This is a genomic window from Faecalibacterium sp. DFI.5.82 (genome assembly GCF_029076575.1).
Lineage (GTDB): Bacteria > Bacillota > Clostridia > Oscillospirales > Ruminococcaceae > Faecalibacterium > Faecalibacterium duncaniae.
Genome location: NZ_JARFIS010000004.1, coordinates 57672 through 115342, shown reverse-complemented (window position 1 = coordinate 115342; position 57671 = coordinate 57672). Strand labels below are relative to the sequence as shown.

General features: G+C 51.1%; 53 protein-coding genes and 2 pseudogenes (2 of these 55 cut by a window edge). 45 read left to right on the top strand and 10 right to left on the bottom strand.

Going from position 1 to position 57671, the window contains the following annotated elements; genetic code table 11:
- The 12 genes from P0G09_RS07345 to P0G09_RS07290 form a co-directional block, all read left to right on the top strand.
- A protein-coding gene (locus tag P0G09_RS07345) for an ATP-binding protein (protein WP_227064311.1) crosses the window boundary here: on the top strand, nt 1-391 show its 3' portion. It extends 2030 nt beyond the left edge of the window; the window shows 391 of its 2421 coding nt (coding positions 2031-2421); the start codon falls outside the window, past its left edge; its stop codon occupies nt 389-391.
- The gene (locus P0G09_RS07340) at nt 372-740 is read left to right on the top strand and encodes a hypothetical protein (protein WP_002578873.1); all 369 of its coding nucleotides are present in this window, start codon (nt 372-374) and stop codon (nt 738-740) included. Before P0G09_RS07345 ends, P0G09_RS07340 begins: the two co-directional genes overlap by 20 nt.
- Nucleotides 733-2466: a CHAP domain-containing protein gene (locus P0G09_RS07335; RefSeq protein ID WP_227064306.1), complete on the top strand. Its 1734-nt coding sequence runs from the start codon at nt 733-735 to the stop codon at nt 2464-2466. Before P0G09_RS07340 ends, P0G09_RS07335 begins: the two co-directional genes overlap by 8 nt.
- Nucleotides 2467-2491: 25 nt before the next feature.
- Complete coding sequence (locus P0G09_RS07330) at nt 2492-2740, top strand: DUF4315 family protein (RefSeq protein ID WP_118324839.1); 249 nt, start codon at nt 2492-2494, stop codon at nt 2738-2740.
- Nucleotides 2730-3497, top strand: a complete 768-nt coding sequence (locus P0G09_RS07325) for a DUF4366 domain-containing protein (protein ID WP_227064305.1) — start codon at nt 2730-2732, stop codon at nt 3495-3497. Before P0G09_RS07330 ends, P0G09_RS07325 begins: the two co-directional genes overlap by 11 nt.
- Nucleotides 3494-3706, top strand: a complete 213-nt coding sequence (locus P0G09_RS07320; RefSeq protein ID WP_002586544.1) for a hypothetical protein — start codon at nt 3494-3496, stop codon at nt 3704-3706. The genes P0G09_RS07325 and P0G09_RS07320 overlap by 4 nt, the downstream gene beginning before the upstream one ends.
- Nucleotides 3687-5804 carry a type IA DNA topoisomerase gene (locus P0G09_RS07315; RefSeq protein WP_227064304.1) on the top strand — a complete coding sequence of 706 codons (2118 nt, stop codon included), beginning with the start codon at nt 3687-3689 and terminating at the stop codon, nt 5802-5804. The genes P0G09_RS07320 and P0G09_RS07315 overlap by 20 nt, the downstream gene beginning before the upstream one ends.
- Entirely contained in the window at nt 5801-6082 is a 282-nt protein-coding gene (locus P0G09_RS07310; RefSeq protein ID WP_002578878.1) for a hypothetical protein, read from the top strand. Before P0G09_RS07315 ends, P0G09_RS07310 begins: the two co-directional genes overlap by 4 nt.
- Before the next feature lie 2 nt (nt 6083-6084).
- A complete protein-coding gene (locus P0G09_RS07305; RefSeq protein ID WP_227064303.1) occupies nt 6085-9372 on the top strand; it encodes an LPD16 domain-containing protein in 3288 nt (1095 codons plus the stop codon).
- 1 nt (nt 9373) lies between these two features.
- On the top strand, nt 9374-9589 hold the full coding sequence (locus tag P0G09_RS07300; protein WP_002578880.1) for a transposon-transfer assisting family protein: 216 nt from the start codon (nt 9374-9376) through the stop codon (nt 9587-9589).
- 187 nt (nt 9590-9776) lie between these two features.
- Nucleotides 9777-10574 (top strand): helix-turn-helix domain-containing protein, encoded by a 798-nt coding sequence (locus P0G09_RS07295; RefSeq protein WP_002578881.1) that lies wholly within the window; start codon nt 9777-9779, stop codon nt 10572-10574.
- Complete coding sequence (locus tag P0G09_RS07290) at nt 10571-11173, top strand: alpha/beta fold hydrolase (protein ID WP_002578882.1); 603 nt, start codon at nt 10571-10573, stop codon at nt 11171-11173. Before P0G09_RS07295 ends, P0G09_RS07290 begins: the two co-directional genes overlap by 4 nt.
- Nucleotides 11174-11763: 590 nt before the next feature.
- Here P0G09_RS07290 and P0G09_RS07285 read toward each other — a convergent pair.
- Complete coding sequence (locus P0G09_RS07285) at nt 11764-12048, bottom strand: hypothetical protein (protein ID WP_235622954.1); 285 nt, start codon at nt 12046-12048, stop codon at nt 11764-11766.
- On the opposite strand from P0G09_RS07285, the gene P0G09_RS07280 reads away from it, so the two are divergent.
- From P0G09_RS07280 to P0G09_RS07230, 11 genes and pseudogenes are all read left to right on the top strand, one after another.
- Complete coding sequence (locus P0G09_RS07280; protein WP_227064310.1) at nt 12035-12391, top strand: TnpV protein; 357 nt, start codon at nt 12035-12037, stop codon at nt 12389-12391. The two genes, P0G09_RS07285 and P0G09_RS07280, sit on opposite strands and share 14 nt — an antisense overlap.
- A 53-nt stretch (nt 12392-12444) precedes the next feature.
- Nucleotides 12445-17535, top strand: a pseudogene (locus P0G09_RS07275) (SNF2-related protein); the annotation flags it as partial.
- A 737-nt stretch (nt 17536-18272) separates the two neighbouring features.
- Nucleotides 18273-20198: a group II intron reverse transcriptase/maturase gene (gene ltrA / locus P0G09_RS07270; protein WP_275252324.1), complete on the top strand. Its 1926-nt coding sequence runs from the start codon at nt 18273-18275 to the stop codon at nt 20196-20198.
- A 188-nt stretch (nt 20199-20386) separates the two neighbouring features.
- A pseudogene (locus tag P0G09_RS07265) lies at nt 20387-22405 on the top strand (helicase-related protein); the annotation flags it as partial.
- 1 nt (nt 22406) lies between these two features.
- The gene (locus P0G09_RS07260) at nt 22407-23213 is read left to right on the top strand and encodes a DUF3849 domain-containing protein (protein ID WP_002586584.1); all 807 of its coding nucleotides are present in this window, start codon (nt 22407-22409) and stop codon (nt 23211-23213) included.
- Nucleotides 23210-23554: a plasmid mobilization relaxosome protein MobC gene (gene mobC, locus P0G09_RS07255; protein WP_002571041.1), complete on the top strand. Its 345-nt coding sequence runs from the start codon at nt 23210-23212 to the stop codon at nt 23552-23554. Before P0G09_RS07260 ends, mobC begins: the two co-directional genes overlap by 4 nt.
- Before the next feature lie 153 nt (nt 23555-23707).
- Nucleotides 23708-24013: a hypothetical protein gene (locus tag P0G09_RS07250; RefSeq protein ID WP_227064302.1), complete on the top strand. Its 306-nt coding sequence runs from the start codon at nt 23708-23710 to the stop codon at nt 24011-24013.
- Complete coding sequence (locus P0G09_RS07245) at nt 24010-24321, top strand: CD1845 family protein (protein ID WP_227064301.1); 312 nt, start codon at nt 24010-24012, stop codon at nt 24319-24321. Before P0G09_RS07250 ends, P0G09_RS07245 begins: the two co-directional genes overlap by 4 nt.
- Before the next feature lie 105 nt (nt 24322-24426).
- Complete coding sequence (locus tag P0G09_RS07240) at nt 24427-25467, top strand: PDDEXK nuclease domain-containing protein (RefSeq protein WP_227064300.1); 1041 nt, start codon at nt 24427-24429, stop codon at nt 25465-25467.
- On the top strand, nt 25460-25888 hold the full coding sequence (locus P0G09_RS07235) for a hypothetical protein (RefSeq protein ID WP_227064299.1): 429 nt from the start codon (nt 25460-25462) through the stop codon (nt 25886-25888). Before P0G09_RS07240 ends, P0G09_RS07235 begins: the two co-directional genes overlap by 8 nt.
- A gap of 55 nt (nt 25889-25943) precedes the next feature.
- Nucleotides 25944-27359, top strand: a complete 1416-nt coding sequence (locus P0G09_RS07230) for a relaxase/mobilization nuclease domain-containing protein (protein WP_227064298.1) — start codon at nt 25944-25946, stop codon at nt 27357-27359.
- A 223-nt stretch (nt 27360-27582) separates the two neighbouring features.
- Here the strand turns inward: P0G09_RS07230 and P0G09_RS07225 are convergent, their stop codons facing one another.
- Nucleotides 27583-27939: a helix-turn-helix transcriptional regulator gene (locus P0G09_RS07225; RefSeq protein WP_227064297.1), complete on the bottom strand. Its 357-nt coding sequence runs from the start codon at nt 27937-27939 to the stop codon at nt 27583-27585.
- 236 nt (nt 27940-28175) lie between these two features.
- Between P0G09_RS07225 and P0G09_RS07220 the strand changes: the two genes are divergently transcribed.
- The 11 genes from P0G09_RS07220 (at nt 28176) to P0G09_RS07170 (ending at nt 41610) form a co-directional block, all read left to right on the top strand.
- Complete coding sequence (locus P0G09_RS07220; protein WP_044946407.1) at nt 28176-28868, top strand: response regulator transcription factor; 693 nt, start codon at nt 28176-28178, stop codon at nt 28866-28868.
- Nucleotides 28865-29896, top strand: a complete 1032-nt coding sequence (locus tag P0G09_RS07215; RefSeq protein ID WP_275252322.1) for a HAMP domain-containing sensor histidine kinase — start codon at nt 28865-28867, stop codon at nt 29894-29896. The genes P0G09_RS07220 and P0G09_RS07215 overlap by 4 nt, the downstream gene beginning before the upstream one ends.
- 165 nt (nt 29897-30061) lie before the next feature.
- Entirely contained in the window at nt 30062-32095 is a 2034-nt protein-coding gene (locus P0G09_RS07210; RefSeq protein WP_275252321.1) for an ABC transporter permease, read from the top strand.
- Nucleotides 32096-32224: 129 nt separating this feature from the next.
- Nucleotides 32225-32485 (top strand): hypothetical protein, encoded by a 261-nt coding sequence (locus P0G09_RS07205; RefSeq protein WP_016317326.1) that lies wholly within the window; start codon nt 32225-32227, stop codon nt 32483-32485.
- A gap of 5 nt (nt 32486-32490) precedes the next feature.
- A complete protein-coding gene (locus tag P0G09_RS07200) occupies nt 32491-33156 on the top strand; it encodes an ABC transporter ATP-binding protein (RefSeq protein WP_002586598.1) in 666 nt (221 codons plus the stop codon).
- A 14-nt stretch (nt 33157-33170) separates the two neighbouring features.
- Complete coding sequence (locus P0G09_RS07195) at nt 33171-35555, top strand: FtsX-like permease family protein (protein ID WP_227061330.1); 2385 nt, start codon at nt 33171-33173, stop codon at nt 35553-35555.
- Nucleotides 35556-35742: 187 nt separating this feature from the next.
- Complete coding sequence (locus tag P0G09_RS07190) at nt 35743-36510, top strand: response regulator (RefSeq protein ID WP_227061332.1); 768 nt, start codon at nt 35743-35745, stop codon at nt 36508-36510.
- Between the two features lie 478 nt (nt 36511-36988).
- Nucleotides 36989-37459: a sigma factor-like helix-turn-helix DNA-binding protein gene (locus P0G09_RS07185; protein WP_227061334.1), complete on the top strand. Its 471-nt coding sequence runs from the start codon at nt 36989-36991 to the stop codon at nt 37457-37459.
- A gap of 535 nt (nt 37460-37994) precedes the next feature.
- Entirely contained in the window at nt 37995-38180 is a 186-nt protein-coding gene (locus P0G09_RS07180; protein ID WP_227061336.1) for a hypothetical protein, read from the top strand.
- A gap of 138 nt (nt 38181-38318) precedes the next feature.
- Nucleotides 38319-39986, top strand: coding sequence for a recombinase family protein (locus P0G09_RS07175; protein WP_227061338.1), 1668 nt, complete (start codon nt 38319-38321; stop codon nt 39984-39986).
- Entirely contained in the window at nt 39970-41610 is a 1641-nt protein-coding gene (locus P0G09_RS07170; protein WP_227061340.1) for a recombinase family protein, read from the top strand. The genes P0G09_RS07175 and P0G09_RS07170 overlap by 17 nt, the downstream gene beginning before the upstream one ends.
- A 387-nt stretch (nt 41611-41997) precedes the next feature.
- On the opposite strand, the gene P0G09_RS07165 is transcribed toward P0G09_RS07170, so the two are convergent.
- The 8 genes from P0G09_RS07165 to P0G09_RS07130 form a co-directional block, all read right to left on the bottom strand.
- The gene (locus P0G09_RS07165) at nt 41998-42393 is read right to left on the bottom strand and encodes a recombinase family protein (protein ID WP_147561304.1); all 396 of its coding nucleotides are present in this window, start codon (nt 42391-42393) and stop codon (nt 41998-42000) included.
- Nucleotides 42390-43997 (bottom strand): recombinase family protein, encoded by a 1608-nt coding sequence (locus P0G09_RS07160; protein WP_147561306.1) that lies wholly within the window; start codon nt 43995-43997, stop codon nt 42390-42392. Before P0G09_RS07160 ends, P0G09_RS07165 begins: the two co-directional genes overlap by 4 nt.
- A complete protein-coding gene (locus tag P0G09_RS07155) occupies nt 43998-45704 on the bottom strand; it encodes a recombinase family protein (protein WP_147561309.1) in 1707 nt (568 codons plus the stop codon).
- 15 nt (nt 45705-45719) lie between these two features.
- Nucleotides 45720-47354: a recombinase family protein gene (locus P0G09_RS07150; RefSeq protein ID WP_275252320.1), complete on the bottom strand. Its 1635-nt coding sequence runs from the start codon at nt 47352-47354 to the stop codon at nt 45720-45722.
- A 213-nt stretch (nt 47355-47567) separates the two neighbouring features.
- Nucleotides 47568-47810 carry a DUF6870 family protein gene (locus P0G09_RS07145; RefSeq protein ID WP_008816138.1) on the bottom strand — a complete coding sequence of 81 codons (243 nt, stop codon included), beginning with the start codon at nt 47808-47810 and terminating at the stop codon, nt 47568-47570.
- Between the two features lie 511 nt (nt 47811-48321).
- On the bottom strand, nt 48322-48804 hold the full coding sequence (locus P0G09_RS07140) for a hypothetical protein (RefSeq protein ID WP_008816140.1): 483 nt from the start codon (nt 48802-48804) through the stop codon (nt 48322-48324).
- Nucleotides 48805-49254: 450 nt separating this feature from the next.
- Nucleotides 49255-49983 (bottom strand): ImmA/IrrE family metallo-endopeptidase, encoded by a 729-nt coding sequence (locus P0G09_RS07135; protein ID WP_008816141.1) that lies wholly within the window; start codon nt 49981-49983, stop codon nt 49255-49257.
- Complete coding sequence (locus P0G09_RS07130; protein ID WP_148336701.1) at nt 49980-50306, bottom strand: hypothetical protein; 327 nt, start codon at nt 50304-50306, stop codon at nt 49980-49982. The genes P0G09_RS07135 and P0G09_RS07130 overlap by 4 nt, the downstream gene beginning before the upstream one ends.
- Before the next feature lie 203 nt (nt 50307-50509).
- Between P0G09_RS07130 and P0G09_RS07125 the strand changes: the two genes are divergently transcribed.
- From P0G09_RS07125 to P0G09_RS07075, 11 genes are all read left to right on the top strand, one after another.
- Entirely contained in the window at nt 50510-50938 is a 429-nt protein-coding gene (locus P0G09_RS07125) for a helix-turn-helix transcriptional regulator (RefSeq protein ID WP_005934745.1), read from the top strand.
- Nucleotides 50939-51078: 140 nt separating this feature from the next.
- Nucleotides 51079-51543 carry an ImmA/IrrE family metallo-endopeptidase gene (locus tag P0G09_RS07120; RefSeq protein ID WP_223385148.1) on the top strand — a complete coding sequence of 155 codons (465 nt, stop codon included), beginning with the start codon at nt 51079-51081 and terminating at the stop codon, nt 51541-51543.
- 24 nt (nt 51544-51567) lie between these two features.
- Nucleotides 51568-52392: a hypothetical protein gene (locus P0G09_RS07115; protein WP_275252319.1), complete on the top strand. Its 825-nt coding sequence runs from the start codon at nt 51568-51570 to the stop codon at nt 52390-52392.
- A gap of 33 nt (nt 52393-52425) precedes the next feature.
- A complete protein-coding gene (locus tag P0G09_RS07110) occupies nt 52426-52731 on the top strand; it encodes a carboxylate--amine ligase (RefSeq protein WP_147561320.1) in 306 nt (101 codons plus the stop codon).
- Nucleotides 52731-53417: a hypothetical protein gene (locus tag P0G09_RS07105; RefSeq protein WP_147561322.1), complete on the top strand. Its 687-nt coding sequence runs from the start codon at nt 52731-52733 to the stop codon at nt 53415-53417. The genes P0G09_RS07110 and P0G09_RS07105 overlap by 1 nt, the downstream gene beginning before the upstream one ends.
- 6 nt (nt 53418-53423) lie before the next feature.
- A complete protein-coding gene (locus P0G09_RS07100) occupies nt 53424-53903 on the top strand; it encodes a flavodoxin (protein WP_007592963.1) in 480 nt (159 codons plus the stop codon).
- Nucleotides 53904-53937: 34 nt separating this feature from the next.
- Nucleotides 53938-54357 carry a nuclear transport factor 2 family protein gene (locus P0G09_RS07095; RefSeq protein WP_006573504.1) on the top strand — a complete coding sequence of 140 codons (420 nt, stop codon included), beginning with the start codon at nt 53938-53940 and terminating at the stop codon, nt 54355-54357.
- A gap of 44 nt (nt 54358-54401) precedes the next feature.
- On the top strand, nt 54402-54611 hold the full coding sequence (locus P0G09_RS07090; protein ID WP_006573505.1) for a hypothetical protein: 210 nt from the start codon (nt 54402-54404) through the stop codon (nt 54609-54611).
- Nucleotides 54612-54630: 19 nt separating this feature from the next.
- Nucleotides 54631-55674 carry an O-acetyl-ADP-ribose deacetylase gene (locus P0G09_RS07085; protein ID WP_006573506.1) on the top strand — a complete coding sequence of 348 codons (1044 nt, stop codon included), beginning with the start codon at nt 54631-54633 and terminating at the stop codon, nt 55672-55674.
- 5 nt (nt 55675-55679) lie between these two features.
- The gene (locus tag P0G09_RS07080; RefSeq protein ID WP_195279233.1) at nt 55680-57212 is read left to right on the top strand and encodes a hypothetical protein; all 1533 of its coding nucleotides are present in this window, start codon (nt 55680-55682) and stop codon (nt 57210-57212) included.
- A gap of 22 nt (nt 57213-57234) precedes the next feature.
- On the top strand, nt 57235-57671 hold the 5' portion of the coding sequence (locus tag P0G09_RS07075) for a DNA methylase (RefSeq protein ID WP_275252318.1). Its footprint extends 1072 nt past the window's final position; the window shows 437 of its 1509 coding nt (coding positions 1-437); it begins with the start codon at nt 57235-57237; the stop codon falls past the right edge of the window.

Below are 57671 nucleotides of genomic sequence, written 5' to 3'. Positions count from 1 at the left end.
GCTGAAAGAGGAACAGACTGCCGCCTACACCGTTGAAATCTGGAAGCGGTTCCGCAAGTGGGGCGGCATCCCGACTGGTATCACGCAGAATGTCAAAGACCTTTTGAGCAGCCGCGAGGTGGAGAACATCTTTGAAAACTCCGACTTCGTGTATATGCTCAACCAGGCGGGCGGAGACCGGCAGATTCTTGCCAAGCAGCTGGGTATTTCTACGCACCAGCTATCCTATGTGACCCACTCCGGCGAGGGCGAAGGGCTTTTGTTCTACGGTTCCACCATCCTGCCGTTTGTGGACCACTTCCCAAAGAATACGGAACTGTACCGTATCATGACCACCAAACCGTTGGACTTAAAAAAGGAGAATGAACAGCATGACAAAGAAAGAAATTGAAAAAGGCGCAGGTCTGCTTCTGGCCGCTGTCAGCGGCTGTGAGCAGATGGTGGAACTGCTTCGCGCCGCCGTCCATTACTGCTATGAGCAGGAAAAGACAGCAAAAAATCTCACGCCCAAGGGCTATGCCGGATTTACCCGGATTCACCATATCTGGACAGAGGGCATACCGGATGTTCCCAAGCTGTTTATTGGCAGCCCAATTCAGGATCGGGACATGGCAAGAGGAACCCTGATGGCGCTTTTCCTGTCCACAACGGTTTTTCCGGCAGAAACCATTCAGATTCCAGTATATGCGGAAACCTGTGTGCTGCTGGATGACCTGATGGCGGGTGGCTGGTATGCGTAAGGAACCGCGCCTGCACTTTACAGACGAGGAACGCGCTGACCCGGCGCTGGAGAAGCCCATCCGCAAGGCTGACCGGGCCGCCGCCAAAGCAGACAAGGCGCAGGCGAAAATCCCCAAAAAGCAGGTGCGGCAAAAAACGGTGGACCCTAAGACTGGCAAAGTGACCACCAAGCTGGTGCTGGAGGACAAAAAGAAGCCGCCCTCCAAGTTGTCCCACGCGGTCCGGGATGCTCCGGGAGATGCGGCGCTGGGGAAACTCCACAAGGAAATCCGTGAAACGGAACAGGACAATGTGGGCGTGGAGAGCGCCCACAAGTCCGAGGAAGCTGTTGAAACCGGTGTGCGGCTGTTCCGGGAAGGCTACCGCAGTCACAAGCTGAAGCCATACCGCAAGGCGGCACAGGCGGAACAAAAGCTGGAAAAGGCTAATGTAAACGCCCTGTATCAGAAGTCTTTGCGGGAAAATCCCCAGCTTACCAGCAATCCGTTTTCACGCTGGCAGCAGAAACAGGCCATTAAAAAGGAATACGCCGCCGCCAAGCGCGCCGGTCAAGCTGCCGGAAACACCGCCAACACCGCAAAAAAGACCGGCAAAGCCGCCAAGACGGTCAAGGAAAAGGCACAGCAGGCCGGAGCATTTGTTATGCACCACAAAAAAGGCTTCTTGCTTGTGGGCGCGATTTTTCTGCTCATCTGCCTGCTGCTCAACACCATGTCCTCCTGCTCCATGATGGCGCAGAGCATTGGTTCTGCCATTTCCGGCTCTACCTATCCATCGGATGACCCGGAACTTGTGGCGGTGGAGGCCGATTACGCCGCCAGGGAAGCGGCGCTGCAAGCCGAGATCGACAACATCGAAAGCAGCCATCCGGGATATGACGAGTACCGTTATGACCTGGATATGATCGGGCATGACCCCCATGAGCTTGCGGCCTACCTGTCTGCTGTGTTGCAGGGCTATACTCGCCAGAGCGCACAGGCGGAGCTGGAGCGTGTGTTCAACGCACAGTATCAGCTGACGCTCACCGAGGAAGTCGAGGTGCGCTACCGGACGGAAACCCGGACGGACAGCGAGGGCAACAGCTATACCGTTGAGGTTCCCTATAACTACTACATTTTGAATGTAACGCTTACCAGCAAACCCATTTCCTCCGTTGCCACGGAGCTTTTGACCCCGGACCAGCTGGAAATGTATCAGGTGTACCGGACCACCCTGGGCAACAAGCCGCTGATCTTCGGCGGCGGCTCCACAAACACCAGCGATTCTGAGAGTTTGGAAGGTGTGGAGTTTATAAACGGCACACGCCCCGGCAATCAGGCTGTGGTGGATATTGCCAAAAGTCAGGTGGGCGATGTGGGCGGTCAGCCCTACTGGAGCTGGTACGGCTTCAATTCCCGTGTGGAATGGTGCGCCTGCTTCGTGTCCTGGTGCTACGGCCAAATGGGGCTGTCTGAACCGCGCTTTGCCGCCTGTCAGTCCCAGGGCATCCCGTGGTTCCAGTCCCATGGACAATGGGGCGCACGGGGCTATGACAACCTCGCCCCCGGAGATGCTATCTTTTTCGATTGGGACCTGGACGGCAGCGCCGACCATGTGGGCCTTGTGGTCGGCACGGACGGCAGCCGGGTCTATACCGTAGAGGGAAACAGCGGCGACGCCTGCAAAATCAGAAGTTACGATGTGAACTACGAGTGCATCAAGGGCTACGGCCTGATGAACTGGTGACAAATCTTTTGATAAGGAGTGATTGATTATGGCTACGAAAATTGAACGCATTGACCGGGAAATTGCGAAAACCCGTGAGAAGATCGCAGAGTATCAGGAAAAGCTGAAAACGCTGGAAGCGCAGAAAACCGAAGCGGAAAATCTGGAGATCGTCCAGATGGTGCGCGCCCTGCGTATGACCCCGGAGCAGTTAAGCGCCATGCTGTCAGGCGGCATGGTTCCTGATGTCTCTGCTAACCACGCCGAACAGGAGGACACCGCCCATGAAGAATAAGAGAGTTTTTAAGACCCTTTCCGCCCTCTGCGCCGCATTGGTACTGATGGGCGGTTTTTCTGTCACCGCTTTTGCCCAGGGAACGGAGCAGCCCCCGGCAGAGGATGCCACCAACGATGAAAATGTGGTGGTGGAGGAAGCCGAGGACAGTCCTGCCCTGACCCCGGAGGGCAACGCTGCCCTGGTGGATGATTTCGGCGGCAACAAGCAGCTGATTACCGTCACCACCAAGGCAGGCAACTACTTCTATATCCTCATTGACCGAGCTAACGAGGACAAGGAAACTGCTGTCCATTTCTTAAATCAGGTGGATGAAGCTGACCTGATGGCGCTGATGGAGGATGGGCAGTCCACCGAGAAACCACCCGCTGTCTGCAACTGCACGGAAAAATGCGAAGCCGGTGAAGTCAACACCAAATGCGAGGTGTGCAGTACAGACATGACCGGCTGTACCGGCAAGGAACCGGAGCTGGAAACACCGGCGGAACCTGCGGAGCCTGAGAAAAAAGAATCCGCAGGACTAAACCCGGCTGTCCTGCTGCTGGTGCTGGCTGTGATGGGCGGCGCTGCCTTTGCCTACTTCAAATTCATTAAGGGTAAGGCCAACCACAAAAACAGCAGCAATCCAGACGATTATGACTATGAGGACGGCGAGGAACTGCCGGACGAGGAAGACATCGAACTGGAGGACGAGGAATCGGACGAGCTGGACGCTGACAGGGGCGGCGGTGAAGAAAGTGAGGATGAGACCCCATGACCCGGTTTACCGACAGCCCCTATGAACGCATGATGACACGCAGGCCGGAGGGCGGGAAGGACACTTCCCGTCCTCTCTCTTTACCCAAAAGCCACCCCTGTTATGGCTGTGGGAATTATGGGCAGCCCTGCGTGGGAGTCTGCCATCGTGAGATGGAACGATGGCTCAAGAAAAGGAGGAAAACAAACCATGAAGCTGGTAATCGCTGAAAAACCGTCTGTTGCCCAAAGTCTGGCCGCCGTGATTGGAGCAACAACCCGTAAGGACGGCTATTTTGAGGGCAACGGCTGGCGGGTCAGCTGGTGCGTGGGACATCTGGCTGGGCTGGCCGACGCCGACAGCTATGACCCCAAGTATGCCAAGTGGCGCTATGACGATCTGCCCATCCTACCGGAGCATTGGCAGATGGTGGTGAGCAAAGACAAAAAGAAACAGTTTGCTGTCCTGAAACAGCTGATGAACGCCCCGGACGTGACCGAGGTGGTAAACGCCTGCGATGCCGGACGCGAGGGGGAGCTGATCTTCCGCGCCGTCTACGAGCTGGCGGGCTGCCAGAAGCCCATGAAGCGGCTCTGGATTTCCTCGATGGAGGATTCCGCCATCCGGGAGGGATTTGAAAACCTGCGCCCCGGCGCGGACTATGACGGCCTGCGGGATGCGGCTCTCTGCCGCGCCAAGGTGGACTGGCTGGTGGGGATCAATGCCACCCGGCTGTTTTCGGTGCTGTACCACCGCACTTTGAATATTGGGCGCGTCATGTCCCCGACGCTGGCCATCATCGTTCAGCGGGAGGCCGAGATCGACACCTTCAAGCCGGTGCCCTTCTACACGGTCACGCTGGAACTGCCCGGTTTCACCGTTTCCGGGGAGCGCATGGCGGACAAGGCCGCTGCCGAGCAGCTGAAAACTGCCTGTCAGGGTGCGACTGCCGCAGTGAAAAAGGTGGAGCGCAAGGACAAATCTGAGAAGCCGCCCGCCCTCTATGACCTGACTACCCTCCAGCGGGACGCCAACCGGCTACTGGGGTTCACAGCCCAGCAAACCCTGGACTATTTGCAGAACCTCTATGAAAAGAAGCTCTGCACCTATCCCCGCACAGACAGCCGCTATCTGACTTCGGATATGGCGGAGGGATTGCCGGTGCTGGTCAATCTGGTTGCCAACGCCATGCCGTTTCGCAAAGGGATCGCCATTTCCTGTGATGCCGGTGCGGTCATCAACGACAAAAAAGTGACCGACCACCATGCAGTGATCCCCACCCGCAATCTCCAAAACGCCGACCTGTCCGGTCTGCCGGTGGGTGAACGGATGATTTTGGAACTTGTAGCCTTGCGCCTGCTGTGCGCGGTGGCGGAACCGCATACTTACTCAGAAACTGCTGTCACCGTGGAGTGTGCCGGTGCGGAGTTTACCACCAAGGGCAAAACGGTGAAGCGCCCCGGCTGGCGGGCGCTGGACGCTGCCTACCGTGCTGCGCTGAAAAATGCGGAGCCGGACAAGGAAACCGAGGACAAGGCCCTGCCGGACGGAGGCCGTCTGCCAGAACTGTCCGAGGGTCAGACGCTGCCCCTTTCCGGCGCTACCGTCAAGGAGGGCAAAACCAGCCCGCCCAAACACTTCACCGAGGATACGCTGCTTTCCGCGATGGAAACTGCCGGGAAAGACGATATGCCGGAGGATGCGGAGCGTCAGGGTTTAGGAACCCCGGCCACCCGCGCCGGGATTCTGGAAAAGCTGGTGTCCACCGGCTTTTTGGAGCGAAAAAAGAGTAAGAAAGCTGTGCAGCTCATGCCATCCAAAGATGCGGTGTCCCTGATTACCGTTCTGCCGGAACAGCTGCAATCGCCCCTGCTGACCGCTGAATGGGAACACCGTTTAAGCGAGATCGAGCGCGGCGAGCTGTCCCCGGAGGACTTCATGGGCGGGATCTGTGCCATGCTCCGGGAGTTGGTGAGAACCTATCAGGTCATCAAGGGGACTGAGTACCTGTTCACGCCGCCCCGCGAAGTGGTGGGCAAATGCCCCCGCTGCGGCGGTGATGTGGCGGAACTGCAAAAAGGGTTCTTCTGCCAGACAGAATCCTGCAAATTTGCCATCTGGAAAAACAACAAATGGTGGGCAGCCAAGAAAAAGCAGCCTACCAAGGCACTGGTGACAGCACTGCTCAAGGATGGCTGTACAAGGATCACCGGCTGCTATTCTGAAAAGACCGGCAAGACCTATGACGCCACGGTGGTTCTGGAGGACGATGGGCGGTACGTGGGCTTCAAGCTGGAATTTGACCGGCAGAAAGGCGGTGCAAAATGAAGCTCTCCCTTTATGAACAGGAAACCATTCTCCTCTACAACCAGGCCGAGGACACCGCCGAAGTTTATACCCATGACCGAAAACTGATGGAGAAGCTGACCCGCCTTTCCAAAAAGCACCCGGAACAGGTTTGTAAAAAGGATAAGCACAATTTTACGGTTCCCAAACGCTGTGTGTCCGTCCGGGAGCCATACAGCGCCGAGCGCCGCAAGGCTGCCAGTGAACGGGCCAAGGCTGCCGGGTACAGGCCGCCCATCCCCAAACCGAAAGCTGATTGACGATGAGCGCAAATGTATTTGAGACGGTCAAGCAGTCTATCACCATTCGGGAAGCCGCAGAACGATATGGGATTGAGGTCGGACGGAACAGCATGGCCTGCTGCCCCTTTCACGATGACAAAAATCCCAGCATGAAGCTGAACAAGGACTACTTCTATTGCTTCGGCTGCGGAGCCACCGGCGATGTGATCGGCCTGACCGCCCGGCTCTACAACCTGTCCCCCAAGGAAGCCGCCGAGAAGCTGGCGCAGGATTTTGGCCTTATTTATGACAGTCAGGCTCCCCCTCGGAGGAACTATGTTCGCCAGAAAACTGAGGCGCAGAAATTCAAGGAGAGCAGGGACCATGCCTTTCGCATTCTGGCGGACTATTTCCATCTGCTCCGCAAGTGGGAAACCAATTACACACCCAAAACGCCGGTGGAATCCATGCACCCCCGTTTTTTAGAGGCGGTGCAGCAAAAGGATTATATCGGCTATCTGCTGGATTCTTTTCTGGAGGACAGCCCGGAGGAACAAAAGCTGTGGATCGCTGAACATCAATCAACAATCGCCAATTTAGAGAGGAGAGTGAACATCATGGCTGATAAGCCCACCAACCGGGAACGGTTGCAGGAAATCACGGCGGGTATCGAACAGGGCATCAAGGAGCTGTTCGAGAGCGAAAAGTATATGCGCTATCTGTCCGTCATGTCCAAGTTCCACCGTTATTCGGTCAACAACACCATGCTCATCTATATGCAGAAGCCGGAAGCTACGCTGGTGGCCGGGTTCAACAAGTGGAAAAACCAGTTTGCGCGCCATGTGAAAAAGGGCGAACATGGCATCACCATCATCGCCCCCACGCCCTATAAAAAGAAAATCGAGGAAATGAAGCGCGGCCCGGACACCCATGCCCCCATTCTGGATGCAGACGGCAAGGCGGTTATGGAGGAAAAGGAAATCGAAATCCCCATGTTTCGCCCAGTCAAGGTGTTTGATGTGAGCCAGACGGACGGTAAGCCCCTGCCGGAGCTGGCTTCCTCCCTGTCCGGGACGGTTCCGCACTATGAAGCGTTTCTGGAAGCCCTGCGGCGCTCTGCCCCGGTTCCCATCGAGTTTGAGGCGATGGCCGCCAACATGGACGGCTATTTTTCACCCGACCGCCAGCGCATCGCCATCCGGGAAGGCATGAGCGAGGTACAGACCGTTTCTGCTGCTGTCCATGAGGTTGCACACAGCAAGCTCCACGACCCCAAAAAGTACGAGGCAGAGCCGACCTGGAAGATTGTGATGGTGAGCGAGGGCGGCATCAAGCACGATTATCGCCTGGACTTTGCCACCGAAGCGGAGGCAGAACAGGCCGCTGCCGAGGATGGCTGGCGCTATGTGGACGAAAATCAGTTTGAATGGCGGCTGGAAGTGGAGGAAGATCATTCGGCGGTGAAACAGACCGCCAGGAACCGCAATACCGAGGAAGTGGAGGCCGAGAGTATTTCCTATGCGGTCTGCCAGTATTTTGGTATCCAGACCGGTGAGAACAGTTTCGGGTATATCGCTACCTGGAGCAAGGACAAGGACCTAAAAGAATTAAAAGCCAGTCTGGAGACCATCAACAAGACTTCCTGTGAGCTAATTAACGACATCGAGCGCAACTACAAGGAAATCTGTAAGGAGCGCGGCATTGAACTGAACGCCTCGAAAAAAGAAACTGTTCCGGTGGTTCTGCCGCCAGCAAGAGAACAGGCAGAGTCCTTTGCCCGCGAATATGTCTTGTATGCACAGGCAATTCGTGTCGAAACCTTTTCAGAAACAGAGATTCAGGCGCAAATTACCCAATACACGGATAAAATCCTGCACCATGACATCGCGGATATGGTCCTCTTTTTGGAAGAACAGAAACAGGCAAAATGGGAACGGGACGAAGAAATGGAGATGGCTCTGGACAATGGCGCTGCCCCGGATGCCGATAACAGCAATTTTGTGGACCCGGAACATCTTTCCGCACAGCTTGCGTCTCTCTATCACACAGAGTATCAGGAGATTTCCGCCAATGCGGAACATTCCCCGCAGGAACTGTCAGAACCCGCCGAGGCTCTGTTTCTTCTGAACGATGCCACCTATCTGCACATTCAGCCGTGCGATACCGGCTGGGACTATACCCTCTATGACAAAGAAACCATGAAAGAACTGGACGGCGGCCAGCTGGATACCCCGGAACTGTCCCGTTCCGCCGCTGTCCGGCAGATTTGTGAGGGGCTGGAACTGGAAAATCCGTCTGTTCAGGATGCCCCGCTGTCTATGATTGAGACCTTGCAGGATGCAGCCTGTCAGCAGATGCAGGAACAGGTCAGCCAGCAGACCGCAGAAACTGCCGACACCCAGCTGCCGGATGCTCAGGAACAGTCTTTGGATGAGTACCCCATGCCCGACAGCGAAGTATCTGTTTCGGATATGCAGGGATACGGCTACTTTTACGATGGGATGCTGCCTGTCACCAGAGAACGGGCGCTGGAACTGGACGCTGCCGGGTTGACCGTCTATATCCTCCATGAAGATAACACGGAAAGCATGGTGTTTGACACCGAGGAAATCATGGAGCATGGCGGACTTTTCGGCGTGGAACACGAGGAATGGGAGCAAAGTCCGGCGTTCCATAAAAAGGTGTTGGAACGGCAGGACCGGCAGCTGGAACGGGAGCAGGCGTTTCTTGCCCATGAGGGTAGCTGCTTTGCCATTTATCAGGTGAGCCGGGATGATCCGCAGAATGTGCGGTTTATGAATCTGGACTGGCTGCAATCGCACAATCTGGCCGTGGACCGAAATAATTATGACTTAATCTACACTGCCCCGCTGAACGGTTCCGGCAGCACTATGGAGCAGTTGGAAACGCTGTATAAACAGTTCAATCTGCAAAAGCCGGTGGATTTTCACAGCCCGTCCCTGAGCGTCAGCGACATTGTTGCCATCAAGCAGGACGGTAAGGTATCCTGTCATTACTGCGACAGCGTTGGTTTCACCGAGATTCCCGGATTCCTGCCGGACAATCCGCTGAAAAATGCGGAAATGATGCTGGAGGATGACTACGGTATGATCGACGGCATCATCAACAACGGCCCAAAAGAGCCGACCGTGGCGCAGCTGGAACAGCAGGCCCGTAGCGGCCAGCCTATTTCCCTCATGGATTTAGCGGAAGCTGTCCACCGGGAGGAACGGGACAAGAAAAAGTCCGTCATGGAGCAGCTGAAAAGCCAGCCCCGGACGGAACACAAAAAGACAGCGCCTAAAAAGAGCGCGGAAAGGGAGTTTTGATATGGGAAACTTTACTTTTGAAGAAATGAACCTGATGTGCATTTACAACACCGGCAGCCGCACCGGGCTGATGGAGGCTCTGACCGAGATGCACGGCGAACTTTCGCCGGAGGAAACGGAACTGCGAGAATTGACGGACAGCGCCCTGATGAAGCTCCAGGCTATGAGCGATGCCGAGTTTGCCCAGCTGGAACTGTACCCGGATTTTGACCAGTAACATCTATGAAATAAAGAGGATATATGATAAAATAAAAAAGTTAATTTAACCAAAAAACTGGATGATATTTAGGTTCTCAAACTGTTTTGCAACGGTTCGTTGCGTCCATTCCTGCTTGTGTAGGTAGAAACAGGAACCTCTATTTGATACAATTTGGTCAAATATTACGGCAGGAGGAATACCCACAATGACCATAGGAGAGAAGATACAAAAATTAAGGAAGCAGCATAGCCTTTCACAAGAGGCACTTGCTGAAAAAGTAACGGTTACACGACAAACGATTTCAAAATGGGAATTGGGACAGTCAACTCCTGATTTGGATTTTATTGTCCAACTTAGCAGTATTTTCAATGTGTCCTCGGATTACCTTATCAAAGATGAAATGATTGAGCCAGATGAACCACCATATAGAAAGAGAAATTATCATTTATCCGAAAGCGGTAAGCGTATTATTTTATCAATCATTTCTGCGTCGGCATTGATTGCCTGTTGTGTAAGTCTGATTTGTGATTATTTTACATCGGAAAGATTGTCATGGTCACTGATCGCTTCTGTATCAATTGTAGCCGCGTGGCTTATGGTTATTCCAAGTTTGACGACTAAGACAAGGATTGTTCAGAAAACTCTGATGGTAGCCAGTGTCATTTCCATTCCACTATTGGCAATATTGTCTTTGCTTTTGAAAAAGGCAGTTGTATTCACATTGGGCATTTGTATAACGCTGATTGCGATTGCTGCAATCTGGGTAATATATGGAATTTTCCGCAAGTGTAGGCAAAATTTGTGGAGGGCATTTGGCTTTGCCTTTCTGGTTTTGATACCAGTGCCGATTGCGATTACCCATATTTCGGCTTGGTTTTTGCCACAAGTCCAGTTTGATTTTAGATCTGACATATTCAACAGCGGTATTACTCTTGCCCTTTCTCTTGTATGTTTTGGTGTCGATTATTTACTACATAACAGGAAAGGAGATGCAGAAAGATGAAAACGGTTCTTTTACATGGGTTGGGACAAACTGCACAGGACTGGAAAGAAGTAGTCCAACAACTATCAATTTCCGATGTCGATTGCCCAGAACTTTTTTCTTCAGCAGAAGATGAAATATCATATTCGCAGATTTTGGGCGATTTAGAACAGCGGTATTCAGAAGTAAAAGAGCCGCTTCGTATCTGCGGTCTTTCGTTAGGTGCGCTTCTTGCGATTGATTTTGCCATTCGGCATGAAGAAAAAGTGGCTTCTCTGGTTTTGATTGGCGCACAATATAAAGTTCCAAGTTTACTGATAAATTTTCAAAATCTTATCTTCCGTTGTATGCCAAACAAGGCTTTTGAAAGTATGGGACTATCAAAAAGCAGCACCATAAAATTGGCTCACTCTATGCGGTCATTGGATTTTACTTCGCAATTAAACAATATTCGTTGTCCAGTGACAATTTTGTGTGGCAAAAAGGATACTGCCAATCTAAAGGCTTCTAAAAAGCTAAAAGAATTGCTACCCCAAGCTACTTTGCACATCGTTCCAAATGCAGGACATGAACTCAATAAATATGCACCAAACACGATTGCAGAGATATTAAATAACTAAAATGTAATATTCACAGTTTCACCCAGCAGGAAATCATTTAGGTTTCCTGCTTTTCTTTTACCCCAAAACCGAAAGGAGGACAGAACACCATGCCAACCAAAGCTGAACTATATGCACAGATGGCGGACAAGGTGGCAACACAGCTCACGGGGAGCTGGCAGGAATGGGCAGGGTTTCTCACCACTGCTTCCCGCCTTTACAAGTACCCGTTCCATGAGCAGCTGATGATCTATGCCCAGCGACCGGACGCCACCGCCTGTGCGGAGTACGATTTGTGGAATGAAAAGATGGGCCGGTATGTAAGGCGCGGTTCCAAGGGAATCGCTCTGGTGGACGATTCCGGGGACAGACCTCGCCTGCGTTATGTCTTTGATATTTCCGACACCGGAACCCGTGAACATTCCCGCACTCCCTGGCTGTGGAAGATGGAGGAAGCGTATCAGGAGCCTGTGTCGGCCATGCTGGAGCACACTTACGAGGTTGGCGGCGATAACCTTGCCCAGCAGCTGGAGGCGGTGGCTCACAAGCTGGCAGGCGAATACTGGAACGAGCATCGCCAGGACTTGCTCTATATCGTTGACGATTCCTTTTTAGAGGAATATGATGAATTTAACATCGAAGCACAGTTTAAGGCAGCCGCTACTGTCAGCATTTCCTACGCCCTGATGTCCCGCTGCGGATTGGAGCCGGAACGCTATTTTACCCATGAGGACTTTATGGCGATTTTTGACTTCAACACCCCGGCTACCATTGGCGCACTGGGAACGGCGGTCAGCCAGATCAATCAACAGGTGCTGCGGCAGATTGGCGTTACCATCCGAAATTATGGGCGCGAACAACTCGCGGAAAGGAGCAAGCATCATGAAGAATCCCATGAACTACATCCAGAACGGAGATTACCTGATTCCCGACCTGAAGCTGAGCGAGCAGCCGGAGAAGCCCCTGGGCAAGTACGGCAGGACGCGGAAATCATACCTGAAGGAACACCGTCCCATCCTCTACAACCAGCTGCTGATGAGCGAGAAGCTGTACCCACACCTGCTGGAAATCGACGAGACCGCACAGATCCGTCTGGAGCAGCTGATGCCCCAGCTGGCGGCGGCAGCGGGCGCGACGGAGCAGCTGAAAGCCAGCGACCCCATGAAGTGGGTGGGTCTGATGAACACCTGCAAGGCCCAGGCCGAGGAAATCCTGATGGCGGAGCTTATTCACAGCTGAGTTTCTTCCTCTCCGAAAACGAACAAATCCGAATCATAGACGAAGCAGAGAATGTGAAAGCATCCTCTGCTTTTTCTTTTGCACAGGCTGACATCGACCATGTGCTGCGGCTGGGCGGCAACACGGACCGCCAGAGGGAGCGTGTGGTTGCAGCCTTTGAAAAGCAGAAAACCACCGCCGAATTCGCAGACATTCTGAAAAATCTGTATCACGGCGGCAACGGGATCGGCAGCGTCACCGCATGGTATGCCGAGGACGGCATCCATCTTTCCCACGGCAAAACAGCCCGTTACGACAAGTCCGCCCAAGTCATTTCCTGGGAGAGCGCCGCCGAGCGTATCGGCCAGCTTTTGCAGGATGGCCAGTTTGCCGCCAATGTGGAGCTGACCGAGGCGGCAGGCTATGAACGCTCCCTCCTTGCGGAAAAGTTCTGGAATCTGTACCACGATTTCAGCGAGGAAGCCAGAGAAGCCGGGTATCTGCCCAGCCTCGCAGGTAATCCGAGTCGTGGTTTCCCGGAGGAATCCGCATGGCTTGCCGAACAGCTGAACCGCCCGGAGTTTCGCCAGACCCTTGCGGAAGAATACGCCGCCTTCTGGACGGCCTACCAGCAGGACCGGGAGTTGCTGCGCTTCCACTACCACAAACCGAGAGAGATTTGGGAAAACCTGAAAGACCTGTCCCTGCCCCGCACTGCCTTTACCTCTCAGCTGATGGAAGTACCTGCGGTCAAGCAGTTCATCACAGAGGACGAGATCGACGCAGCCATGACCAGAGGCAGCGGATTTGAAAGTGGTAAAGGCCGGATTTTCACCTTTTTCCAGAACCCCCATACGGACAAAGAAAAGGTGGATTTTCTCAAGAATGAGTACGGCACTGGCGGCCACTCTCACGCCCTGTCCGGCGCTGGGGGTAGCTGGGAAGATCACGATGGAAAAGGTCTGCACTACAAAAAGGATGGCTGCCCGGATGTGCATTTCACATGGAAGAAAGTCGCCAAGCGGATTACCGATCTGATTCAAAAGGGCCGCTATCTCACCGAACAGGAACAGGCGGAGTACGACAAAATCCAGGAAGAAAAGGCCCTGGCGGAAGAAGATGCCATGCAAACCCGTCAGCCGGACACAGAATCTGCTGAGGTTCTGCGGGAAGATATGCCGGAACAGCCCATTCCAACGATTCAGGCGCTGCATGAGCAGTACAAGCCCATTGTGCTTGCCGCCGTTATGGAGGATGTACCATACCGCAACGCCTGCGGTCACAGCGACCGCGAAAATGCTGTGATTGAGGGCAATGCCGCGATTCGTCGTGCCATCCTTGGCTCCAGTGATTTGGAGCTGATTCGGCTCTATTCCGATGTGCTGGTGTTCCGTCAGCGCCTGCACCGGGAAATTATTGACGAGACCTATCCACGGCTCCATGAAATGCTGCGTCCTCTCTCACAGGATGATATTGATGATGCCATCCGTGCATGGAATGGTGATATTCAGAGCAAACACGCTGTTGTCCGCTACATGGAAAAGCATGGACGGGAAAAAGATACCGCCGCATGGCTGGCTCAGGAATACAGCGGCAGTGACAGCAAGAGCCTGTTTGTGATCCGCGCCGGAAGTCCGGAGGGAATTGAGCTGCCCTGGCCCAAGGTGCAGCGCAGGATTGCCCAGCTCATCAAGGAGGATCGGTTCTACACCGAAGCGGAACAGGACCGGTTTGACAACATCGACCCCATCGCCATCCGGGAGGCGCTGGCCGAGCGCGGCATTGTGAATGGCGAGCTGGTGGACGAAGAAAAGCTGGACAATGACCCATTCATTCAGCGCGTGATGGCGGATGTGGAGCAGATTGCCGCTGAAGAACAGGAGCAGTCGAACCAACCGCTTTCTGATGCTGAGTATGCCCGTCACAACCTAATTCCCGGCGAGACCACCTTTGCATTGGATGGGCGCACTTTCCGGGTCAGCAAGCTGGAGCCGGATGTTGGCCGGGTGGAACTTCAAGATGTGACCTTTGCAAATGCGGTGGGATTCCCCATCTTCCGGGTGGAACCGATTTCAGTAATCCGTCAGCATTTGGAGCAGGAACCAGAGCCGCCCACGCCTGCCACAGAGCCAGAAAAAACTCTGGATGAAGTGCTGGACGAACACCCCGTTTCCATTCAGGTAAACGGCGAGTGGCAGACCTTCCCCAATGTCAAAGCTGCCGAGGAAGCCTCTTATGAGGAATACAAGGCCAACCTGCGCCGCACCACTGAGAATTTCCTTATTACCGACGATCACCTGGGCGAAGGCGGTCCGAAAGCCAAGTTTCAGGCCAACATCACGGCACTCAAGCTGCTGAAATATTTGGAGGAAACCACCGGGCAGGCAACGCCGGAACAGCAGAAAATCCTATCCCGGTATGTAGGCTGGGGCGGTCTTGCCGATGCCTTTGACCCGGAGAAACCCGCATGGGCTGCGGAATATGCTCAGCTGAAGGAGCTGCTGACCCGGTCGGAATACGCTGCCGCCAGAGGTTCCACTCTCAATGCCCATTACACCAGCCCTACGGTCATCAAAGCAATTTATGAAGCCGTAGGACGCATGGGATTTGAGACCGGCAACATTCTGGAGCCGTCCTGCGGTGTGGGCAATTTCTTCGGTATGCTGCCGGAGGAAATGCGAAACAGCCGTCTTTACGGCGTGGAGCTGGATTCCATCAGCGGGCGTATTGCCCAGCAGCTCTACCCCAAGGCCGACATCACCGTGGCAGGGTTTGAGACCACCGATAGGCGGGATTTCTATGATCTGGCGGTGGGCAATGTTCCGTTTGGCCAGTATCAGGTTCGGGATAAAGCCTATGACAAGCTGAATTTCAGCATTCATAACTACTTTTTCGCCAAGGCGCTGGATCAGGTGCGTCCCGGCGGCGTGGTGGCCTTTGTCACCAGCCGCTACACGATGGATGCCAAGGATTCCACTGTGCGCCGGTATCTTGCCCAGCGCGCCGAGCTGCTGGGAGCCATCCGTCTGCCCAATGACGCTTTCAAGAAAAACGCTGGTGCAGAGGTCGTTTCGGACATCATCTTCCTGCAAAAGCGGGACCGCCCACTGGACATCGTACCGGAATGGACGCAGACCGGTCAGACCGAGGACGGCTTTGCCATCAACCGCTATTTTCTGGACCACCCGGAAATGGTGCTGGGCCGTCAGGAGCCGGAAAGCACCGCCCATGGCATGGACTACACCGTGAACCCCATCGAGGGGCTGGAGCTTGCCGATCAGCTGCATGATGCCGTGAAGTACATTCGCGGCACCTACCAGGAGGCCGATCTGCCGGAGCTGGGCGAGGGCGAAACCATCGACACTTCTATCCCTGCTGACCCCAATGTGAAAAATTACTCCTACACCGTTGTGGACGGCGATGTGTATTACCGTGAAAACAGCCGTATGGTACGGCCTGACCTGAATGCCACCGCCGAAGCCCGTGTGAAAGGACTGGTGGGTCTGCGGGAATGTGTCCAGCAGCTCATTGACCTTGAGATGGACGCTTCCACGCCAGACAGCGCCATCCGGGACAAACAGACTGAACTGAACCGGCTCTATGACAGCTTTTCCGCAAAATATGGTCTGATCAATGACCGGGCGAACCGGCTGGCCTTTGCTGATGATTCCAGCTACTATCTGCTCTGCGCGCTGGAAGTCATTGACGAGGACGGCAAGCTGGAGCGCAAGGCGGATATGTTCACCAAGCGTACCATCAAGCCCCACAAGGCGGTGGAAACCGTGGATACCGCCAGTGAAGCCCTTGCCGTCTCCATCGCAGAGAGAGCCTGTGTGGATATGGCGTATATGTCGGAGCTGACCGGCAAGACCGTCGATGAACTGGCCGCCGAGCTGCAAGGCGTGATCTTCCGTGTGCCGGGACAGGTGGAGAAAGACGGCACTCCCCATTATGTGACTGCCGACGAATACCTGTCCGGCAATGTACGCCGTAAGCTGCGTCAGGCACAGCGGGCAGCACAGCAGGACCCGTCCTTTGCCGCCAATGTGGAAGCTCTTACCGCCGCCCAGCCCAAAGACCTGGACGCGTCGGAGATTGAGGTGCGCCTGGGCGCGACCTGGATCGACAAGGCGTACATCCAGCAATTTATGTATGAGACCTTTGATACCCCGTTTTATATGCAGCGGAATATTGAGGTCAACTATACCCCGTTTACAGCGCAATGGCAGATTACCGGAAAAAACTCTGTCGGTTCTAATAACGTAGCGGCCTATACCACCTACGGAACCAGCCGTGCCAACGCCTACAAGATTTTGGAGGACAGCTTAAATCTGCGGGATGTCCGTATCTACGACACCGTGGAAGATGCGGACGGTAGGGAACGGCGTGTCCTGAACGCCAAGGAGACCACTCTGGCCGCCCAAAAGCAGCAGGCCATCCGGGATGCTTTCCGGGACTGGATTTGGAAAGACCCGGAGCGCCGCCAGACGCTGGTGCGCCAGTACAACGAGGAAATGAACAGTACAAGACCCCGTGAGTATGACGGAAGCCATATCACTTTCGGCGGTATGAACCCGTCCATCACCCTGCGGGAGCATCAGCTGGGAGCCATCGCTCATGTGCTGTACGGAGGCAATACGCTGCTGGCCCATGAGGTAGGCGCTGGCAAAACCTTTGAAATGGTGGCTGCCGCCATGGAGAGTAAGCGCCTGGGATTGTGCCAGAAATCCCTCTTTGTGGTGCCGAACCATTTGACCGAGCAGTGGGCTTCGGAGTTTCTGCGGCTCTATCCCTCCGCCAACATCCTTGTCACTACCAAAAAGGACTTTGAGACCCACAACCGCAAGAAATTCTGCGCCCGGATTGCCACCGGCGACTATGACGCTATCATCATGGGACATTCGCAGTTTGAGAAAATCCCCATCAGCCGGGAGCGTCAGGAACGGCTTCTGAATGAGCAGATCGACGAGATCACCGAGGGGATTGCCGAGGTGGAAGCCAGCGGCGGCGAGCGTTTTACCGTCAAGCAGCTGGAACGCACCCGAAAATCTTTGGAGGCCAGGCTGGAGAAATTGCAGGCAGAAAGCCGCAAGGACGATGTGGTGACATTTGAGCAGCTGGGCGTGGACCGGCTGTTCGTGGACGAGGCACACAACTACAAAAACCGTGCGAAACGTTGCGCATAAGCCCTTGTTGACAGCAAGGACGAACAGCGCCATGTGATTGCACTTAGCAATAAGAAAATATCACAGAGAATTTGAATCTCGAAATCAGGGATGAAATTTCCCTGCCGTACGGAACCAATGCCGGAAAGGAGCAATCCCATAGCGGTCTGTCAAACCGCAGGCAGTACGAGAGCTAATACTCCACTGTGCGCTGCACATCTGTAAATATGCAGGGTACAAAGCGTGGTGAAGTCGTAACCTGAAAACCTAAACCCCTGCAAGGGGGCATGGAGAATAATGGTGCGGGCTTCCGAAACCTATGGCTATCCGTTAGTGAAAGCTATGCAGCATCGTAAGAGTAAGCGGCATCCGAAAGGGTGAAAATTGGAAAAAGAGTGTGTGGTTGGTTTTTCCGCACATGCCCTGTGGAATGAAATGTCTACACGGAATCATGCAGAAACTGTGGTTCAAAGCATGGTTAGATTTTCCCGGTGTAAGGTAGCGGCCTAAGGGTTTCAATGGACAGCAATGACCGCAAGGATAGAGATTCAGGAACGTTTGAGAGCCTGTATTTGGAGTGTTACAGCACAATGAAGAATACAGGAAGTCAGCCGTACCATAGTAGTCTGCGGCTGGATAACGCCAGCTACACGGGGCTGAAATGTCCCACGGCGAAGGGTACGAGTCAAACTGATTCACAAATTTCACAAAACGAAAATCCAATAACTCCCTGAAAGATGGGTGACGAACTGCGAGGTGAAAGCCTTGTGCATTTGAACGTCAGATTTTCAACGGAAACGGAACTGAAAGCCATTCAGGATATGCTCTATGAGAAATCCGGGCAAGGCGTTTCGTTCACCGGACTGGTGGAAGCAATGGCGCACGAAGTCACCATTGTGACCGCCATCCATAACATCAAGTCCAATAAGGGCAGTAAAACCGCCGGAGTGGACAAGATGAAAATGGACAAATATCTGCAAATGCCAAAAGATGAACTGATTTTATTGATTCAATCGTGTTTTCGCAAATACCAGCCCAAACCAGCCCGCCGTGAATATATTCCAAAAAGCAACGGCAAAATGCGGCCGCTGGGAATCCCTACGGTACTGGACAGAATCATACAGGAATGTGTGCGGCTAATCATAGAACCAATATGCGAAGCGAGATTTTATCCGCACAGCTACGGCTTCCGCCCCTACCGGGCACAAAAGCACGCAATCCGGGACATTATCAATGTAATCAATGCCGGGTGTAAATCCCCCTACCAGGCTGTATGGGCAGTGGAAGGTGACATTCAAGGGTGTTTTGACAACATCAGCCACCGGATACTGCTTCAAAAAGTATGGCGAATGGGCATCCATGACAAACGGGTGCTGAAAATCATCAGCCAAATGCTGAAAGCCGGGTATATCGAACGGGATTTGTACCACAAAACGGAAACCGGCACACCGCAGGGAGGAATCCTCTCCCCTCTGCTGTCGAATATATATCTGAATGATTTTGACTGGTATGTGGGGCGAACCTACATGGAGCCGCATCGTAAATGCAAACACAAATGCAATGATACCCGAAGGCTGAAATGGGCAGGAACCACTCCAAAGTATAACTTCCGTTATGCCGATGACTGGGTGGTGCTGACTTCTACGGAAAAGGAAGCGTTCCGTATGAAGCGTGAGCTGACAAAATACTTTAGGCAAAAACTGAAATTGGAACTGTCGCAGGAAAAGACCTATGTGACCGATTTACGGAAGGGAGGGATACATTTTATCGGTTACATCGTCAAGGCGGAGCGAAAGCGCAAAACGCCTGACCCTGCAACGTGGACGGAACATCTGGTGGGAAAACCATTGCCGGACATGGAACGGCTGTCTAAAAAGATTGCCAGTCTGCTGGAACAGGTACACCGTATTGAGCTATATTCAAAGCCCAACACACAGGCCGCCCAGATACAGTATGTGAATTCCATCATTCTGGGGCTGGCGCAATATTACCAGCCATCCATCTGTTCACACGCCTATCATGCAATCGACCGCAGGATAAACAATGCGGCACTGGCCGTTTGGAAAAAGCTGTTCCCGAAACAGTATAACCAGATGCAGGTTCCGCTGAAAACACTCTGCAATCTTCCGCACAGGCACGAAGGATATGAGAGCAAAACCTTTGCAATTCCCATCGAGGGAAAATGGTTTGGAATCACCTATGCGTTTATCACGCACAGCCGACATGAGCGCAAGCCGTTTGACCAGGAGATGACCCCTTACACGGCGGAAGGCCGCAGGCGGTATGTGAACTACCGGAACAAACACAAACTGCTGCCCTGTGACCGGCCATCCATCAACACCCCGGAGGATATCGCCCTTGCCTGCTATGCAGACGGAAAGGGCTGGAAAGCAAACTTTGAATACTTCATGAACCGGGAATACGCCTATAACCGGGATAAGGGAAAGTGCAAATGCTGCGGGAAACCATTTTCCATAACAGTTCCAAAACACTGTCACCACATCGACAACCAGCTTCCAATCGAAAGAATCAATAAAGTTCCCAATCTGGCATGGCTGTGCGAATCGTGCCACCGCATGGTTCATAACAGCCCAATACCGCCTGAGCTGGACGCAAAGGTGGTACGCAAAATTATGAAATACCGAGAAAAACTCAAACCGTGAAATTTGTGAGTACGCTGTACCTGTGAGGGTGCAGTGGTATTGAAATCTGAAGGAAGAAAGTAAATCAGTTTGATGGAACGCCGGGTGCGCTGAAAGGTGCACGCCCGGCGTGAGGTGGGGGAAAATCCAGAGGAAACGAGTATGTGGCCTGCGGCCACATACTACGTCCAAAGGATTACCTATCACTATTGTTTTTATACACCAAAATGCGGAATGTGGCAGGTCTCTCCACCAGCGATGCCCAAAAGTCCAGCGATATGTTTGCGAAGTGCCGTTATATGGATGAAATCACCGGAAACCGTGGCGTTATCTTTGCAACCGGAACCCCGGTCAGCAACTCCATGACCGAGCTTTACACCATGCAGCGGTATCTTCAATATGACCGCCTGCAAGAACTGAATATGACCCATTTCGACTGCTGGGCCAGCCGTTTCGGAGAAACCGTCACGGCGTTGGAACTGGCCCCGGAGGGAACCGGCTATCGGGCGCGCACCCGATTCTCCAAGTTCTTTAACCTGCCGGAGCTAATGAACCTGTTCAAAGAGGTGGCGGACATCAAAACCGCCGACCAGCTGAACCTGCCTACCCCGGAGGTAGAATACCACAACATCGTGGCTCAGCCTACCGAGCATCAGCAGGAAATGGTGAAGGCACTCTCCGAGCGCGCTTCCGAAGTACACAGAGGCAGTGTGGACCCGTCGGTGGATAATATGCTCAAAATCACCTCGGATGGCCGCAAGCTGGGGCTGGACCAGCGCATCATCAACCAGCTGCTGCCGGATGAACCCGGCACCAAGGTCAATCAATGCGTGGACAACATCATGCAGATCTGGCGGGACGGGGATGCAGACAAGCTGACTCAGCTGGTGTTCTGCGATATTTCCACGCCCCAGGCAGCCCCATCCAAAAAGGCAGCCAAACAGCTGGATAATCCGCTGCTTCACGGGTTGGAAGAAGCAATCCCATTGGATGAGCCGGAGCCTGCCTTTACCATCTATGAGGACATCCGGCAAAAGCTCATCGCCCAGGGAATGCCCGCCGAGCAGATTGCTTTTATCCACGAAGCCAAGACCGAGGTGCAGAAGAAAGAACTGTTTTCCAAGGTTCGCACTGGGCAGGTGCGCGTCCTGCTGGGCAGCACCTCCAAAATGGGCGCTGGCACCAATGTGCAGGACCGGCTTGTGGCGCTCCATGACCTGGATTGTCCGTGGCGTCCGGGAGACCTTGCCCAGCGCAAGGGCCGTATCGAGCGCCAGGGCAACCAGAATCCGCTGGTCCATGTGTACCGCTATGTTACCGAGGGAACTTTCGATGCCTACCTGTGGCAGACGGTGGAGAACAAGCAGAAGTTCATCAGCCAGATTATGACCTCTAAATCGCCGGTACGCTCCTGCGACGATGTGGACGAAACGGCGCTGTCCTTTGCCGAGATCAAGGCACTGTGCGCCGGAGACCCCCGTATCAAGGAGCGCATGGACCTGGATGTGGAAGTTGCCCGTCTGAAGCTGATGAAAGCCGACCATCAGAGCAAGCAGTACCGTCTGGAGGACCAGCTGCTGAAATACTTCCCGCAGGAAATCGAAACCAACAAGGGGTATATTCAGGGCTTTGAAGCCGATTTGGAAACACTGGCTGCCCACCCACACCCGGCAGATGGCTTTGCCGGTATGGAAATCCGGGGCGATGTGCTGACCGACAAAGAAAATGCCGGTGCAGCCCTGCTGGATGCCTGTAAGGAGGTCAAAACCTCCGATCCGGTGCAGATCGGCAGTTACCGTGGATTCACTATGTCGGTGGAATTTCAAGCGTGGAAACAGGAATATACACTCCTGCTGAAAGGGCAAATGACCCATCGGGCGACCCTGGGTACAGACCCGCGCGGAAATCTTACCCGTATCGACAACGCCCTGGCGCAGATGCCCCAGCGTTTGGAAGCGGTCAAAAACCAGTTGGAGAACCTTTACCAGCAGCAGGCCGCTGCCAAGGAGGAAGTTGGCAAGCCGTTCCCCTTTGAGGACGATCTGCGGGTCACGTCCGCCCGTCTGGTGGAACTGGACACGCTGCTGAACATTGACGGCAAGGGCCATGCCCAGCCGGAAACCGTGGTTGCCAAGAGTGCGCGTCCCTCGGTGCTGGACAGCTTGAAGCGCCCGGTGCCGCCCCGCAGCCCCGAAAAGAAACCGAAACAACACGAGGAGGTACGATAACATGAATACCAACGATCTGAATACGGCTCTCTATGAAAAGATGGCCGCTGAACAGGACAACTACCGGGACTGGCTGAAAAGCCAGCCCCCGGAGGAAATCCTGCACCACACCTATGAGTACACGGTCCGGGAGGACATCGTGATGGCGATGGAGCAGCTGGAGCTGACCGACGCACAGGCCCAGGCGCTTTTGGATTCTCCCTCGCCGCTGGCGGATGTGTACCGTTACTTTGAAAAGCTGGAGACCGGCTACATGGATGTGATCCGGGACAGCATTGAAAACCGGGCGGATGATGTGTGCAGGGCGCAGGAAGAATTACGGACTGCCCCTCTCTACCCCCATTCTGCCGCCTATGCGTCCCAGCATGGAGAGATGGCACAGTACAACCTCTCATATCAGGCGAACAGCGCCTGCAAAGAAGCCATTGAACAGGCTATCAGCGCTCACTATGCAGAGAACCGGCTGGATACGGAGGCGGCGGTCAAAGATGTGCTGGAAAAGTTCGGGACGGAACGGGTACAGTTTATTCTTGCCAACACCATCCAGCACAAGAACCATGACGGGCGTATCTCTCAGGACAATAAAGCCTGGGCAAAGACCATTCCCATGCCGGAGGACAGCGGCGCTTCCCGCCACTGTGCCTATCTGGTTGTGGATGGGGTCAATCCCGGTCTGACCGATCTGTTTATCAGGCAGGCCAGAAAAACTATGCAGGAACAGCAGAAAAGCTCTGTCCTGCAAAAGCTCAGACAGGAACCGCCGGTCCGCAAGCCTGCCGCCCCGAAGAAACGGGAGCCGGAGCGATGAGCAGCCCCAAGCGCAAGCGGGATGTGCCGGTTCTGTTTTGGGTATCCGCTGATGAAATGGAGTTGATTCAACAGAAAATGGCGCAGTTTGGGACAAAAAACCTGAGCGCCTATCTGCGGAAAATGGCTGTGGACGGCTATGTGGTGCAGCTGGATTTGCCGGAACTGAAGGAACTGGTATCCCTGCTGCGCCGGAGCAGCAACAACTTGAATCAGCTGACCCGCAAGGTGCATGAAACCGGGCGTATCTACGATGCCGATCTGGAGGATATATCCCAGCGGCAAGAACAGTTATGGGACGGCGTTAAGGAGATACTGACCCGGCTCTCCAAACTTTCGTAACAGGAACAGTTACCCCATCTGCGGAGGGAGGAACGGCGTTCTTTTCGCCGCGCCTTCCTCCGCTTTTTCTTTTTGCCCGTATCCTTGCCTTTTGGCTGTACCGGCAGGATAATATGGATAGAAAACAGATTGCTGCAAAGGAGTTGAGAATAGATGAAAACCTTTGAAAAAGTGCTGGAGATATTTCAGGATTATCTGTCCTGTGATCTGGAGGAAGAAGTTCTTCCTTGCAGGAATGGGTATCTCCGTGTAACGTGGAATGGGGATTCCCGCTATTGTGTGGACGGACTTCTCAGCCGGACACCGGACGAGCTGTTTGAAGTGCTGCTTTCCGATTATAGCGGCTACGAGGTGATGAAGCTGACCAAAGGCCGCCGGGAAGTAACGGAAGAAGATGAAAAACAGGCGGAACTTCTTTGCCAGAGCTTTCGGAAACAATGGGAGGAGGAAGAAACATGAGGGTGATTTGGCTTATTCTGAAACTGCTGTTGAAGATCGTGGTAGCTCCGGTAATTCTGGCGCTGACCCTGTTCGTTTGGATTTGTGTGGGGATCGTCTATATTTCCGGTCTGGTGCTGGTGCTTATCAGCATGGTAATCGCCCTGCTGGGCGTGGCGGTTCTGCTGACCTGTTCCCTGCAAAACGGCATTATCCTGCTGGTGATGGCATTTCTTATCAGTCCGTTTGGTCTGCCAATGGCTGCTATCTGGCTGCTGGGCAAGGTACAGGACTTGAAGTTTGCCATTCAGGATTTGGTTTATGGATAAAATATGCCACTGATGTTATTTTACTTTCCCTAAAAAATAGGATATACTATATAAGAATATATTCTGCCGCCGAGTGCGGATAGTTTTAGATAAAGGAGGGCGTGTATGGGAAATCAATTAACGCCAAACAACTCCATGATTTTGGAAATCCGAGAGCTGCTGGAGAATGCCAGAAAAAATGTTGCACAACAGGTTAATACGCAGCTTTTGACAACCTATTGGAACATTGGCCGGATTATCGTGGAGTATGAACAGCAAAATCAGATTCGCGCAGATTATGGAAAACAAACCTTAAGGGAACTTTCCAAAGAGCTGACACGGGAGTTTGGAAAAGGTTTTTCTCGTTCTAATTTGCAAAATATGCGGGCATTTTATCTTGCTTATGAAAAATGCCAGACAGTGTCTGGCAAATTGTCCTGGTCTCATTACTGTGAACTTTTGAGTATTACGGATGAGAACAAGCGCAGCTTTTACGAGAAGGAATCCATCAATTCGGGCTGGTCTGTTCGGGAGCTGAAACGGCAGATCGAAAGCTCGCTTTATGAACGGCTGCTTTTATCCGCTGGAGATGTCAACAAAGAGAAGGCCCTCTCTCTGGCACAGAAAGGGATTGAGATCAGCCAGCCAGCTGATATTGTCCGCGATCCCTATGTGTTTGAGTTTTTAGGTGTACCGGAAAACAAGCCCATGCTGGAAAGCGATTTGGAAAAGGCCCTTGTCGCACAGATTGAAAAGTTCCTTTTGGAACTTGGGCGAGGCTTCATGTTTGTCGGAACCCAGCAGCGTGTGACCCTGAACAATACACACTACTATGTGGACATGGTGTTTTACAATAAAATTCTCCGCGCTTATGTACTGATTGAACTGAAAACAAAAAAACTGACGCCGGAGGCTGCCGGTCAGCTCAATATGTACTTAAACTACTATGCGGCGGAAGTCAACGACCCGGACGATAACCCTCCTATCGGCATTATCCTCTGCACGGAAAAAGACAGCATTGCGGCAGAATATGCCCTGGGTGGCCTGTCCAACAATATCTTCGCATCCCGGTATGTTCTCTATATGCCGGACAAGGAACAGCTGATCGCTCAGGTGGAGGCCGTCTTGAAAAACTGGCACGAAAAGAAAGACAACCGCCATGACTGAAAAGGAACTGATTGGAAAAGTGCATTCAGCGGTCTATCATCAATGCCAGCGCCGTGGTTATGCGGCTCCGGTAGATGTGCTGATGGAGGTCGGTGTCCTGCCAAAACAGAAATATGAGGATTGGCGGTTTGGACGGGTGGATTATCTGGAACAGGTCTGTACTGTCAATCTGCGCAAACTCTCATTCATCATGCACCAGATGCGGGTGTACGCACAGAAAACCGGCTTAAAACCTTCCTTCTGCTGCTACAAACAGTGGGGTGTAAAAAAGAAAAACGGGCAGGGTCATAAGCCGGTGATTCCGCTGCGGTTCAGCAAAAGCGGAAACCCGGAAATTGAAAAATGGTATGCCACTCATTTTGTGGACACCAAACGGATTGCAGCTCTAAAAGCACAGCATCCGGTTGAAAATTCAGATTGACCAAAGGACAGCTCAACCGGCTGTCCTTTTCTTTTTGGGAAGGAGGTATTTTTTCATGGCAACTACACGCATCATGCCCCTGCATATCGGCAAGGGTCGCACCGAAAGTCAGGCGGTCAGCGACATCATCGACTATGTGGCAAATCCCCAAAAGACCGACAACGGAAAATTGATTACCAGCTATGGATGTGACAGCCGGACTGCTGATGCAGAGTTTCTGTTGGCAAAGCGGCAGTATATTGCCGCCACCGGACGCGTGCGCGGTACAGATGATGTGATCGCCTACCATGTGCGCCAGTCGTTCAGGCCCGGAGAGATCACACCGGAGGAAGCCAACCGGCTGGGCATAGAATTTGCCAGGCGGTTCACCAAGGGCAATCATTCCTTTGTGGTCTGCACCCACATCGACAAATCGCATATTCATAATCACATCATCTGGTCGGCGGTCAATACGGATTGTGACCGGAAGTTCCGTAACTTTTGGGGCAGCACCAGAGCCGTCCGGCGCTTGAGCGATACTATCTGTATCGAGAACGGACTATCCATTGTGGAGAACCCCAAGCCCCACGGAAAAAGCTACAACAAGTGGCTGGGCGAACAAGCCAAGCCCTCCCATCGGGAACAGCTACGGGTGATGATTGACCGGGCGCTGGAGCAAAAGCCAGCAGACTTTGACACACTTCTGAAACTGCTTTCCGAGATGGGCGGCGAAGTATCTCGGCGCGGGAAAGCAATCCGCCTTAAAGCTCCCGGCTGGAAGAATGCAGCCCGTATGGATGACAAGCTGGGAGCCGGGTACAGCGAAACAGAAATCCGTGCGGTGCTGGCTGGAGAAAAGCAGCACACGCCCCGCAAGAAATCCACCGTGCAGCCGGAGCCACCCAAGGTCAATTTGCTGGTGGATATTCAGGCAAAATTGCAGGCCGGGAAAGGTGCTGGATATGCACGCTGGGCCAAGGTTTTTAACTTAAAACAGATGGCGCAGACCGTGAATTTCCTTACCGAACATCACCTACTGGACTATACAGAGCTGGAAGAAAAAGCGGTGGCGGCTACCGCCCATCACAATGAGCTGTCAGCGCAGATTAAGGCGACGGAGAAACGCATGGCAGAGATTGCTGTCCTGCGAACTCATATCATCAATTATGCCAAAACCCGTGAGACCTATGTGGCCTACCGGAAATCTGGTTACTCCAAGAAATTCCGCGAGGAACATGAGGAAGAAATCCTGCTCCATCAGGCAGCCAAAAATGCCTTTGACGAGATGGGCGTGAAGAAGCTGCCCAAGGTCAGGGACCTGCAAGCCGAGTATGCCAAACTGCTGGAGGAAAAGAAGAAAACCTACGCCGAATACCGGCGCTCCCGTGAAGAAATGCGGGAACTTCTGACGGCAAAGGCCAATGTGGACCGGCTGCTGAAAATGGATGAGGAACAGAAAAAAGAACAGGAAAAAGACCACGGCCAGCGGTGAGCCGGTCATGGTCCAAAGCGTTCGCAGAACGCGCAGCCGCAGAATGAAATTCTGCGTTCAAAGGGGTTTGGGGGCGCTGCCCTCAACAAGCAAAGCGGAGGGGAAAATCACGGCAGGATTTTTCCCTCTGCGGGCCGAGTGTATTAACACCGGCATTGCTTGCCCCTTTTTACCCGGAAATGAAATGAGCCAGTGAGGAAACAGTCAAATTTCACTCACCGGCTCAATTCGTTTCAAATTTCTCGGATAGTTCTGTTAGTTCTTTCGCGGTCTCCTGCGTATGGCGCAAGAGGGTTTCACGCATTTCTGACGGACAGCTGCAATAAAGCATCTTCATCTGACTGGCTCCCTCATCTTCTGGAGAAACATCTGGATTGATCAGAGTGTCCAGAGAGAGCGGCAGCACCTTTGCCAATGCCTTCAAAATCAAGTAAGATGGATTCATCTTTCCCTTTTCAATATTGGAAATCTGTTTTACAGATACATGGCTCAGATCCGCAAGCTCCTGCTGTGTCAGGTCTTTTTTCTTTCGGGCTTCCCGCATTTTTTGCCCCAAAGCGGTCAAATCATCAATCGGCATAATCACTCACCTCAAGTATATTCTATCGTGCCGATTTGCACAAAGGAATAACCTTATTATGCCGGTCAATAGGCTTGATTATGCTGATTTTTTGGCGAGACTGAAACGCTATCCTTGTATCACTAACTGAATCAAATTATAATAGAGATGGGTATTTTTTTGAAAAAACTGCCCGCTGTAACATTTCGCGGACATTTGCCTGTTATACTATCTGCAAAAAGCGAGGAAGTGAGGATATGAAGCAGATTTTAATTGTCGAGGACGACAGTTTTTTGAATAAGATGTTGGCCTATAACCTGACCGCAGACGGCTACGGCGTGACTTCTACCCTAAATGCCAGAACCGCAGCCGACGCCATCCGCCAGCGGGAATTTGATTTAGTGCTGCTGGACATCAACCTGCCGGACGGCAACGGTTTTGAGCTGTGCAAGCTGATAAAGCCCCAGCACCCGGACACCATCGTGATTTTCCTGACCGCCAACGATCAGGAGAGCGACCAGATACGGGGCTATGAGGTGGGCGCAGTGGACTACATCACAAAGCCCTTTGTGATCGGGGCCTTGCAGCGAAAAATCAAAGCTATGTTCGCCATGCTGGAACACCACAAACCGGCCAAGGACATTTACGACGACGGGCGGCTGTTTTTGGACTTCTCGGAGCAGACGGCTTCCTTAAACGGCAAGCCCCTGACCCTATCCCCGATGGAGTACAAAATGCTGAACCTGTTCCGTAAAAATCCCCGTCAAGTGCTGACCCGTGGGCAGCTTTTGGAAAAGCTGTGGGATATAGACGAAAGGTTTGTGGACGAACACACCTTGACAACCTCCATCAGCCGGATTCGCAGTAAGATCGAATCCGACGGCGGCACGCCCTACATCAAGACCGTTTACGGCATGGGCTATCAATGGACGGGAGGCGAGGCAAAATGAAGTTTCAAAACCTCTCGGTAAAGCGGCTGTTTGGCCGGGTGGCAATAGGGCTTGTCCTCTCCATGTCCGGGATCACCATAGCCCTGTTTTTTGTGACAAAACAGACGGCGGTGCTGCTGACGGGCGGGGCGCTGCTGCTGTGCGCCCTTGTGGGGATTTTTGTACTGACGCAGGCGTTTGGAAAGCGGCTGTCGCAGTTTACCGCTGACCTGTGCCAGACCTTAGACCACATGATCGCCGGAAATGAAGCACCCCAGCGGCCAGAGGACAGCGAAACCCAGCTTGCCAGAATCGGACACCGGCTGGCAAGGCTCTACCAGATCATGCAGGAGAACCGCCGCCGGGTGGACGAGGAACGGCAGGAGTTACAGACCCTTGTATCAGATATTTCCCATCAGGTGAAAACGCCGGTAAGCAATCTGAAAATGGCGACGGACACCCTGCTGGAAAAGCCCATGACCGAGGTGGAGCGCACCGACTTTATCCGGGGAATCCGCAGCCAGACGGATAAGCTGGACTTTCTCTTTCAGGCTCTTGTGAAAACCTCCCGTCTGGAAACAGGCGTGATCCAGTTGGACAAGAAGCTGAGCCGCCTCTTTGATACCGTGGCGCAGGCCATGAGTGGGATCGTGTATGCAGCGGAGAAAAAGGAAATCGCCGTGTCCGTGGACTGCCCGGAGGATTTGACCGTTTTCCATGACAGCAAGTGGACATCCGAAGCCCTCTTTAACCTGCTGGACAATGCGGTGAAGTACACCCCGGCAGGCGGAAAAATCTCTGTGTCGGTGGTGCTGTGGGAAATGTATGTGGAGATCAAAGTGACCGACACCGGCAAAGGCATTTCCGAAAGCAATCAGGCCGCCATCTTCCGGCGCTTCTATCGTGAGGAAGAAGTACACGAACAGCAGGGCGTGGGCATTGGCCTGTATCTGGCCCGTGAGATCGTAACGCGGCAGGGCGGCTATATCAAAGTGGTTTCGGAGCCGGGCAAGGGTTCGGAATTTTCCATTATGCTGCCGACTAAATAGAACGCGGCGGACGGCCATTTCCGGCTGCCCGCCGTAAATTTTTTTGAAATGTCCGAGCGTTGTAACATTTCACCCCGATTTTCAATGAAATTTTTTGGCCGCTGTAACATTTCGCGGACATTTGGGTTTTACAATAGCTTTATCAAATATGGAGGTGATACAACTATGACATGGCCTTTTGAAAATGACACCAGCGCCATTACAAAGAAGCTGGCGCAAAGAAGCTTCAAAGCCAACAAATTACGAAATATTGTTGCTGTAATAGCAATCGTTTTAACATCAATGCTTTTTACTTCTGTAACGACTTTATGTGTTGGAGCGATCCAGTCTATACAGACAACTATTTTGCAAATTAGGGGAACCAGCCCGTCCACTGGTACATCTGTAAATTGGATTGCCATAATAGCAGCCCTGTTTTTTATTATGATTTTTGTAATAACGGGCTATTTGCTCATTCGCAATATTTTTGAGATTTCTGTTGTTCAAGAAATAAAGAAATATGGCTTATTAAGAACAATCGGAACAACGGAGAAGCAAATCAAGCGAATTGTTTATAAGCAAGCATTTTGGCTGTCTATAATTGGTATATCTATTGGGTTGATTTTAGGATATATAGTAGGAATACTTATGCTTCCGTGGATTCTTAATTTTATGAAAGGCGAGTATCACAATCTTTCTGTGAACTTGAGTTTTAATCCTATTATTTTTGTCGTTGCCGGGATATTTAGTGCAATTACTGTTTGGGTGAGCATAAAGAAACCATTCAAAATTGCAGCTACGATTTCGCCCATTGAGGCAACCAGATACTATGAAAAAGACAATTATCATAGTGCCAACAAGAATCGTCTTTCGTTTAAGAATAGAATAACAGAAATGGCATGGAGAAATTTAAGAAGAAATTCAAAGCGTACCATATTTATCGTCTTATCCATGATACTCTGCATTATTCTCCTAAACAGTGCAATCGCAATCGGAAATAGTGTTGATGTTAAAAAATATGTATCTTCTGTTACCTCATTTGATTTTGTTGTGGCAAGCCCAAACACATTTTCTAATGTGCAAGGTTTTCGATTTAAAGATGATTCTGTTAGTAATGAAATCATATCTGATATTGAAAATAATATTCCTGTGCTGAACGGAAGTCGAATTTATAAAAACACTTTGGATGATGTCAGTGTTACTTATGATTATGGTAGTTTGGTCACGGAAGTATTAGACGAATACACAGAAGATAATCACCTTATACGAAGTGGTATGGTTGATGGCAGAACTTATCCAGTAAAACTCGGTGTTGATTATCGACCTCTTTGCAATATTTACGGGGTAGAAAAATCAATACTTCCTAAATTGAATTTCATTGAGGGAGAAACAGATATACAGCAACTAACCTCATATTTGGAAAGTGGAAACTATGTTATAGAAATTTCAGCGATCAACCCAAATGAATCTCCTGAATTTCTTTGTCCGCTCAATCAGGAAGTTACCATTTACAAAGATGGATTGCCTTATAAAACGGTTTCGGTAATTGCGCGTGCAGTGGTTGATTTTTCATTGGTAGAATCTCCGGGTAAGAATGTTGGCTACACTGATGTTGGCGGCGATTGTCCTATTTTCTATATGAGTAATGAGATGTTTGTGGAATTGTATAACAATCCAGCCATAATGAGTTATGTGTTTGATGTGGAAAAAGAACACTTTTTGCCAGCGACCGAGTACATCAATTCTTTGCCTACCGTTGAATACGCATCGTCTGAAACATTGGCACAAACTATGAATGGATTAAAACAAACTATTTTTATCATAGGTGGCCTTATTGGGTTTCTATTAGGAAGTATCGGGCTTGTGAATTTTTCCAACATCATTATAACTGGCATTATAAACCGGCAACGGGAATTTGCTACATTAGAGAGCATCGGAATGACGAAAAAACAAATTAACAAATTGACAGTATTGGAGGGATTGTTTTACGCATTTCTGATTTGTGTAATGGGTTTACCTCTCTCTCTTATTGTTGCAAATACAATTCTTCCTACTTTCTTTAATCAACCTGACTTATGGCTGTTTACAATACAGCCTACGATTTTCCCGTTGATATTAGAGGGAATTGTTATTTGCGTTGTGGCGATTATAGTTCCTCATGTTTCGTTTCGCTATTTTAGAAAAACAAGTATTGTAGCTCGATTAAGGATAGTTGAATAATAATTTTGAAATGTCCGAGCATTGTAACATTTCACCCCGATTTTCAATGAAATTTTTTGGCCGCTGTAACATTTCGCGGACATTTGGGCTTTACAATGACCTTATCAACAAAAGTGAGGAGGCAACGCAATGGAACTGACCCCGACATTGATTTTGAATCTGGTGCTGCTGATCGTCCCACCCGTTGTCCTTGTGCTGGTGTTCCGGCAATGGCTGGCCCGGCACATCCGCTGGACGGTTGCCTTGACTGCTCTCTGTGATGTTCTCCTGTTTTGGGATGAACTATTCTACTATGAGAGCTTCGGCCTGTTCGCTGTGCTGATTCTGGTACAGTTGGCGGCCACCGGCGCAGCAGCGTTCCGCATTTACAACAAACAAAGAAAGGATTGAATTTTATGAGCATTTTACAGACTATCGACCTGAAAAAGTATTACGGCACAGAGCCGAACATCACCCGCGCCCTTGACGGCGTGAACTTCTCCGTGGAGGACGGCGAGTTTGTGGCCGTTGTGGGAACCTCCGGCAGCGGCAAGTCTACCCTGCTTCACATGATGGGCGGGCTGGACACCCCTACTTCCGGCAATGTGATTGTCCGGGACAAAGAGCTGTCGAAAATGAACGACGAACAGCTTACCATCTTCCGCCGCCGCAACATCGGCTTTATCTTCCAGAACTATAACCTTGTTCCCATCCTGAATGTGTATGAGAACATCGTCCTGCCGGTGGAGCTGGACGGGGACACGGTGGATCAGAAGTTTTTGGACGAGATCGTTCACCTGCTGGGACTGGAAGATAAGCTAAAAAATATGCCGAACAATCTTTCCGGCGGACAGCAGCAGCGTGTGGCGATTGCCCGCGCCTTGATTACCAAACCGGCTATCGTGCTGGCCGACGAGCCGACCGGCAACCTTGACAGCAAGACCAGCGCCGAGGTGCTGGGGCTTATCAAGCGCACCAGTGCGGAGTTCCGGCAAACTGTTGTGATGATTACCCACAACAACGACATAGCCCGCCTTGCAGATCGGATTGTCCGCATTGAGGACGGCAAGATTGTGGAGTAAGGAGGTGACAGGCTATGACATGGCCTTTTGAAAATGATACCAGCGCCATAGTAAAGCGCATATCAAACCGCAGTATATCGGCAAATCGAAAAAGAAATATCTTTATTGTTTTGACGATTGCACTTGCCAGCGCATTGCTATCTGCTATTGTCCTCTATGGCTTTGGGGTTATGCAGGAAACGCAGAACCGCAACCAAAAAACAGCGCAGATTATGTATCATGCGATTTCTGAACAACAGGGACAGGAACTATACAAGCAAGAAGAAATTGCGTGGGTTGGGGAATTTTTTAACGCATTTTCTGAACAGGTAAACCATTCAACCGTGAATTTTACTTATGCAAATGCAGATATGCTAAAATCCCAAAGTATGCCCTATTCGGGAGATTTACCAGCTTCGGAGAATGAAATTGTAGTACAGGAATCCTTTTTGGATAGTTTGGGCTATTCAAATGAATTGGGGCAGACAATTCAAATCCCCTTTTCTGACGGCACTACCCATGATTTCAAATTGACGGGAATCTTAGATGTGAAAACCGGCGATATTGGGCGCTATACAGCCATTATATCGAAAGAATTAGTAAGACAGCAGTATGGCGACGAGGGCATGATTGATTATTACATTGGGCTGAAAGGCGCTCAAAATATGAGCGAGGAAGAAGCCACCAACTATGCAAACACTCTGGCGCAGCAATTAAAAATTTCCGATGATAATGTGATTGTCCGTTCCACATATTTTAACTTAAAGGACGAAAATCACGGAAGCGATATGCTGTTCTATTTCTTGATCGGTTTTGTAACTTTCATTGGTTCTGGCATTGTGATCTATTCGATTTTTTATATTTCAGTAGCAAGCAGTATCCGTAACTATGGACAGCTTTGCACAATCGGAACTACAAAACAACAGATCAAAAAGATGGTTTACCGCGAGGGAAAATTACTTGCTGCCATTGCTATCCCGATTGGTCTGGTTATTGGAAATGTGATTGGGTACTTCCTGATTCCTGCCGGTTGGTACTGGCTGACTACTTTATGTGTGACGGCCGGGGTTGGCCTTTTTGCATTTATTATTGTGATGATTGCCATTCATACTCCTGTAAAAAGAGCTGCGGCAGTATCTCCGCTGGAAGCATTGCGATATTCCGATTATCAGGGGAAGATGAAAGAAAGTTCCGTGTTGCACCGTAAAATAACGCCTGCTTCACTTGCTAAAATGAATCTGTCCAGACAAAAGGCAAAGTCCACTTTAACAATACTTTCTCTTTCACTCGGCGGAGTATTGGTTGTATTGATTTCGACAATGTTAGTTTCCTATGATGGCGTTGCAGAGGCAAGAGGCAGGGCGTTCCCTGTCGGTGAATTTAACATTCAGCTCAACGCAAATCAATCGTGGGACACTGCTGGTATTTCTTTGTCTGGATTGCAGCAAAAGAATTTTCTAAATGCCGATTTTGTAAATGCAGTAGAATCTATTGATGGCGTTACAGGAATCAAGCACTGGTATTACACGGACGCAGAATATCGTGTAAATGGTAATTCTGGAAAATGGATTCAGGGCTTTTGCCGAGATGAACAGCAGAATTTGGAGAAAGAGCGAATTGCGGGAACGACTGATTATGATGAACTGGTGGCAGGCAATGGAATTGTCTTGCTTCAAGAGCGTGCCGATCTCTATGATATTGAGGCCGCGTTGGGTGATACCGTCGAAGTGGACTATAAAACCGAATCCGGCCAAATTCGCACAAAGACCTATACCGTCATGGGCATTGTAAACGAATATTCTTACTCCGGCTTCTCAAAATGCTTTGCGCTTCCGGAGCAGCTTATGAATGAAGCGACCGGGATAGATTGCACAGGTACGATTTCTGTAATTACCGATATGGAAAAATTTGATACAGTTGAAGCTGCATTAAATCAACTGATAGACGGAAATAGCGATTTGGTTATGGAAACCATAAAAGAAAGTATCACTTATTATAGCGGACTTCAACAACTTTCTTTCGGGGTGTTGTTGATCGTGGCTGTTATTGTTGTGTGCTTTTCTTTAATCAACCTTGTCAATACGACAATCACAAACTTCTTATCCCGTAGGCAGGAAATTGGAATGTTACAGGCGATTGGTTTGAGTAAAAAGCAGCTTATCAAAATGCTGTGCTATGAGGGGTTGATGTATTCAGTTTTTGCTACGCTTGTAACATTGGTTTTGGGGACTGGACTGGGCTTCCTATCCGTACAGGTAGTTGTGAAAACGATGAATCCATACTTTTACTATTCATTTCCGTGGCTGATCGTATTGATATATTTAGCAATCCTGCTGATTGTGCAATTCACCTTGATTTCTTACACAACTGGAAATCTGAAAAAGCAATCTCTTGTTGAGCAAATCAGGACGATGGAATAGCCGTATGGGATCGGCGGGGCGGCGTGTGCTGCCCCGCTTTTTTCGCCATTTCTCAAAAAAATTTTTGAAATGTCCGAGCGTTGTAACAATTCAGCCTGTTTTTCTGTCGAAATCAAAGGCACCTCGGACATTTGTGTAACATTTGTAGTTTATGCTTGTGGTAAATCAATATTGGGGGTGAGGACACATGAAAAAGATACTGCTGATCGACGACAGCGACACCTATACATGGTGTCTGCAAAAATACTTACAGCACCGGGGCTACCCGGTGAAAACGGCTTGTACGCTGAAAGAAGCGCGGGCTGCCATCCAAGAGGAAATGCCGCTGGTGGTCTGCTGTGATCTCGACCTGCCGGATGGTTCCGGCATGGACTTTCTGGACGAAGTGCGGGCCGCAGACAAGGAGCTGCCTTTTGTTCTGGCGTCCTGCCATGACAAGGACGACTACGAACAGGAGGCCAAGCGCCGGGGCGCGACGCTGTGCATGGACAAAATGAAAGGGCTGCTGCAAGATAAGCTGGTGGAATATGCCTACCGGCAGTTATCCGGCGAAAAGGCCCCGACTTTTCACAAGCTGCTCTTTGTCCATGTGGAAGATACCAGCGCCGAAGTGCTGCGGGCGGCTATGCTGCAAAAGGGCTTTGACCTGATTCTGGTTCCCTCGATTGGGGAGGCCAAGCACCGGATTTTTGAGGATAAGGAAATAGACCTGATCTTGTGCGATCTGGAACTGCCGGACGGCACAGCAATGGAGCTGTTTCATACGCTGCGGCGGGTGGCTGGGATGTTCCAAATGAAGAATCCCCCTGTCCGGCTTCTGCCGTTCTTTATCCTCACCGAGAACAACGACCTTGCCACGGAATATGAATACCGGCATGAGGGCGTGAACGACTATATCACCGCCCCGGTAAATATCCCGGAGCTGATCCGGCGGGTTCTGTTCTTTGTGGAATGAAACGAGCCTACATATTCAAACATCTGCCTCCACAGCGGGGAAAAGAAAAAAACCGCTGACGGGCAGAGGATTTCGTGCGCTTTCCTGTATCACTGACGATACGGCGGTTTTGAGTAGATCAAGGCCGCCGTTTCTTTTTGCTAAAAAGCAGACCTCCAGATGACCCTCAGCAATCAGCATGGGCGGTGTATAGGAGGATACCGCCATGTCTGCAATATTCATTTGTAATAGCTATGACATATATCAATTAAAAAAAGCATAGGCCCTCCTCCGGGATATTATAGTTATCTATCAGTATTATCAATCCATATAAATCAGCATAATCATGGTGTTTTTTGTTGCGCCAGTTTCTCATTGCGAGAAGCTGGCGTTTCTTATTGTCGATTTTTAGGGAAACCTCCCGATGTGTACCGCTGCCGGTCCCCACCTCCATTCGATTCACCCGTCAACCACGCCTGAATCGAAATGGAGGAAAACTATGGGCTTTCACTATGGATATGAGAAAAGGAAGTTTGATGCAGAATGGACCCGGCTGGAACAGGAATACCGCGCAGCCGGTATGGACGATAGGCAGATCGCGGCCATGAAGGAATATGACTGGACCTGGTTTTGCAGCCAGCGGACCTATCAGAACCGCGTACAGGCCCTTCCCAGCGAACAGTGTGAGGACGAGAGCGAGCAGTCCTGCCTGTTCCGAAAATTTGAATCCCTGTCCTGCACCTGGGACACCGGCGATGTGGATTCCCGGCGGTTTGGCTGGCTGTCCTCCCTGGAGGATGAACTGCTGTACCGGCGGCTCTGCAAATTGCCGGAGGACGATCTGGAACTGCTGACCCTGCTCATTGTGGACGGATACCGGCAGACAGATATAGCGGCAATGTGGGGATGCTCTCGCAATGTGATCTATAAACGCTTAAAAAAAATCAAAAAAATTTTGCAGCAAGGGTGACAAACGGCCTTTCCCAACGCCTACGCATTGAAGGGACCTATCTTCTTTTGACCCTTCTTTGCAGCTTGACAACTGAATAGACGGCATTTCCGGTACATAACCCATGTACGAGCGAATCAGGCGCGCCGCGAAGATGGACAGCCCCAGGAGGTGATGAACAGGACTGTTCCGAGCGATCAACGCCAGCCTGAACCTCGAAAGCGGCATTTCGGGGCGCGATGACTGCATGGGGGCTTAAAGATACTTCCTCACGGCCTCCTAAAGACTTGGGAGGAACCCTGCGGCGCACGAGTAAAACGACGCTGCGGAGTTATGACAGCCGCGCCAGCGGAGACCGGGAATGTCCCCATCGTCAGGGGTGCGTGGCAAATGTGGCGAGCATAAACCAAACTACAATACAGCAGCCGTACCGATTGATTGGTTAGCATATACCCTCGATTTTATCGGTGCGGCTGCTTTCCTTTATATGAATTGAGACAGCCTGTTTCCTCAGATCCTATGAAGAAACAGGTTTTTTGACTGGAGGTGCGTCAATATGGATCAGAAGATTACCCCCACAACCTCCTACAAAGAGGTGAAAATCGGGAAAACCATTTACCGTGTGACCAGCTTTTTTTCGGGCGAAAAGGAGCTGGGAAAGACTTTGGAGCAGCTGGCTGTCCGGCGCGCCATGTCGGAGGTTTCCACACCTGCCAGCTGCTCCGCACACACAGCTACATAGTCACACCATCCTCCCGGCTTTGCCGCATACTTGCGCGGCGATGGATTTTCCGTTACGATGTTCATACAGGGATATTCCCTGTGGAGCCATCACGCCGCACGAGGTATGGAATCTGGATTGTCGGGAGGAAAAATAAAGATGACTACAAAAACATACAACGTCGGCATCTACTGCCGTTTAAGTAACGACGATGAACGCGACGGGGAATCCGTCAGCATCGAAAACCAGAAGCTGCTGCTTCAGAACTATGTACGGCAACGGGGCTGGAATGAAATTGATACCTATATCGACGATGGATATTCAGGCACGAATTTTGACCGTCCTGGGGTCAAGCGGCTGATTGAGGACGCCAAGGCCAAGCGGATCAATGTGATTCTGGTCAAGGACCTGTCCCGTTTTGGCCGTAACTACATCGAATTTGGACAGTACACAGACTACCTGTTCCCATCCCTGGGCTGTCGGTTTATCGCTCTGAACAACGGCATTGACACAGAAAGCACCAATGGCAGCACCGATGTCATGTGCTTTTTGAACTTATTTAATGAATTTTATAGCCGCGATACCAGCAAGAAGGTCAAGGCAGTCAAAAAAGCCTGTGCAGAAAACGGCAAATTCATGGGAACCTACCCCGCCTATGGCTACAAGCGGGACCCGGCGGATAAGCACCATCTGGTGATCGACGAGGACACCGCCCCGATTGTGCGCCGTATCTTCGAGATGCGGGCAGCCGGAACAGGGTTTCACGCCATCGCCGTCACACTGAACGAAGAAGGCATCCCATCCCCCGGTGTGCTGTACTACCAGCGCAAGGGGCAGAGCGATCCGCGCCGGGTCAACCACAAATGGGCAGACCAGACGGTGAAGAATATCGTCCGCAGCGAGGTTTATATCGGCAACATGGTTCAGGGAAAGACCGGAACGCTGTCGTATAAGTCCCGCAAGCTCGTGGGCAAACCGGAGGAAGAATGGATTCGTGTAGAAGGAACCCATGAACCGATTATCTCACAGGAGCTGTGGGATACCGTAGTCAGCATTGACAAAAAGAAGGTGCGGAAATCCTCTGCCGCTGACGGTTACAGGAGCATCTTCACCGGCCTTGTGTACTGTGCAGACTGCGGCTTCAAAATGAGAAATCAGGTGGAGCGATTCACCTATAAAGACGGAACGCCGGGGCGATACAGCTCCTTTATCTGCGGCAACTACTCCCGCAGCGGCAAAGGAGCCTGCACCATCCACACCATCTATGAGAATGTGCTGACCCAGCTGGTGTTGGAGGACATTCGGGAAAAGGCCCGTTTTGCGGAATATGACCCGGAGCAGCTGGTCCGGCAGATTATCCGCTTAAAGGATAAAGAAGCCAAAAGCCGCCTTTCCTCCTGTGAACAGGAGCTGAAAACATATACGGCGCGGCTTTCCGAGCTGGAACGGCTGATGCAGAATCTTTACGAGGATAAATGCGCCGGAACCATCCCACAGACTGTTTTTCAGACCTTAATGCACAAGTACGAAACGGAACGGGCAGAAAAGTCCGAAGCAATCCCGGAGCTGGAACGCAAAGTCAAAAGCTATCTGGAAAACCGCACGGATGCGAACCGCTGGCTTACCATGATCCGTCGGTACACAGAGATCACGGAGCTGGATGAATCCATTCTCTTTGAACTTGTGGACCGCATTGAGGTGGGAGAAACCCAAAAAATCAATGGACAGCGGGTTTGTGACCTCCGCGTCTACTACCGCTATGTCGGAAATGTGGACGCGGCGCTGGTGCAGGAAGAAGGGAGGCAGCCACTTGAAGAAGCAATATAAGGTCGGCATCTACTGCCGCCTGAGTGTAGACGATGCCTCCAATTCCGCAAAGGCAAAAAACTATATCCCCGGTGATGAATCCGCCAGCATAGAAAACCAGCACGAAATCCTCTCCAAATTTGTCATGCTCAACGGCTGGATCGAGGTCAAGACTTATCGGGACGATGGGTACAGCGGCGGAAATTTTCAGCGGCCCGGATTTTTGGAAATGTTGGAGGATGCCCGTCACGGCCTGATTAACCTGATCCTGGTCAAAGACCTGTCCCGCCTGGGGCGTGACTTTGTAGAGGTAGGCCGCTATACGGATGTGATTTTTCCGTCCCTTGGCTGTCGGTTTGTGTCTGTGCTGGACTGTCTGGACAGCGAGGGTGACAACACCGATATGCTGCACTTCCGCAGTCTGATGAACGACTACCATCTGAAAGACCTGTCGGGGAAAATCAAATCGGTGCTGTATGCCAAAAAGAAAAGCGGCCAATACCTGACCGCCTATGCTCCCTACGGATACCGCAAGAGTGATGAAGATAAACACCGGCTGGTGGTGGATGAAGAAGCCGCCGCTGTGGTGCGGGAAATCTATCAGATGCGCTGTTCCGGCATGGCCTACGGTAAGATTGCGGCGGCGCTGAACAAGAAAGGCATCCTTTCTCCCCGCTGGTATTGGGAACTGCACTACGGGAAAAAAGGCGGCTGCAAATACTCCAAACTTTGGGCTTGTGCCACGGTGAAAAACATTCTGAACGATGCGGTTTATCTCGGCATAGTCACACAGAACCGCACCGGCTCCCGTTCCTACAAGGACAAGACCATGATACAGAAGCCGGAAACGGAATGGATTTGCCACGAAGATGCCCACGAAGCAATCATTGACCGGGAACTGTGGGAAACGGTTCAGGAAAAGAACCGGGCAGTCAAACAACAGGTGGCAAACCATGCCGCCCCTATGCCCGCCCTGTTCACCGGCAAACTGGTCTGTGCCGATTGTGGGCATCCTCTGGCAGCCACCCGCGAGACCCAGCGCAGAAAAAACGGGACATCCAAGCGATATGTTTCCTATATCTGCTCCCACTTTTCCACCACCGGACACAGCGCCTGTTCTTGGCATCGGATTTATGAAATCTCGCTGAAAACGCTGGTGCTGAATGAAATCAGGGCGCACAGCCAGGCGGTGGCGCAGGATGAAAACGCGGTGCTGGACAAGCTGAAACAGCAGATACTTTCCGAAAGCGCGGCGAAGCAGGAGGATTCCAAGCTGGAAATCAGCCGACTGCGGCGGCGTATCGGAGAGCTGGAACACATGACCGCCAAGCTCTATGAGGATAAAGTCAGCGGTGCCATCAATGGCGACACCTTTGCTGTCCTGATTCAAAAAAGCGAACAGGAACGCATCCAAAAGGCAGACCGCCTGGACGCACTTCTTTCAGAGGAACGGAAAGCCCGGCAGGAAGTTGAAAATATCCGGCAGTGGGCAGGCATCGTCCGCCGCTATCTGGATGTGCAGGAGCTTGACCGGGAAATCGTTGAGGAACTGATTGACCACATCGAGATCGGGGAACGCTCCATCATAGACGGTCAGCGTCACCAGGACATTAAAATCTTTTACCGCTTCGTTGGTGTGGTATAATGGGAAAAAGAAAAGACCCGGCTGCATCCGCAGTCCGGGCCTACACCTGACAACATTCTATGAAAACGGTTTGCGATTGAACCGCATCGCTTTGTCGAAAAAGAGTGATTCAGCAGAACACCCTTCCCAAACAGCTTATGTTCTTCATAATATTCAAAAACGGAGCAAAATCATTGTCTGAAGCATTGTTGCTGTCGATGCTGTTGTTGATTGCAAGGAATCGGACGTTTTTCTGTGGGAACAGAACTTCCGTATAAAAACCGACTTGCAGATAATTTCGTCCTAAGCGGCTCATATCTTCTTGTGTCAAGTAGGGACTAAAAAAATTTTGAGAATTTACAAGCCGTTCATAGGTGGACAACCACCCGTGAACGGCTTGCGTTTTCTCTACGCTCTTGTGCCGTTCTTTGTGCGACGCTTCTTATACGCCGCCGCAAATGCCTCCAACATCGGAGTGACCGGAAGCTCGTTGTCAGGCTTGGACAGATACTCGAACCGGATGCCGTTCTCCCGGAACTTTCGCTCAAACCTCATGAAAGAGGAAGTGTCCCGGCTGATTCGCGAGGTGTCGCGGGTGAGGATCGTACCGATGTCCTGACGCTTGGCTTCGTTCAGCAGGAAGTTCATGATACCTTCCGTATGGACGCCGGAGATGCCGTCTGCCGCCACAGCAGCAGCCACCTCATAGCCTTTGTCCTTCGCATAGCGTTCCAGCTCTTCCCGCTGGTCTGCTTCCGCAAGCTGATCCGCACAGGCAACGCGGATATAAAGAAATACTTTCATTTGGCTTCTCCTTCAGATGTAGTGAGGAAGTCCTTGAACTTCCAGACGATTTCTATGTTGTCAAGATCGTAAATGTAGACCGCAGAAATGAATGCGTGGGTCAGCTCATAGGTCAGAGCTTTGCAGTCGGCGTACTGTTCGCAGACCGCATCCAGCTTTTCATCTGAACAGGCGGTCTCGGAGTCAAGCTCCTTCATCCGCTCGTGACTGCGCTGGATTGCTCCATCGTTTTCAGCAATCTTCACATCCGCTGCCGCCTTCTGCTGAATGTACGCCTCCTTCGTGATGCTTCCGGCTGCATACTTCTCGTAGAGCCTCAGCTTGGACGCCTTGTGCTGCTCGTTCTGCTTTTGCAGAGTGCGGATTTTATCAGCACATTCCTTGATGGCAGATTTCCGCAGATCACCGACTTCGCGGTTCTGTATTGCTTCCTTCTGTGCCAAAGCAAGAAACTGAGTAAGGGCATGGAAGACAACCTTCTCAATATCCATTTCCGGAAAGCTCCTGCCAACCGGACAGTCTGTGTTTCCGTTGTTGACCGAGTGAATGCACTGGAAGTATCGAATGCCAGCCTTGTTCTTTCGGCGTGTCATAGCACGTTTACAGTTACCGCAGCGGACGAGTCCCTTGAGCGGATAGTCATGCTGCTTGCGCGTGGGATTCCGTCCTCCGCCTCGAATGACCTTCTGAGCAAGCTCAAAGTCTTCCTTGCTGATAATAGCTTCATGCGTTCCTTCTACGATAATCGGCTCATTGACAACACGCTTTTTTGAGCCGACACCGCAGGACTTCATTTTGCGGCTGACCAGTGTTCCGGTGTAAACAAGGTTTTTGAGGATGTTATAGACCATCACGGTTTCCCAACTGATTTTCTCGCTCATGTTACTGAACTTCTTCTTGTCGGGATGCTTGCTCTTGAAGTATTGCCCCGGCGTCGGGATGCCTTCATCATTCAGGCTGCGGGCGATCTGAGAGGTGTTGCTGCCTTCCAGCGCCTCGCGGAAAATACGACGGATCACATCAGCCGCCTCCGGGTCTACGGCAAGTTTGTTCCGAATGGTGGGATGCAGGACGTAGCCGTATGGGGCGTAGCCACCGACATACTTGCCCTGCTTCATCATCTGGATTTTTGCCGATGTGGTCTTTACGGAAAGGTCTTTGCTGTATGCGGCGTAGATGATGCTGCGCATAACCACTTCCAGACCGCCCGTTGTGCCTTTGTAATCGTCGCTGTCATAGCCGTCGTTGATGGAAATAAAGCGGACGCCCATGAATGGAAAAGTGCATTCCAGATAGTTTCCCGTTTCAATGTAGTCACGAGAAAAGCGGGAAAAGTCTTTGACGCAGATCAGATCGATTTCGCCGCGCTTGACCTTCTCCATCATCTGCGTGAACTGAGGACGGTGAAAGTTCGTGCCGGTATAACCGTCATCCGCAAACTCAGACCGCTGACAGTGAGACAACTCCGGATGATTGTCGAGAAAGCGATTGATGAGCATACGCTGGTTGCCGATGCTGTCACTTTCCGCCTTGCTGCCATAGCCGGTATCTTCATCAGCCATTGAGAGGCGGATGTAGATGCCGATGTTGTATTCCTTGCTCATTTACATCGCCTCCTGTACTTCCTTGATACTCTGAACGGTCAGAGCGTAAATATCGCCGTATTTCATGACCAGCTCGATTGAGCCGTCCTCATGGACTTTCACAAGCTCTACGGACTCGTCAACTAACTCCTGAGAGAGCATCGTTGCACCGCTGACGGATTTCATCAGCGTGAGCCACTTGTTGTCCTCGGACATTGCCTCGGCAAACTTTACCTTCCGCTGAACCGCTTCATCCAACCGCCGGGAAAGGTTAGCATACTGCTCATCGTAGGCTTTCTTGGCAAAGACGTATTCCTCTTCATCGAGAATGCCTTCTGTGAAGTCCTCATAGAGCCGAGTACGCTTCTTGGAGATGCCGCTGAGTTTCAGATTCAGGCTTGTGATGAGCGCATTCTGCTGATCGCGGATGCTGCGTTCGCCTTCACTGTTTCTCAGTTTGGCAAGCAGCTTGTCGTAATTGAGAGCCGCCTTGACTTGAAGCTGGATCGCCGCAAGCACATCGGCTTCGAGCTTATCCTGCCGCGTATAGTGCAGCGTACAGAGGTTGCCGCGCTTGACGGATGAACTGCACTCATAGAAGGCGTACCATGCGCCGTCCTTGCGCTTGTCAACGCGCTTGCGATGGAAATAGAGCTTTCTGCCACAGTCCGCGCATACGATTTTGTCTTCAAAGAGATTGATCAGCGTAGCGCGGATTTCCTCCGTGCGCTCCATCTTCTCAACCCTTGTCCTTGCAGCAGCGTCGCGCAGCTCTCTTACCTTCTGAAAGTCCTCGCGGGAAATGATTGCCTCATGGGTGTTGGGAAAGACGATCCATTCCTCGCGGTTGATATGCTGATTCTTGACGCCCTTGTAGATGGCGTTCAGCGTCCGTCCGAGAACGGTATCTCCGACGTAATGGGGATTATCCAGAATTGACGTGAGCGAAGACTTGTTCCAAATCTTCTTTGCCGTGGCATTGCCAGTGCGGACGCCGACCTGATACTTCTGAAACTCCGGATTGGGTGCGTTCATTGCATCAAGCCGGTCTGCAATCGCCGGAAGAGACAGCCCTTCAATCTTCCATTGGAAAATCTTCTGGACAATCGGCGCGGTTTCCTCATCGAAAACCATATTGCTGTGTTCCTCATCCCAGCGATAACCATACGGAAGGTTGCGTTTCTTGAAGTCTCCGCTTTCCATCTGTGCCTTGAGCGCAGTGGAAACCTTGCGGGAGATGTCCTTCGAGTAAAGGGTGTTGATCATGTTTTGCAGAGGGATAATGAGGCTTTCGCCGGAACCGTCCGTATCAAAGTTGTCGTAGTTCTCTTTGATGGCGATAAACCGAAGCCCGATCTGCGGGAAGACCCGTTCCAGATAGGTTCCTGCCTCAATATAGTCACGCCCGAACCGGCTGAGATCACGAACTACAAGGCACTTGATCCTGCCGGTGCGGATGTCGTTCATCAGACGGTTGAACTCCGGTCTATCAAAAACCGTACCCGTTCGTCCGTTGTCCACATAGGTATCTATCAGATTCAGGTAGGGACGCTCTGCAATGTAGGACTTGCAAATCTCAATCTGATTTGCGATGACATCCACCTTTTCAGACTTGCCGCTGTTTTCAACGGAAAGACGGGCATAGATGGCTGTTGAGAAGACCTCGGAAGAAACAGACTCGATAACCGGCTCTTCAACTGCGATTTGTTTTCTGCTTTTTCTTGCCATTTGCTCATCCCTCCTTTATACGGCAATATCCAGTTCATCGGCATAGCCGAGAACGTATTCAAGCGTCTGCTGGTATTCGTCCTTGTACTTGAAGACGATTTCGATTGCATGGTTTTCGTGAATCAGAATGCGGTCAACAAGGGACATCAGCACACGGCGGTTCAGTTCTTCGACGTTTTCATACTGCTTGAAAAGTGTTACCCAGTTCCGTTCAGTCGTGCCGGTTGTCACCGTCTGCTTCATTTCTTTTTTGACCCGCAGAAGCGCGTCCTGCTTGCCCTCAATGATTTTGGTGTAGCTGCTGCGGAACTCGAAGTATTCCGATTTATCAATGACGCCGCCGATGAAGTTCTCGTAAAGCCCCAGCTTGAGCTTTTGGTACCGTTCAATCTCTTCCTCGATTTTGGCGATCTGAGCTTCGTAATTGAAAGCCTTACGGCTCTGAGACGGAAGCCGTTCTATCATCGCAAGCGCGTGTTCCAGATTGATGACAAGCTCGATCTGGTCATGAATGGCACGGAAGACCTTCTCTTCAACCTCTTTTGCGGCGATGCTGTGCGGGCTGCACGTCCGGCTGTGCTTATTGGTGGAGCAGACGTAGTAGATATACTTTTTTGTCTTCGACGGGACGGTCTTGCGGATCATTGGCTGCTGACAGTCTCCGCAGAACAGGAAGCCGGAAAACAGATGCGCCTCGTCCTGATCGGGTGAACAGCGCATATCTCTCTGCATCATGACCTTGACTGCCATGAAGTCCTCGTAGGACACAAGAGCTTCATGCGCATTTTCAACCTTGACCCATTCGGATTCATCCTTGCTTTTCACGACGCGGACTTTGTAGTTGGGAGTGCCGCGCTTGCCCTGAGCCAGAACGCCGATATAAACCTCGTTGGTGAGAATACGCTGGACGGCTTTGTATGTCCATTTTGCGGTATCGCCGGTTTTGAAGACGGTATCAAACTTCACACCGGCAGAATGCTTGTATTCCATTGGGGACAGGACGCCCATCTGGTTCAGACGCTTTGCAATACGTCCGATGGAGAAGCCGTCCTTGTACATGGAAAAGATCATCTGCACATATTCGCTGACCGCTTCATCCACGATGAGCTGGTTTTTATTCTCCGGTGATTTCATGTAGCCGTAAGGCGCGAACGAGCCGACGAACTCACCGCTCTTCTGCTTGACGTCCAAACTGCTTCGGATTTTCATGGAGATGTCCTTGCAGTAAGAATCGTTAATCAGGTTTTTGAACGGGATAACAAAGGAGTCGGACTGCGGATCACCGGTCAGACTGTCATACGCATCATTGATTGCGATGAAGCGTATGCCGAGCTGCGGGAATATCTTCTCAATGTAACGTCCGCCGTCGATGTAGTTTCTTGAGAATCGGCTGAGATCCTTGACCACAATGCAGTCAAGCGCACCCTTGCGGATTGCCTCTTCCAGCTTTTTGAACTGAGGACGATTGAAGGAAACGCCGCTGTAACCGTCATCCACAAACGGCTCACAGACAAGCTCCAAATCCTCATGTCTTGCGATATAGTCCTCGCAGATGGCTCTCTGGCTGGCGATGGAGTTGCTTTCTACTTTGTCTCCATCCTCACGGGACAGGCGGCAGTAGATCGCCGTGCGGTAAACCTTGTCTGGCATAAAAATAACCTCCGTTTTTCTGTTTGGTGTGGTACATCAAATCAGAAAGACGAAGGCTTGCTTCAACTCTTATGAGAGGAACACGAAAACGCCACATGACCATCTAGGCAAGCGGCTTAATCCGTATTCTTCTTTTTTTGACCGATTTCATTATACCACAGGCTCAATCGCTTGTCCATAGAACCGGGTGAAAAGATTCAGACTGTTCATAAATCAAAGACCTCTCAGATAGTGTTCCAGACAATCTTCCATTGTCGTGTCCGTCGCGGCGAAGCTGATCTTCACCACAGTTTTCCCGTCCAGATAACAGTAGGGATTTCTGATCTGCTTGATGAACTCCCTCAGCCTGTCCTCGCGCGGTGCCGCAGGATCAAGCCGGATGCTGCTTCTCTGAACGAGTGTGCTTCGGTCAACCGTTTTCGGGCTGACGCTTTTCATTGTTTCAATGCCCATCATATTCTAAGCACCTCCTGTTTCGTGGAAATATTCAGGACAAAAGGATATGGCAGAGCATCTTGTGAAGACACTCTGCCACATAGTTTTCATCCTGAAACTATATAGTAAGTTTCTTTTGGGTTTGTTTCATTGTCCGGCATATTTGCAGCTCGCGCCCCTGCCAGAAGAACTTTGCAGTTCCGGGAATGCTGCGGACTACCAATGGTCAATCGGTATCATGGGACTCTCACCCCTCCGAGGATCGCTCCGAGCCGCCCATTCAAAGAAAAGACGGAAGTATCATTATACCCGGCATCTGCATCGTCGCAAGCAGCCGCACCACACGACTGTTATAGCTCTCCGGAGGTCGCTCACTCCCTTTCGGGAGGTCTTGGCGTCGGAAGCTGTGTTGCTTCGCAGAAGCGGAAAGATCCGCAGCACTGAACTATTCAGTTTTCAAGGAGCAGTGAAGTGGTCTGATTGACCCTTTCACTTTACAACGGACATCTTTTTGCCGTTTGTTGAGTACCGCTCAAAAAATTCTTTGAAATTTTTTCTGCACCGCTGCTTTGAGGTCAAATGCAGCTCTGATGCCGATGCCTTTCCTTCGGGCAAACTCTCGAAGAGTCAGTCCTTCACGGGTCATCGCAAGATACAATTCGCGCTGCTTCCCGGTCAGAATGGAAAGAAGCTCCTTCTCTTTGAGAGCGGTGATCAGTTCCTCCATGCAGTCGCGGGAGTCTGCCAGCCATGCAGCGGACTTCACATCGTCCTCCGGCATAGCGTCAAGGGACAGCACGGTATCAGAAATTTTCTCTGCGCCGTCCTCATCCTCAGAGGTGTTGTCAGAGCCATACGAGCGTCTGATCCGCTTTTCCTCTGCGCGAAGGATTCTCATAACCTTGCGGTCAACCTCGGAAACTTCGCCGGTTCGTTTCACGCGCACCATGCACTTGCCGTCCTCCGTAGTCCAGAGGTCGTAATCGAACGCGATAGGGGTTTTAGGGATTTTCATTGTTCATCCTTTCCGCTGCGCGGGAGCAGCGGGAAGGGTGAAGGCAGAAAAAGAGCCGCATGACGGTGAGGTTTGAATCCCATGCCGATAAAACAGAGCAATTAAACTCTGTCTCATGCGGCATTAGGATGACTTCACCTATCAGGCGGCTCCACAGCTCAGCTATGACATATATTTTATTTTAGAACAGAGGCTTGTCCTCCGGTTCTTACTTGGTACGCGGTCGCAGTCTTCTCATATTCAGCACATCAAAGACTGTGATCCGCCCGCATTTCTTGCACTTGGATTCTACATGACCCCTCGTGTCCTCGTAGACAGCAATGGCATTATGCTGACAATAGGGACATTTCAGGTATCGGGGCTTCTGCTGGGAAATGGCAACTCTTGCCCTGCGGATTTTTTCGATCAGCTCCGGCGTCGGTTCCTGAACCCTAATGGATGCTCTCTTCATTACCACACCTCCAATGGGTCAACATACTCACTGAATGGACGATCTACCATGTAGCCGAGCTGACGAAGGCGGATAGACGCCGTTGTCTTGGAGACACCGAACAACCGGCAGAAAAGGCGCAGCGTTAAGTGATCACCATACGAATACCTCCCCTCGTAATTGATCAGCGGCGTTTCTGCAAACCGACGCATTGCCAGGTCAACCTCTTTTTGAGGAAGCAGGATCGCCGCGCCCAAGACATTTGCTTGCCACTCGTTCCAGTCCTCGCGGGTTTTCAGCTCTCGCGGCGTATAGGCTGTCCGTGCGGAATATTTCATTTCGCAGGACGCCTTTACCTCTTCCGATTCCAGTTGGAAGAGAATCTGATGGGCGCACTCGTGGGCAAGGGTAAATCTGCGCTTGGCGCAGAGCCGCTGCACATTTCCGGATCGAATGAAGCTCTCGTCCAAGATGACCTGATTACGCTTCAAAGCCAGTGTGCGCGTAATACCAAGTTCCGTGATCTTGTACTCAGTGTCGGCATAGGCAGTGACACCGCAGATGCTTCCGTCCGGCGAGAGACGGGCGAATGATACGCGAAGACCGAGATAGTTCTTTGCAAACTGATCAATGGGTGTTGGCAAAGCTGATCGGTCGGGCTTGTCCGCCTCATCCCCGAAAAAGAACCGGTTGAAGTCCTTCGTTGTTGAGGCTGCAATTTCTTCAAGTTGGCGCTGGGATAAAATCATGAGCAGTTGTCCTCCTTTGCTTCGACGAACCACTTGTCTCCTTCGTGGAAAAGAAATGACTCCTTTCCGCGAATCTGAACTGTGTAACGGATGCCTCCGCCCCAAACCTTTTTGGATGTGGCGCGGCATTTGTATAGAATCTGGTCGATTTGAAAGATTACACCGTTGTCCCACCAGATAAGGCGAGGAAGGATTGTCCCCTCCTTGTCCACATCCAGCGTAACCGGGACGTATGCTTTTCTGTACTGTGTAGCCATTTCCGTTTTTCTCACTCCTGTTCCCTCATACCGGTGTATGCCGGTATGGATGATCTTCGGCAGCATAAATGCCTGTCCATTTGAACTGCTCAAAAGATGTAACTTTTTCGTGTACAACTACTCATGCCCCTTGACAGGATGAGCAATTCAGGATATACTATGAGTAGTTGGATTGCTCAGTCATTATTATACGCACTTCAAGTGCCTTTGTCAATAGACTTGCGCAATTTGATGTCGCAAACTTTTTGTGAACAGGAGTGATTACCAAAATGACGTTTGGAGAGAAATTCAAGGCTGAACGGGAGAAGCGGAAGCTGACCCAGCAGGAAGTAGCCGATGCACTGGGGATCAACAGGCGTATGATTACCCGGTACGAGAACGGCATTTCCTTCCCCCGTACCAAGGACGCTTACAGAAAAATCGCGGAATACTTCAAGGTAGATGTGAACTATCTGCTGACCGAGGACGAAGAGTTTGTGGTTCAGGCATCCGAGCAGTACGGCTCCCGTGGCATGAAACAGGCAAAGGACCTGATTGAAGGGATGTCCGGCTTGTTTGCGGGCGGTACGCTGTCCGAGCAGGACAAGGATGCGGTGATGAAGGCGTTGCAGGATATATATTGGGAATCCAAAGCCCGGAATGTTGAGAAATACACGCCGAAGAAATACAAGAAGACCGGTACGGACGCAGAGGAATAACTGTCTGCGTCTCGGTTTCTTGACGGATTTACTTTGACTGTTTTCAACATGAAAGGGGTGAAGGTCCCGTGATAATTCGCTCCGAGGAAATATACAAAAAGGCGAACAGCATTGTCAAAAGCTGTGGAACAAGAGATACCTTGAAGATTGCCCGTGAGCTGGGCATTCATCTCCATTTTCTTGACAATCTGAACGATCTGCTCGGAATGTACACCTACCGCCATAAAGAGCGGCATATTCTTCTGAACTCCAACATGGAGTATCTGATCATGCAAATGGTTTGCGGTCACGAGATCGGGCATGATACCTTTCACCGTGATCTTGCCAAAGGAAACGAACCGCTCCCGGAGTTCGTGCTGTTCGATATGCGCACAAAACACGAATATGAGGCGAATGCGTTTGCCTCACACCTGATCATTGACGATGATGAGCTGATTGACCTGATGAAGCAGGACTACGATGTGGTGCAGCTCTCGGCTGCAATGGGAACAAACATCAACCTGATGCTGATCAAGCTCAACGAACTGAACCGCATGGGCTGGCAGCTCAACTTGCCTTATGTACCGCACTCTGACTTCCTGAAAAATGTCAGACCGGAGGGGTGAATGAGGATGAAGGATAGTAATTAGATGAACAACGACGACTATAAAGAAGCCCTTTTCTATGCCGCTTCCATCTTTAACGAACGCTTGGGGGCAGAGTTCAGTGAGGACAACCTTGTACTGCGCTGCTTTCAGACGGAAAACCAGCAGGAAGTCTTTGAGCAGTTCTGCAAGCAGTATTTCCCTGCCCGGCTGGAAGACCGATATACAGAGGACGGCTATTTTGACTTTCACGCCTCTGCATTCGTCGGCACAGGAGACGGCGCGGACGGAATCCTTCTGCGCACAGACATAGCGCGTCATCCGGCAGAGTTGAAACACATTCTTCTGCATGAGCTGGCGCATATCTTCTGCACCTGCAACGAGATTGACGGAGATAATTTCTTTGAGCGATACTGCATGGACGATACCATAAGCCGCGAAGAGGACGGAACCATTAACGCCGGTTATGCAGTCTGGCGGGAACTGATTGCGGAGCTGATTGCATTTGAGCTGGATGACAACTGCGATGTAATTCCGATTCGACGCAAGAAAGACCTACTCAGCTATTACGAAGGAGAACTCCTGACCGGCAACGGAAAAATGGGCGTCAGCATGATTCTCTGTGAGGCAATGACCAGTGCTGAGGGCGAAGCGTCTATGACATGGGACGCTGCCAAAAGCAAGTTTACGCGGTTCAAGCCCTTTGATGATCCACTGTACAGGGACTTGATGGAACTGGTTTTTACACACGTTAGAGAATACTTTATCGTAATCGACCGCGACTTTATCTATGAAATTGGAGTTTTGTATCTGAGCATTGCCGCACAAGCGATGATTGCGTCCCTAAAGAACAGATTTCAGGAAGAATAGGCAGACCGAAAGAGAGAAAGGACGGGCAACGATATGAAATATAAGCTGTTTCGCTCCCCCGGTAATCTGGACAAGGCAGTCCAGAAGCACGAACTGGTTGCCGTGGAGACCGGCAAGAACATTGATGATGTGGCAGACGCGCTTATCCGTGCTGTTCGGGATGATCTTGCGGAAATGCCGGAGTATGCGCACTGCGAAACCGCTGCGTATGCACCGGAGCCGGTTCAGGAGCATCGCCGCGTAAGACGTTATCAGTATGAGATGATGGGTGTTGTTTACCCGCAGTATGCGGAGAAGAATATCCTGATTGATTATGGCGTGATTGAAGAGGCGGAGTAATGTCAAAGAGATATGCCAGACAACTACATAGTGCAGATGGTTTGATTGCAGCCGTCGAACAACACGGCTTTCTGCCCTTCTTTCGGAACGAGATTCACGGCTTCTCCATCGAGGAACTTTGCCCACCTGAGTTATGGTTTGCGGATGATGTAGATGGTCCGTGGGAATGGAAAGGACCGGCTGCGCGGAGCGGCAAATGTCTTTACGGCAAACTTTTCAACAAGAAGGCTGGATTTGTGAGCCGGGAGTGGATTCCGGACTTTGCGAACTTCCGGCGTGACGGCTATGACTTTGACGCCCGTTGGGATGACGGCTTGGCGTCCTACAAGGACAAAGAGCTTTATGAAGCCATAGCCGGTGAAGGCAGGATGCTTTCCAAACGGCTGAAAGAAGCTCTGAACTACCGCAAGGGCGGCAACACCGGTTTTGAGACGTGCATCACGCGGCTGCAAATGCAGAGCTATGTCTGCATCGCGGATTTCGTCTATATGCAGGACAGATATGGAAGACCTTATGGCTGGGGTGTCGCAGAGTATGCGACGCCGGAAGAACTTTTCGGGTACGACCTTATCACATCTGCATATCAGCGAGACCCGCAGGAATCCAAAGAGCGCATGATGCAGCATCTTTCCTCCATCCTGCCGGGTGCGTCTGTACAGCAGCTTACGAAGATATTGAAAGGATAAAACACCATGAGCAAGAAACTTGTAGCATATTTTTCTGCGTCCGGCGTGACCGCGAAGGTTGCCGAGACGCTGGCTGAGGCAATCGGCGCGGACATCTTTGAGATTGAGCCGAAGGTGCCTTACACGGAAGCTGATCTGAACTGGATGGAAAAGAACGCCCGCAGCACGATTGAAATGAACGATCCCGCTTCACGACCGGAAATTGCCGTGAAGCGGGACAACATGAAGGACTACGATACAATCTTTGTGGGCTTCCCAATCTGGTGGTACGTTGCGCCGACGATTATCAATACGTTCCTTGAGAGTTATGACCTGAGCGGCAAAACGATCATCCCGTTTGCAACCTCCGGCGGAAGCGGCATTGGCAAGACGAACGAACGCCTTGCGCCGAGCTGCAAAGGCGCAAAGCTGATGGACGGCAAAGTTTTCAAGGGCAACGTCGGGCATCAGGAGCTTGCGGCGTGGGTTGAAGGACTTGGACTTTAAGGGGCAGACAAATCGGAAGTTGTGGAGGTGCTTTATGAACGAGAGAGAAAAAATTATCCGATTATGGTTTGATATGTGGATTAAGAAAGCAGATTTAGGAATTGACAATATTTTTACAGATGATGTTGTATATACTGAGAGTTGGAGTCCTAAATATGAAAACCGCAAAACGGTAAAGCACTGGTTTGACGAATGGAATACACGCGGAAGTGTTCTTGTCTGGGAGATTAAGCAATTTTTTCATCAAGGCAATCAAACAATCGTGGAGTGGTATTTTAAAAACAAAATGAATAATGGAAATGTTGAAGAATTTGACGGAATATCTTTAATTGTATGGACACAGGATAACAAAATAAAATCATTAAAAGAGTTTGGTTGCAATCTTCATAATTACAATCCATATCGAGATAGTGATATTCCCGTATTTCGAGAAGAAAAAGCAAATTGGTTTTGAGAGGACTATAAATTCCAGTTTAACGAACAGGAGATGATGATCGCATGAAAATCCTACATGAACTTTCTTGGCTATGGGAAACGCTGGGCATTGCGCTTGTTGCTGCGGCTGTCTGCATGGCTTGCGCTGCGCTGATTGGCAAGGCAGCGAAGAAGAAGCTCGACAAAAAGGTGTTGGCGGTCGTAGGGGCAGCGGCATTTGTGGGCGCGATTCTGGCGGTCATTCTGATCGCCCGGACACCGATGCCGCTTTGATAGGACGGAGGATAGAATCATGCCGCTTCAAATCGTCAGAAATGACATCACGAAAATGAAGGTGGACGCCATCGTCAACGCTGCCAACGAGTCGCTGCTGGGTGGCGGCGGTGTGGACGGCTGCATTCATCGTGCTGCAGGACCGGAGCTGCTGACGGAATGTGAAACGCTCCACGGCTGCAAAACCGGGAGCGCAAAAATCACGAAGGGCTACAAGCTGCCCTGCAAATATGTCATTCATGCTGTCGGTCCGCGCTGGTATGACGGACGGCATGGTGAGCGCGAACTACTGACATCCTGTTATCGGACATCGCTCATGCTGGCGAAGGAATACGGCTGCGAATCGGCTGCGTTCCCTCTGATTTCCTCCGGCATTTTCGGCTATCCGAAGGATCAGGCTCTCAAAGTGGCGATTGACACCATTAGCAGTTTCCTTCTCGAAAATGAAATGACGGTGTACATCGTCATTTTTGACCGCAAAGCCTATCAGATCAGCGGCAAGCTGTTTGCCGATATTGCAGCGTACATAGATGACCGCTATGTGGATGAGCATACTGATAATCGTTCCGAGCGTCTGCGCAGGATGAACGCCTTCCGGATGGAAGAACCCATGCCTTGCGAGGCATCCGTTTGTGAAGAGGCAATCGAACAGCTCATGCCTCCCGTCTCTGCGGCGGCTGCCCCCAAAAAGGCGGCAACCCTTGATGACGCGCTGGGACAGATCGACGAGAGTTTTTCCGAGATGCTTCTGCGAAAGATTGATGAGCGCGGCATGACGGACGCGCAGTGCTATAAGAAGGCGAATATTGACCGGAAGCTCTTCTCGAAGATCCGCTCGGACAAGTCTTATAAGCCTTCCAAGCCCACGGTCATTGCGTTTGCCATTGCCCTTGAGCTGCCGCTTGTTGAAATGAAGGATATGCTCATGAAGGCTGGCTTTGCGCTCTCCCACTCCAACAAGTTTGACATCATCGTGGAGTATTTCGTGGAGCATGGGAACTATAATGTCTTTGAGATCAACGAGGCTCTGTTTGCCTTCGACCAAAGTTTAATAGGAGCATAAGGTCTATGGATAAAGTGTTTCAGAAATTTTTGCGAAGTGGTATTGACCTTTCGCCCGTAGGGGTGGAGCGTCGTGAAGATAACAACCCATACTTTTGCACGCCAAAAGGTGCATCTATTTTTGGCTGGGCGGGTGTGGACGGCATCCACTTCTGCTTTGTTCGAGACTTTGGCGGTATGGTATTTTCCGTCAGTCCCATGAACTCGGCTCCGGATTTTGTTCATCCGCTGGCAAACGATTTTGAAGACTTTCTGAGGTTGCTCCTTGCTTGCAGTGATTCGGCAGCGCTGGAACAGGCGTGGATGTGGGATAAAGCCCAGTTTGAAGCCTTTTTGCAGGACAACCCTCCAACGCAGGATCAGCAAAGAACGCTATCAGAGCTTGCTGAGAAAATGAAATTGACGCCTATGGAACAGCCGTGGGTATACATCAAAAAGCTGCAAGCATCTTTTGATTATAGTAAGATCAAGTACACCGAGGACTATTATGATGTTGATATGAACCCAGAAGCAGAACCGACCATGCCTGAGTGGAAGGTCTACTTTGATGGAAACTTCTGGGGACATTCGGGAAAAGACCATGCCGGAACGGAAATCCGGTTGAATAAGCAATTTGACTGGGCGAGGCATCATTGGGTTATTCCTGCGGCGTATTCTTGCAGCAAGGGACTCGTCATGGACTTTTGTATGCGTACCCCGGAAGAAGACATTCGCAAGTTCATAACTAAATGGGATTTACACCCCGAAAACGACTCCTGCGAATACTTCACGCAGGAGCAGCAAATGCAGATAGATTTAGACAATCCACTTTGCCTTGACTTTATTCCTCGTTTGGAATTGAACGGGAAAACAATGCTGACCTCCCACGGCTGTTCCGTGGTCTTTAATCCATGTTTGCCAGACGGGGTGATCAATGAAGCGGAAGCAAAGTGGGCATTGGAACACTATGATTTGGATACATCCTATGGATGGATGATTTTTCGGGCAGCTTTTCCGTGGACAAGCAAACGCCGTCCTGAAATAAAAGCCCTCTCCCTTACAATGGAGCAGCAGTCGTGTCGTGTCCCGGGACCACATTTCAAGGCACACGCTCCCGGTGATTCGTTTTCTTTCCTCCATCCGGTCAGTGGAAAAAAATACACATTGACTGTACAGGAATTAGAGCAGCAGACAATTTCCGAAAAGCGTTACGGTTCTGACCGCTGGTTTTATCCTACGCATTTTACTGCTATGAGCTATACACTTTCTCCTGAACCTGACAGCGATGTTACGATCTGTGATTGCGCTGAGGGGGACAAGCCTTTGGAAATTGCGCCATGCTCTGACCGCTATGCACCAGAGGCACGAAACGATATTGCTTGTATCGGCATTATCGGCGGAGCGGACGGTCCAATCGCAATCGTGTGTGGAGACAGCTCAAAAGAAAAACTTCATGCAGTTTGTTCCTCTCTACACTTTGAGCCGGTGGAGGGTGATATTGAATGGCGTATCGTATTCAACATTAAAAGCTCCAATGAAATGTCATTAGGGCTGATCTAAGAAGAAAGCGGAGGCAAAGAAGGTGAAACAACACACTTACATCGCAATCGACCTGAAATCCTTCTACGCCTCCGTGGAGTGCCGGGAGCGCGGCTTAGATCCTCTGGACACAAACCTTGTTGTTGCGGATGAAAGCCGTACCGATAAGACCATCTGCCTTGCCGTCACGCCCTCCCTCAAGAGCTACGGTATCTCCGGACGCGGGCGGCTGTTTGAAGTCAAGCAGCGTGTGAAGGAAGCAAATGCCGGACGGCAGCACGACGCACCGGGACGCAGACTGGACGGCACATCACACTTCTTCTCGGAGTTGCAAGCAAACCCGTCTCTGGCGATTGACTTTATCATTGCGCCGCCCCGAATGGCGTATTACATGGAGTACAGCACCCGCATCTATCAGGTCTACCTCAAGTACATCGCGCCGGAGGACATTGTGGTCTATTCCATCGACGAGGTGTTCAT

What these genes read in the sequence shown, in the direction of transcription:
- P0G09_RS07340 (WP_002578873.1), top strand. Translation starts at nt 372, where the DNA reads ATGACAAAGAAAGAAATTGAAAAAGGCGCAGGTCTGCTTCTGGCCGCT.
- P0G09_RS07335 (WP_227064306.1), top strand. Translation starts at nt 733, where the DNA reads ATGCGTAAGGAACCGCGCCTGCACTTTACAGACGAGGAACGCGCTGAC.
- P0G09_RS07325 (WP_227064305.1), top strand. Translation starts at nt 2,730, where the DNA reads ATGAAGAATAAGAGAGTTTTTAAGACCCTTTCCGCCCTCTGCGCCGCA.
- P0G09_RS07320 (WP_002586544.1), top strand. Translation starts at nt 3,494, where the DNA reads ATGACCCGGTTTACCGACAGCCCCTATGAACGCATGATGACACGCAGG.
- P0G09_RS07315 (WP_227064304.1), top strand. Translation starts at nt 3,687, where the DNA reads ATGAAGCTGGTAATCGCTGAAAAACCGTCTGTTGCCCAAAGTCTGGCC.
- P0G09_RS07310 (WP_002578878.1), top strand. Translation starts at nt 5,801, where the DNA reads ATGAAGCTCTCCCTTTATGAACAGGAAACCATTCTCCTCTACAACCAG.
- P0G09_RS07305 (WP_227064303.1), top strand. Translation starts at nt 6,085, where the DNA reads ATGAGCGCAAATGTATTTGAGACGGTCAAGCAGTCTATCACCATTCGG.
- P0G09_RS07300 (WP_002578880.1), top strand. Translation starts at nt 9,374, where the DNA reads ATGGGAAACTTTACTTTTGAAGAAATGAACCTGATGTGCATTTACAAC.
- P0G09_RS07295 (WP_002578881.1), top strand. Translation starts at nt 9,777, where the DNA reads ATGACCATAGGAGAGAAGATACAAAAATTAAGGAAGCAGCATAGCCTT.
- P0G09_RS07290 (WP_002578882.1), top strand. Translation starts at nt 10,571, where the DNA reads ATGAAAACGGTTCTTTTACATGGGTTGGGACAAACTGCACAGGACTGG.
- P0G09_RS07280 (WP_227064310.1), top strand. Translation starts at nt 12,035, where the DNA reads ATGAAGAATCCCATGAACTACATCCAGAACGGAGATTACCTGATTCCC.
- P0G09_RS07285 (WP_235622954.1), bottom strand. Translation starts at nt 12,048, where the DNA reads ATGGGATTCTTCATGATGCTTGCTCCTTTCCGCGAGTTGTTCGCGCCC.
- ltrA (WP_275252324.1), top strand. Translation starts at nt 18,273, where the DNA reads ATGGGTGACGAACTGCGAGGTGAAAGCCTTGTGCATTTGAACGTCAGA.
- P0G09_RS07260 (WP_002586584.1), top strand. Translation starts at nt 22,407, where the DNA reads ATGAATACCAACGATCTGAATACGGCTCTCTATGAAAAGATGGCCGCT.
- mobC (WP_002571041.1), top strand. Translation starts at nt 23,210, where the DNA reads ATGAGCAGCCCCAAGCGCAAGCGGGATGTGCCGGTTCTGTTTTGGGTA.
- P0G09_RS07250 (WP_227064302.1), top strand. Translation starts at nt 23,708, where the DNA reads ATGAAAACCTTTGAAAAAGTGCTGGAGATATTTCAGGATTATCTGTCC.
- P0G09_RS07245 (WP_227064301.1), top strand. Translation starts at nt 24,010, where the DNA reads ATGAGGGTGATTTGGCTTATTCTGAAACTGCTGTTGAAGATCGTGGTA.
- P0G09_RS07240 (WP_227064300.1), top strand. Translation starts at nt 24,427, where the DNA reads ATGGGAAATCAATTAACGCCAAACAACTCCATGATTTTGGAAATCCGA.
- P0G09_RS07235 (WP_227064299.1), top strand. Translation starts at nt 25,460, where the DNA reads ATGACTGAAAAGGAACTGATTGGAAAAGTGCATTCAGCGGTCTATCAT.
- P0G09_RS07230 (WP_227064298.1), top strand. Translation starts at nt 25,944, where the DNA reads ATGGCAACTACACGCATCATGCCCCTGCATATCGGCAAGGGTCGCACC.
- P0G09_RS07225 (WP_227064297.1), bottom strand. Translation starts at nt 27,939, where the DNA reads ATGCCGATTGATGATTTGACCGCTTTGGGGCAAAAAATGCGGGAAGCC.
- P0G09_RS07220 (WP_044946407.1), top strand. Translation starts at nt 28,176, where the DNA reads ATGAAGCAGATTTTAATTGTCGAGGACGACAGTTTTTTGAATAAGATG.
- P0G09_RS07215 (WP_275252322.1), top strand. Translation starts at nt 28,865, where the DNA reads ATGAAGTTTCAAAACCTCTCGGTAAAGCGGCTGTTTGGCCGGGTGGCA.
- P0G09_RS07210 (WP_275252321.1), top strand. Translation starts at nt 30,062, where the DNA reads ATGACATGGCCTTTTGAAAATGACACCAGCGCCATTACAAAGAAGCTG.
- P0G09_RS07205 (WP_016317326.1), top strand. Translation starts at nt 32,225, where the DNA reads ATGGAACTGACCCCGACATTGATTTTGAATCTGGTGCTGCTGATCGTC.
- P0G09_RS07200 (WP_002586598.1), top strand. Translation starts at nt 32,491, where the DNA reads ATGAGCATTTTACAGACTATCGACCTGAAAAAGTATTACGGCACAGAG.
- P0G09_RS07195 (WP_227061330.1), top strand. Translation starts at nt 33,171, where the DNA reads ATGACATGGCCTTTTGAAAATGATACCAGCGCCATAGTAAAGCGCATA.
- P0G09_RS07190 (WP_227061332.1), top strand. Translation starts at nt 35,743, where the DNA reads ATGAAAAAGATACTGCTGATCGACGACAGCGACACCTATACATGGTGT.
- P0G09_RS07185 (WP_227061334.1), top strand. Translation starts at nt 36,989, where the DNA reads ATGGGCTTTCACTATGGATATGAGAAAAGGAAGTTTGATGCAGAATGG.
- P0G09_RS07180 (WP_227061336.1), top strand. Translation starts at nt 37,995, where the DNA reads ATGGATCAGAAGATTACCCCCACAACCTCCTACAAAGAGGTGAAAATC.
- P0G09_RS07175 (WP_227061338.1), top strand. Translation starts at nt 38,319, where the DNA reads ATGACTACAAAAACATACAACGTCGGCATCTACTGCCGTTTAAGTAAC.
- P0G09_RS07165 (WP_147561304.1), bottom strand. Translation starts at nt 42,393, where the DNA reads ATGAAAGTATTTCTTTATATCCGCGTTGCCTGTGCGGATCAGCTTGCG.
- P0G09_RS07160 (WP_147561306.1), bottom strand. Translation starts at nt 43,997, where the DNA reads ATGAGCAAGGAATACAACATCGGCATCTACATCCGCCTCTCAATGGCT.
- P0G09_RS07155 (WP_147561309.1), bottom strand. Translation starts at nt 45,704, where the DNA reads ATGGCAAGAAAAAGCAGAAAACAAATCGCAGTTGAAGAGCCGGTTATC.
- P0G09_RS07150 (WP_275252320.1), bottom strand. Translation starts at nt 47,354, where the DNA reads ATGCCAGACAAGGTTTACCGCACGGCGATCTACTGCCGCCTGTCCCGT.
- P0G09_RS07145 (WP_008816138.1), bottom strand. Translation starts at nt 47,810, where the DNA reads ATGATGGGCATTGAAACAATGAAAAGCGTCAGCCCGAAAACGGTTGAC.
- P0G09_RS07140 (WP_008816140.1), bottom strand. Translation starts at nt 48,804, where the DNA reads ATGAAAATCCCTAAAACCCCTATCGCGTTCGATTACGACCTCTGGACT.
- P0G09_RS07135 (WP_008816141.1), bottom strand. Translation starts at nt 49,983, where the DNA reads ATGATTTTATCCCAGCGCCAACTTGAAGAAATTGCAGCCTCAACAACG.
- P0G09_RS07130 (WP_148336701.1), bottom strand. Translation starts at nt 50,306, where the DNA reads ATGCTGCCGAAGATCATCCATACCGGCATACACCGGTATGAGGGAACA.
- P0G09_RS07125 (WP_005934745.1), top strand. Translation starts at nt 50,510, where the DNA reads ATGACGTTTGGAGAGAAATTCAAGGCTGAACGGGAGAAGCGGAAGCTG.
- P0G09_RS07115 (WP_275252319.1), top strand. Translation starts at nt 51,568, where the DNA reads ATGAACAACGACGACTATAAAGAAGCCCTTTTCTATGCCGCTTCCATC.
- P0G09_RS07110 (WP_147561320.1), top strand. Translation starts at nt 52,426, where the DNA reads ATGAAATATAAGCTGTTTCGCTCCCCCGGTAATCTGGACAAGGCAGTC.
- P0G09_RS07105 (WP_147561322.1), top strand. Translation starts at nt 52,731, where the DNA reads ATGTCAAAGAGATATGCCAGACAACTACATAGTGCAGATGGTTTGATT.
- P0G09_RS07100 (WP_007592963.1), top strand. Translation starts at nt 53,424, where the DNA reads ATGAGCAAGAAACTTGTAGCATATTTTTCTGCGTCCGGCGTGACCGCG.
- P0G09_RS07095 (WP_006573504.1), top strand. Translation starts at nt 53,938, where the DNA reads ATGAACGAGAGAGAAAAAATTATCCGATTATGGTTTGATATGTGGATT.
- P0G09_RS07090 (WP_006573505.1), top strand. Translation starts at nt 54,402, where the DNA reads ATGAAAATCCTACATGAACTTTCTTGGCTATGGGAAACGCTGGGCATT.
- P0G09_RS07085 (WP_006573506.1), top strand. Translation starts at nt 54,631, where the DNA reads ATGCCGCTTCAAATCGTCAGAAATGACATCACGAAAATGAAGGTGGAC.
- P0G09_RS07080 (WP_195279233.1), top strand. Translation starts at nt 55,680, where the DNA reads ATGGATAAAGTGTTTCAGAAATTTTTGCGAAGTGGTATTGACCTTTCG.